The sequence below is a fragment of the Candidatus Bandiella woodruffii genome (assembly GCF_034359465.1).
Classification (GTDB): domain Bacteria; phylum Pseudomonadota; class Alphaproteobacteria; order Rickettsiales; family Midichloriaceae; genus NDG2.
This window is the reverse complement of sequence record NZ_CP110821.1, coordinates 1-56614: the sequence shown is the minus strand read 5'-3', so window position 1 is coordinate 56614 and position 56614 is coordinate 1. Positions and strand designations below refer to the sequence as shown.

The following is a 56614-nucleotide window of genomic DNA, read 5'->3' as shown; positions in this document are numbered from 1 at the left end:
TGTTATATCATGCCTATGTAGCCCTAAATCCATTTTTACTCCTGATTTATCTTTTCTTTCATATTATATCACAAATCTCATGACGACACTATCTAGAAAAGAGTTTGAAAAATTTCCAGGTTTAAAAAAGGAATTATGGAGAACAGAATTTTGGACTAAAGGATATTTTGTTAGTACCGTAGGAAAACACGGAGATGAAGAGAAGTTACGAAATTATGTCAAAAACCAAGGTATTTCTGGGTATAAACAAATACATTCGGGTCAGTTGAATCTGTTTTGATACCTCGGAGCTGGCTCCGAGGAGAATGTCATTGGAGAGAAAATTGTGTAATTTAACTCTCAGTTGCAGATGCAACAGAGCCCATTACACTTCCTTATCTTTTTAACTTGACGGTCCCGTTTTGTACTTTATTTTTTAAATTCAGCTTACTAATGCCGTTAACTAAATCGTGTATAATTTTTTCAGGAGTGATTCCTAATCTCTGAGAATTAGATATATCATAAGTGTTATTTATTATACCACTATTCTCACCATAAGTACCTCTAACCGATAGATTAAACTCTTTTGCAATAGATTTGATTTCTTCTATATCCAAATTATCCAGCTTTATATGAACACTTAGCCTTAGTGCCGTTCCTATATTTGTTGGACAACTATTTAAATAGCCTAGTTTTTTGTCCCATGCAAATTCTAATTCTTTTTCCAATATTGAGAGGGCATCAACAAATTTATTATAAGAGCCAATTATATCTTTTCCATCAGTAAGATAAATAATTCTCATATGATCTTCTTCATTCACCCATACCATAAAATTTTTATCATCGCTAATATAAGCGCCCCTAGCTTCAGGCCAATTATTGAGTATACCAGCCGATTCTAAATATTTATCATTGCTTCCAAATACAAGATGGTTATTTAGCAAAGAATTATACTTTTCTTTAGTTAATGAGCTTAGTCTATTGTAAACACCCCTATACTCTTTAGGCAGCTTTTGTATAGCTGATAAAATTTTCTTCTCTACCTCAAATCTTTGGAGTCTCTTCATAGCTGAGGGGAATGGGAACTCTTTTAAATTACGTGCGACTCTAAATCTTATAGAAATTACATTATCTAGTAGAGTGTTGTAATCTGAGATCTTAATTTTATGTAATTTATGATCAGTATCTTCGTTAGGTAAAATGCCATGATAGTCTTTTATCGTAGGATAAAAGACTTCTTTATAGGTGTAATAAGATGTAGCATCACCTGCATAACAGCCTATACTGGAATCCTTATTCTCTTCTCCTGACTTTAACGTATGATCTAATGTATCTCCAAAAAAAGTTAATTTCTTATTTATCTGGATTTTTAGATCTTCACTAAGCTTATTGTAATGGTAATTGCAGAGTGGTGCGGCAACTGAGTTAATGTAAATAGATAGCGTTATTAAGATTGATAGTGAACTTTTATTGATTAATCTAATAACTCGCATAATTACTTAATTATATTTTTCCAATTATATAATAATATAACTATTTTTTGCTCTTGTCATGAAAAATATGAAATTTGTTGCATAAATACAGCATCTATGTATGGTAGTGGACTGAAAAGTCCAGACAAAATTTTAGAAATTTGTTTCCTATTGTTAAGCAGCATTTTAAATGGCTCTGTCGGATCTGTAAAAAAGGAGTAAAAGTTTTCAAATAATTTATATATTATTCCATTAAGCAGCTAGTGAAAGAAATTTATCAAAGACAGAATTATAATTATTGTTATTAGCAAGTTGTCTTTTTTTAATCATATGCAAGAGCTCTATTCCTGCAATGGTTTTGGCGGCACTTCTGAAGGATTTTAAGCCAAGCATCGTGTTAGTTCGTTTCTTAATAAATCTATGATCTTCTTCTATCCTGTTGTTTAGATATTTGTTATGCCTAATTTCTATTTGGTCTTCTTTAGATAATGGCTTATTGATTGAATTTAAAGCAGCAGTATTAGAGCCGCTTTTATCTATATTAACCTTTGTAGGTTGGCCACTAGATTTGATTGCTTTCTTGAAAAACGCTTTAGCAGCTCTTTTATCTCTTTTTGCTCTTAGCATAAAATCTATAGTATCTCCGCATTTATCAAATGCTCTATACAAATAGACCCATCTACCTTTAACCTTGATATAAGTCTCGTCCATTCTCCAACTACCATTGACTGGCTTTTTTCTTTTTCTAAATCTTCCTTCAAGTGTTGGCATAAAGTTTATCACCCATCTTTGCAGAGTAGTGTGATCTATGTTCAGACCCCTTAATCCATCTATTTCTTCTATCTCTTTATAGCTTAATGACTATCTTCCCTTCATGTACAGAGATACCATTATTATTTCTGGACCATATTCGTGATTCTTGAAATATTTCATTATTTTTGATTCTACTTTAAACATTATTACCAGCAACTATTTCTTTCAGAATATCAAAGATTCTTATCCCTTTCAACAAATGCGACAGAACCAGTTTATTGATATTTTGGAAATAGACAATAAGAAAGTAGAGGATATTAAGTCATTATTAGTATGGTTAGAGGGCAAGGGGGTAGAGTTAAGAATATCAAGAATAGATGATAGGGAATTTGAGAAGATAAAAAATATCATAGCAAAAATGGAATTAACTTTAGGTAAAAAATTAAAGGATATTGATATAGAATCTATTGAGGTGGCAGAGAAGCTTTTATCTGCCTTTTCTATCGAAGATATTGTTACAGCTAAAGAGGCGGAGTTAAAGGGGATTAGTCATGTGATTCAGTCATCTGTTGATGATATAAAAGATACAAAGAATTATGGCTCTGTCGCATCTGTGAAAATTCAGTGCAAAAAGTGAAAATTTCAAAGTGTGAAAAACCTGGGGTTAGAAATTCTTAATTTTTACTTTTTATTTCAAAAATTAACAGATGCGACAGAACCAATAAGAAAACCAAGGTATTTCTGGGTATAAACAAATACATTCGGGTCAGTTGAAGCTGTTTTGATACCTCGGAGCTTGCTCCGAGGAGAATGTCATTTCAAAATAAAATGGCATTTATGGCATGGCAATGCGGACAAAGCTCTATCAAAATTATCAAATTTAATAGAAGAGATACCTCCAAAATACCGAGATCAATTAAAAAAACTAAAAACTTATTTGAATAATAATTCAGATAAAATCGTCAACTACCAGAAACGCCAGGAGCAAGGGCTTGTTTTTACCAGTAATCTTGCGGAATCTACAGTCGAAAGTTTAATCAATTAACGCTGCAAAGGCCAACAGCACATGCGATGGTCTAAAGAGGGGGTTGAGCCTTTGCTAAAGTTACGTGCTGCTATTTCTAGCAATGATTGGAGCTCTAATTGGAAATCCTCTATGCTCACCTCTAATAACCTTTGATAACACTTTTTCTGTTACACTTCCTTTATCTCTTTGGCTTAAAATCTCATGACGACACTATTTAGATTTATTTTTTAAGGTTGTGAATTTTTTCTAAAGATAAGCCAGTTGATTCAGATATTAATTTATCATCTAGTTTTTTAGAGATAAGGTTTTTTGCAATTTTTATTTTCTCTTCTTCTCTACCTTTTTCCATACCTTCTGCAAGAGCTTTTTCTCTAGCCTCATGCTCAACATATTGCTCTCTAGCTTTTAAATCCATAGCCACTTTCTCAGCAGCTTCGTAGGATACTAGCTCTTTCTTAGTCCAGTTATATGCTTTTAATTCTTCATAAGCTTTTTTCATAACTTCATTACTCTTAGTCAGTAGTTCTGTAACATCATCAGGGTCATCAGCATGTTTAAAGAAATAACACCATTTGTCTTCATATGTTTTTAGCTCATCTATTTTTTTATTGAACTTAGGTAACTCAAGAAAAGTAAAAGAAAAGTCTTTTAGATCTCTCTCATGAGTATCTTTATCTAATATCCAATGATCACATTTGTAATGTTTCTTTTTAGGAAACATTACATATTCTGTTATAGCTAAGAAGAAAACCTTCTTAAGGTTAACATAAGCTTCGCCTTTGTCATGTTGAGCAGTATATGCTCTTGCTGCATAATATTGAGCTCTTTTCTCAAAGCCAGCTACTTTTGCAACCTGCATTTCTACTATATACTTAATGCCATCTTCATCCTCGCATAATACATCCACAACAGAACGTTTTTCATATTTAATATCAGGATGCAAATTAGGATCAATAATAGAAACCTCCTTAATAGGTTTCATATCTTTAGAGACAATAATGTCATTTAAAAAATGTACTAGAATATCTTTATTTTTTTCAGTACCAAAGATTCTTTTAAAAGCAACATCATTTCGAGGATTTAAATATTTAACTATAGTCATGTGATACCTGTATATTTTGTTTTATAGAAACATTACTATGTATTTTACCAAACATATGATTTTTCTTAATTTCAGCAATAGTATTTTTACTAGTAGCAAGTAACTTTGTTGCATAAACAAGTCACTTGCAAGATTCAATCGCAGAACTAGGCGATATTCCAAAGTCATCGATATGAAGTGTGACAAATAGAGTGAGATGGGATCAGAAATAATCTATAGTTTTGTCATAAATGAAAACAAGAAATTTATGAGAAGTTATAGAGTAGTATTCGAAAGTTACGAGGGGAAGAATGATGTAAAACGAATCGTATTAACAGAAGGGAAAGTGGAGAAGGTAAGAGATGTGTTTAATTTAGGGTTCAGCCATAAAGAGTAAATAGATTTGATAGGAAAAATACAGGAAGAGCTAATTAATGAACAAAAAGAGCTGTTTGTAGAAGATATGGAATGCCCAAAATGTAGCAATAAATTAGTTAAAAACGGAGAAAGAGAATCGCAATATCATGACGTATTCAGCGATCATAAATTAAAAATAGCCAGATATAGATGTAAAAAGTGCAAATATGAAACTAGTTCTACGGTAAAAAGCCTGATAGGGGGTTCAATATCTGGAGATTTGAAGAGGTTGCAAGCAGAATTAGGAGCAGAGCATAGTTTTAGAGAAAGCGAGAAAATATTTGAGCAATTTTCAAGGAATAGACGACGGATTAATAATCATGATCGTGTTAAGTGCACTGTGGAGAGTGTGGGTGCAGCAGTAGAAAAATTGTGCCATGAGGAGAAGGAGATTGTTAAAGCTCATCCTGCAGAAGAACTGATATAGCCAAATCGGGATAAAAAAGTTATAAATCAAAGTATTGAAAAGCTCAAAAATATGGCAATTTTCTCTTCTTCTTATAGCTTTAGCATGAGCCCATTTTCTTTCTCATTTGCAATCTATACATTTCTTATTATTTCATCTGTTATATACCTACCTCTATTATAACTCTTTTATCGCGATTTAGCTATAATTAATGTAGATGGCGGACATATCCAAAATATTGAAAGTGATAAGCGAAGCTTTGAGGCGATGACAGCAGTTATATATCGTCCAGAAGCTATGGTTTCTAATAGCACGGACACACGTAATACATTAACCAGCAAGCATTGTGCAGCTTCTGCAACTGGGCAAGAGCAGATGATATCTCAAACCATTGTTGCGGCTTTAAAAGAAGGATTGTCATAAACTACAAAGGTTACAGCCCTCTGTGATGGAGCTGCGAATTGTTGGTAAATAATAGAAGCACTGAAGCCCTTGGCAGCATCGACTTTGTGTATATTGGATTGGTTTCATTTATCAATGAAAATACAGAATATTTCATTGCCAGAAAAATACAAAGATAAATTAATCAAAATAAAATGGCATTTATGGCATGGCAATGCGGACAAAGCTCTATCAAAATTATCAAATTTAATAGAAGAGATACCTCCAAAATACCGAGATCAATTAAAAAAACTAAAAACTTATTTGAATAATAATTCAGATAAAATCGTCAACTACCAGAAACGCCAGGAGCAAGGGCTTGTTTTTACCAGTAATCTTGCGGAATCTACAGTCGAAAGTTTAATCAATTAACGCTGCAAAGGCCAACAGCACATGCGATGGTCTAAAGAGGGGGTTGAGCCTTTGCTAAAGTTACGTGCTGCTATTTCTAGCAATGATTGGAACTCTAATTGGAAATCCTCTATGCTCACCTCTAATAACCTTTGATAACACTTTTTCTGTTACACTTCCCTAGCTGCTTAATGGATAATATATAAATTATTTGAAAACTTTTACTCCTTATTTACAGATGCGACAGAGCCAAAAATCCAACTTCTTTTTCTTGCCGCAATTCAGATTAGATGTTTATCTTTTTGGCTTAAAATCTCATGACGACACTACCTAGGATCATTCATTTAAGATATGGATATATTTATTATAACTATATAACCTTTTACTTTTCTTATCTGTAATCTCTTTTACTAATTCCAACTCTTCTAACTGCTTTATAGCTCTAATAACGGTATGGAGTGTTACATTTATTTTATGAGCTAAGTCTGGCATTGAAACTATCGGCTGTTTTTTCATTATATCAAAAATGCTGAGCGCTACTTTATGTGAGTTGCCTTTTTCTTTGAGATTTAGTGTATCGTTTTTAATTAATCTTTCTAACTTTATTGCTTTATTAAAAGCATCTGTCGCACTATGTTCTAATGCATCTAAAAAGAAGTTTGTCCATTCTATAACTCCATTTTGCGTTCCCCTGAAATTTTGAAGACACCTATAGTACTCATTTTGCTTAGATTTAAGATAATAACTTAGATATACTATGGGAGCTCTAATCATTTTATATTCATGTAACAGAAGAGTTATAAGCAAACGCCCTAATCTACCATTACCATCTAAAAAAGGATGAATAGTTTCAAACTGTGCGTGTAGTAGAGCAATTTTTATTAAAGGAGAGATATTCTGTTTATGTATAAATTTTTCCAGATCACTCATAAGTTTCTCAACATATTCAGATGGTGGAGGCACAAAAGTTGCATTACCTGGTCTCGTGCCTCCTATCCAGTTTTGAGATTTTCTGAATTCACCAGGAGATTTATTTTCTCCTCTAACACCTTGCATTAGAATTTTATGCAATGTTTTTAGTAGCCTATTGCATAAAGGCAATTCATTATTATTAAGTAATGACAATCCTTTATTTAGTGCTTTAATGTAATTTGTAACTTCTTCCACATCATAAATTGGAGTTGTAGACACTTTATAGTTCTCATATAAAAAAACATCGATTAATGAACTTTGCGTTCCTTCTATTTGAGAAGATAACAATGCTTCTTTTCTTACATAAAGATAAATGAATAAATTAGTTTCCGGCAATACATCGCATATTGCATCAAGCTTTCCTAAAGCATAACTTACTTTACCTACTCGATTTGAGTCAATATTAATATGTTGAAGAATTTCTTCTAAATTAGGGGGGTATAAGCCTTAACTTCTTCATTATTAAAAATTGTTACTTTATGGGACCCGTATTGCATTGTTTCTACTGAAAATACATTTTACATATTATAAACGAAGTATATTGCAAATAAATACATTTGGCAATTAGAAATGTATTTTTGGTTGGCAAATTGCATTTTAATATTGCATCCGATAAGATACCTTATGGATCCAAACAACTTTGTTGCATAAATACAGCATCTATGTATCACTCAGTATTTTTTAGGCAATACTGACAGTATGAGGCATTCCAATACCTTTCATAATGTTTAAAATTAATAGTGATAATTTTGCTTCGTTTTGTTGACCTAAGAAATGTTGTGCTTTAAATTTATGGGATTCCTAAATGACTATAGCAAGACTTTCGCAAAAAGATGAAAAAAGTGATATAAAATCAGAAATCAGAAACAATCGTTATAGGGAAAAATGAATTTCCAGAAAAATGACCATATACCAGCTGAAAATGAGCCTTTACAAGGCTTTCAGCAAAGCCTTTGGCGTAAACCTTATACTGCTTTTTCTGCCTGATGTGCGAAAGTCCTGAGTCTATTTTTTCTTCCTTTTTATTTATGCAACAAAGTTCTTGTTATTAGTTATAAATTCAGTATTGTTTTTACAACAGTATAACAAATTGTACTTTCTTCTATGTATTCTAAACAAGAAACTTCTTTAAGTAAAAAATTTTCTGAATTATTAAAAATCCCCACCGATTGTTTACCAGAAAACTGCCCTAGTGGGGCGTACTTTATTTCTGATTCTGACGGCACATCTCTTTATTCGCTCGGCTTTCAGATTGGTGGCCCTCAAAGTACTATGAGGCACGGAGAAACTAATGAATGGTCTAATAAAAGGTATGCAATATTAGTTGCAGGTGGTAACTACGAGATGTCAGATCAGTTTAAGCTCGGGTATTATACGCAAGTTGTTGGCGTAGCAGATGGGGCCTCAGACGTTCGGATTGCTCCTGGCATCAATGTGCTAAATAACTGCGAGAAAGTTGGAGATGCAAACTGCAAGGCGCCGGGCGGGCTTGATAACTTTTGGCGTAGCATTTCTGATATTACGCTTGATGTCTCTAGGCTTGGCGCGCCACTGCGTTTTGCAGTCTCACAGGCATCGCCTATAAGAGATGTTAAAATAATCGGTAATGATATTTTAATGTGCGATTGGGGCCTTGGTGGTGATTGTGGATTTACTAGTGGTGGCTTTATTAGTAAGATGTATGTATCTAATATAATACTAGGGTCACAACAACAGTTCTACGTTGCAAATTCAAATTTTGGACAGTTGCAAGCTGGGGTATGGAATATTGTATCTCATAATAATCATGGTACAACATTTGGTGATGGAGACATATCTACAAAAAATTTATGGGATGGGTATCCGTTTACACAAATTAATGATGATATTATTCTGCAAATTCCAAGAATTATATTTGACCAAGGCAATTGGAGTGTACAGATTGCATCTGGCAAAAAAGATGCAAATAGCTTTGTAGTTCTATCGCTAGATAATGATACATCTCCAACAATAGTTAGTAAAGATAAGGTGCAAGTAATAAATGCGGAAATTGCCGGTGGCGCACCTGGACTTATAATAATGCCTGGCATATACAACATACAAGGTGTACTCAATATACCAAACGACAAGGTGGTATTAGGATTAGGATTACCCTCTTTAGTGTGTCAAAGTGATTCTGGTAAATGTATGGATCTAGGAAGTGAAGGTGCTCATATAGCTGGCATGACTTTTGATGCTGGGGTGTATGGCTCTTCGTCTAACCCTGATAACATATTACTTAATGTAGGTCAGCAGTATCATGGTTCTTCAATAAACCCGACAACGTTGCAAGATATATATTGTCGGATCGCAAGAATAGATGATGCACAGGCTTCGCCATCTGCTTATGCGTGCGTTAAGATCAACTCAGATAGCGTTATTGGCGAAAATTTATGGTTGTGGAGAGCTGATCATGATAAACAATCACTTCAGATTCCATTTGACATAAATTATTGTAAGCACGGCCTTATAGTGATTGGCAATGATGTGCAAATGAATGGTTTATTTATTGAGCACTTTAATGATTATCAAACTATATGGCTAGGCAAGAACGGTAAGATCAAATTTTATCAATCAGAGTTACCATATTTTATGCCATCTGATGGCGCAACGGTAGATTGTACTGTGCCAGATTCTACCTATATTCAGAAAGAACAAGTTTGTCCATCTTTGTATATAACTTCAGATGCCTCTGGATTTAATGCTAAAGGCCTTGGAGTTTATTCGTTTTTTCCAAATGATCTTGGTCAAAAAACAATAAAAGCCAAGTCTGTCTTAAAAGCTGATACGGACGATTTATCGATTTCTCATGTGGTTATGCGCTGGTTGAACGGAGATCCAGAAAGTGGTGTTGAATATATTTTTGAGACAAACGGAGGCATTCCTTTCCCACAAGGTAGCTCTGTAGATGGTAATCATAATAAGGGGTATGCATTCTCTTCTTATCCTATACAATCTGAATTATTAGATGACTGCTCAATTTATAACTGCGTTTATACTGAATATGATGAACAATACTGATCGCTATGGCACACTTAAGTTAACTGAAAAAACAAAAATTTATAGCTCTTAAATGCCCAGACCGCAGATAAATTGAACAATATTTAAGTTGTTCTGGCAACTATGGTTAGAAAATAAATTAACTTGACGCTGCCTTTAAAATAGCGGCGCCGTCAAGTTAATGGGAATATGGTCATAATACAACCCTTACCCTTAAAAATTAGGCAGCAGCTATCGATTGAGCAGCATGATCCCAAATAGATTTAGCATTGAAAAACATTTCTTTTTGCTTGCTAGAACTGTTAATATACCTGCCCACATCTACTAAAAATATGTTTCTTATTTTTACCATCAAAGACAGAGTCTGCTGTACTCCAGAAAAAGATTTGAACTTTATCAAGCATTTCTCTTTTCTGGGAGCGTTGAAAGATAAAATAAGGATAAATGTGATGGTTTGATTTAAGGAAGTTTGGACCATGGTCTAAAAAAATTAACAAAAAATTGGTTTCCCCAAGAATTCAAAAGATTTCTTTGAGGTGGGATATGGTAATTTTTAGCTTTTTATTGATTCTGCGAAGCGTGATTTTATGAGCTTAGGCAGTAAGAACCGTTAAACGTTTTGGGAGTGTTGCCATAAGATAGATGAGATGCTAAAATGAATATAGCGAGCAACAAAGAAAATAGAAATATGAATACAGAGTGTAAAAAATGCAGTAGCAGTAAATACGTTAAGAATGGTAATATTAGGGGTATGCAAAGGTATAAATGCAAAGAGTGTGGATGTAATTTTACAAGCACTAAATTAAGAGGCTGTTCGCCAGAGATGAAGGCTCTGGCAGTGTTATTGTACAGCATGGAAAAAAGTAGCTTTAGATGGCTAGGGAAATTATTTAAAGTAGCTCATACTAGCGTATATAAGTGGATAATACTGTATGCTAAAAAGATACCAAGACCAACAGTGCCGGAAGAATTGAGAGAAGTTGAAATAGATGAGATGTGGCATTTTGTAGATTCAAAAAAAACAAATTATGGATATGGAAAGCCTATAGTAGGGAGCTCAAGAGAGTTGTTGCCTGGGTGGTTGGTAAGCGTAACGTTACAACCTTTAGAAAATTGTGGAAAATCATAAGTAGAGATAATTGCAGTTATTACACAGACGATTGGTCTGTTTATTCAGAGGTTATACCTCGCCATCAACATGTTGTTGGCAAACAACATACACTCTCAATTGAGTCCAATAACTCAAACACAAGGCACAGAATTGCAAGAATGACCAGAAAAACAAAGGTAGTTTCAAAATCTGAAGAAGTTGTCGATCTTACGATTAAGCTCTGGGTACGGCACCGTCAAGTTAATGGAGGTAAGGGCGTGACAGAGCATCTTTTTGAAAATTATGCAGCAGCTATGGATTGAGCGGCGTGATCCCAAATAGATTTAGCTTCGAAAAACATTTCTTTTTGCTTGCTAGAACTGTTAATATACCTGCCCACATCTACTGAAAATATGTTCCTTATTTTTCCCATCAAAGAAAGAGTTTGCTGTACCCCAGAAGGAGATTTGAATTTTATTAGGCATTTCTCTTTCCTGCGTGTTGGTTGGTGTGCATTTTCAACCCTATTATTTAATCCTTTATGGCGCCTATGCTCTGTTTTAGGGCACATTTCTTTTATAGGTTTGGTATAGCTTTTTAATTTATCTGTCACGATTACTCTGGGTACTGAATGTGCGCCGGGCATGAGGTAAGAGCAAAGGGTTCAAGTCCCTTATGGGCTGAGATAGAGCGGTCCATTAGCTGAGGCAAGGTTAACTTCGTGAGGAGTTGGCTGAAGGAAGCTGACGGCAAAGTAAGGCTGAAACGAACAGAAACTTGGTAGTAGGCCGTTATAACTGGGCAACCTAGCATTAACTGGAATAGCCCGCCTCTATGCGGAAGTGTATAGCGGTAAACCAAGTTCAGCCTTATGGAGGTCTTGCATCTTACCCCGGGAGGCCTTTTATCTAGCTTGAGTATAAGCTACTTTGCTAGCAATAGTAGAGGACAGGATAAAAGGAGTCAGCAGAAGGCATAGTACTTAAGAGAATCGGTACCTCTCTTGAGGAAGGCCTGAATTAGATTTGTTAGGTACTGGAATTTTAATTTTGGAGTTATATGGTAGCAAAAGATAGCAATACCATCCACGGAGGGAGTGTTTTAAAAGGGATAGGAAAGAAGAAAAGAATGTGATATAAGGAGAGGGAAGGAAAAAAAAGAAAGGGAAAAATGGAGAAAATAGAATGTAAATATTGCAAAGGGAAAGGGGTATCAAAAAATGGATATGCAAGGAAAAAGCAGAGATACAAATGTAAGAGTTGTAATAAAAACTTTACAGAAGGAGATGGTAGGAAGAATTGGAAATATGGTAATAAAGAGAGGAGCATGGTGATAAAGATGTATCTAAATAACTGCGGAATTAGGAGGATAGCTCACATATTAAATATCCCGTTAAGTACAGTATTTTATTGGATCAAACAAGCAGGGAAAGTAGTAGATGAGATGGTGACGAATCAAAAGATAGAGGGAGATAAGAGGCGTATAGAGATATTAGAGATGGATGAGCTATATACATACGTCAAAAAAAAGAGAATAAAACAAGAATATGGACTGCTGTCGATAGGGACAGATTCAAAACTGTTGCGTTTAAAGTAGGTTCAGGTGATAAAGAAAATTACGTAGATTTAGCTCGTGAGCTAGGAGAAAAATACCAAATTCGTTATATGTGTACAGATGGGTATGAGGTCTATTGTCATTATAAAATTGCTCAAATACATCTGCAGACAAAGTCTGAAACTTGTTTGGTTGAGAGCTTCAATTCCTCCTTAAGGGATATGCTTGCTAGATTAAATCGCAAGACTAAACGCTTTAGCAAGTGTTCTGAAATGCTAAGATTATCCCTTGTTTTATTTTTTAACAAAGCTTTAGCTCTTTCTATCTATTTATGAACACTCCCTCCACGGATCAAATAGTGAAGGCAGTACTGGAGCTGTTGATCATGAGGCGCATAGAGTAACTTCAGCAATTAGAATACCCCAGGACCTTGCAAAAGATGTAATTGGGGATGTAGTTAAAACTGCAAATCTCAAAAGTGCCTTTAAAGCAGTAAAACGCAATAAAGGTGCACCTGGTATCGATAAAAGAACTATCAATGAAGTACAAGAGTCCTTAGATGAGATTATCCAAGAGCTCCAATCTTCAGTTATCAACGGTAAATATACTCCTTCCTGTGTTAGAGGAGTACAAATACCCAAGCCTAATGGTAAAACCCGTTTGCTTGGCATACCTACAGTAATTGATAGAATGGTGCAGCAAGCTATAGTTCAAGTTTTATCACCTTTGTTTGATCCACACTTTTCGGACAATAGCTATGGATTTAGACCTAAGCGTTCTGCGCAAGGCGCTATGTCCAAAGCTAAAGAATTTGTAAAGTCTGGTAAATCATGGGTGGTGGATATGGACATAGAAGCTTTCTTTGATAACGTCAATCATGACATTTTAATGTCTCTAATTGCACGCTCTATCTCTGATAAGAAGCTCTTAAAGCTGATTAGATCGTTCTTAAACGCAGGCATGATGCAAAATGGCTTAATGAGCAAGAGAGACCTAGGGACCCCACAGGGTGGACCGCTCTCCCCTCTTCTAAGCAATATCTTGCTTCATGAACTTGATAGAGAGCTTCATTTACGTAAGCACTCTTTCGTCAGATACGCTGATGATTGTAACATTTATGTTACTTCTAAGAATGCTGCACAGAGAGTACTTACATCTATAACGAAGTTTCTTAACAGTAAGCTCAAACTTAAAGTTAATCTTACTAAATTTAACTCTCTGATTATTGTATCAAATTTAACACCTCTACTTCTTTTGGTGATAAGGCGAACCTTATCTTTGAAGAGAGATATAGATTCTCTAGCAATAATAGCAGAGCCATCTGTTAACAATGTAAATCCAAGGAATTTACGGTCTTGAACAGAGCTAGTAGCACTTTTAGTAAGATTAACTTTAAGTTTGAGCTTACTGTTAAGAAACTTCGTTATAGATGTAAGTACTCTCTGTGCAGCATTCTTAGAAGTAACATAAATGTTACAATCATCAGCGTATCTGACGAAAGAGTGCTTACGTAAATGAAGCTCTCTATCAAGTTCATGAAGCAAGATATTGCTTAGAAGAGGGGAGAGCGGTCCACCCTGTGGGGTCCCTAGGTCTCTCTTGCTCATTAAGCCATTTTGCATCATGCCTGCGTTTAAGAACGATCTAATCAGCTTTAAGAGCTTCTTATCAGAGATAGAGCGTGCAATTAGAGACATTAAAATGTCATGATTGACGTTATCAAAGAAAGCTTCTATGTCCATATCCACCACCCATGATTTACCAGACTTTACAAATTCTTTAGCTTTGGACATAGCGCCTTGCGCAGAACGCTTAGGTCTAAATCCATAGCTATTGTCCGAAAAGTGTGGATCAAACAAAGGTGATAAAACTTGAACTATAGCTTGCTGCACCATTCTATCAATTACTGTAGGTATGCCAAGCAAACGGGTTTTACCATTAGGCTTGGGTATTTGTACTCCTCTAACACAGGAAGGAGTATATTTACCGTTGATAACTGAAGATTGGAGCTCTTGGATAATCTCATCTAAGGACTCTTGTACTTCATTGATAGTTCTTTTATCGATACCAGGTGCACCTTTATTGCGTTTTACTGCTTTAAAGGCACTTTTGAGATTTGCAGTTTTAACTACATCCCCAATTACATCTTTTGCAAGGTCCTGGGGTATTCTAATTGCTGAAGTTACTCTATGCGCCTCATGATCAACAGCTCCAGTACTGCCTTCACTATTTGATCCGTGGATGGTATTGCTATCTTTTGCTACCATATAACTCCAAAATTAAAATTCCAGTACCTAACAAATCTAATTCAGGCCTTCCTCAAGAGAGGTACCGATTCTCTTAAGTACTATGCCTTCTGCTGACTCCTTTTATCCTGTCCTCTACTATTGCTAGCAAAGTAGCTTATACTCAAGCTAGATAAAAGGCCTCCCGGGGTAAGATGCAAGACCTCCATAAGGCTGAACTTGGTTTACCGCTATACACTTCCGCATAGAGGCGGGCTATTCCAGTTAATGCTAGGTTGCCCAGTTATAACGGCCTACTACCAAGTTTCTGTTCGTTTCAGCCTTACTTTGCCGTCAGCTTCCTTCAGCCAACTCCTCACGAAGTTAACCTTGCCTCAGCTAATGGACCGCTCTATCTCAGCCCATAAGGGACTTGAACCCTTTGCTCTTACCTCATGCCCGGCGCACATATACCTGCCCACATCTACTGAAAATATGTTCCTTATTTTTCCCATCAAAGAAAGAGTTTGCTGTACCCCAGAAGGAGATTTGAATTTTATTAGGCATTTCTCTTTCCTGCGTGTTGGTTGGTGTGCATTTTCAACCCTATTATTTAATCCTTTATGGCGCCTATGCTCTGTTTTAGGGCACATTTCTTTTATAGGTTTGGTATAGCTTTTTAATTTATCTGTCACGATTACTCTGGGTACTGGATTTGATTGTAATAATCTTGATAAAAACCTTATCGCAGACTTTTTATTACGTCTGGTCTGTAGGAAGACATCTATCTCATATCCATCTTCATCTACAGCTCTCCACAAAATAAAATATTTACCGTTAATTTTAATGCTCATCTCATCCAAATGCCATTTATCCTTTACTTTCCTCTGCTTCTTCTTGATTATATCTAAAAACCTTTTTCCAAATTTAATACACCATGCTCTTATCGTTTCATGGCTTACTTCTATACCCCTTTATAACAACTCTTCTGCTACGTCTCTATAACTCAAATTAAATCTGTGGTACAACCAAACTGCATGTCCTATTATCACCATTGGATATCTGTATCTGCTCGCTCTTTCTTCCATTGTTTTTCTATTATTTTTTATTTTGCTCCAATTTACTATTTTTTCCCTCTTCTCTCAATACCTTTTGCACCTCAACTTTTTTAACTTGACGGTGCCTTTACTAGCCGACAGAGGGTACGATGTTAATTACATAATTGACCATGCCCAAGAATTGGGCATGAGAGTTGTTATTCCTCCTAAAAAGAACAGAATCACCCAGAGAAAATACAATAAAGATTTATATAAAATAAGGCATATTGTAGAAAACACCTTTCTTCATCTTAAAAGATGGAGGGGAATTGCAACCAGATATGCTAAAAATTCAGCTTCTTTCCTTGCCGCAATTTAGATTAGATGTTTATCTCTTTGGCTTAAAATCTCATGATGACATTATCTAACTTGACATCGCCCTTCAAGCTAACTCCTCACGAAGTTAGCCTTGCCTGAATTTATGGACCGCTTTACATCAGCGATAAGGGACTTAACCTTTGCTTCTAAAGCATGCCGATGCACATTGACTTAGATTCAATATTACAAATCGTTCGTTTATGCTCTTTATAAATCCCCTGTTTCTGTAAAAGTTATTTCTTGGGATAAATTGAAAGAGGAAAATCCAAAGCTATCCTGGATATTTGTATTATTATCAAAACTCAATACATCATGATCTCTACAATTACTGCAAATAGACAAAATTGAGTCCACAACGTTAAGATCTCGCAGTAAAATGTACTCGCCTTTGTCTCCTTTATTTAATAAATGTTCGATATCTATTAATTTTAGAGTTTCATTAGTTAATTTCAGATCAAGATCTGCATAGTTAACATCAAGTTGAAGGAGTTTAAAGTCCTCGTTTTTTAAAAATTGTACGCAAAAAGAAATATCCTGCTCAGTAGAGAGTTTTTTTATAGATGTTGGCTCCCATTCCATAAAAATGATAATATCCGGAAATTGGGGAATGCTCTTTACAGCGCCTTGAAGCATTCTGCACTCTGAACCTTCAATATCTGCCCTAAGAAAATTTAAAGTTTTATTTGCATGATTAGACATTATATCGTCTACTGACATGGTATAAGACTGATAAGAAATGACGCCAAAGTAAGCAAAAATACTTTTGATGGCGGTGAACAAGTTAATTGCGCCATAAGTATAATACTCAATATCGTCATTGGTTAAAACTTTGCCAACATAAGTACTTGCGCCACCATCAAACAATATCTCTTTTCCTGACACATCTGATATCGCGAAGTTATAAAAATAAAGAGAGTGAGACTCTAATCCATTTAACCAAGCACTAAGCTTTGCATACTCGTGTATCAAAGGGTTTGCCTCGTATGCATGCACTTCACCAAACTCTCCAGCAGAAAAGGCCATAGAAATGGCTAGATGACCATAATTTGTGCCTAGGTCAAGGCAAAAAAAGCCTTTTTGCACAATATTACTTATGATAGATTCTATAATTGGCTCAATTGTTCCATTCTCTATAATTTCCACACCTGCGCCTTCTTTAGGCACTAAAGCTAATTTTAGACCATGAGTATATTGGCTTTTATAAACTTGTATTGGGTGATCAAAACTGATTTGTGTTGTCATATATTAGTTTTATAATTTTATATAGTTACTAAGCGTATCATAAAATCAATTAAAGTCAAATTTTGTCACTGTTAAGTTAAAACGGAGTGTTTTAAAAGGGATAGGAAAGAAGAAAAGAATGTGATATAAGGAGAGGGAAGGAAAAAAGAAAGGGAAAAATGGAGAAAATAGAATGTAAATATTGCAAAGGGAAAGAGGTATCAAAAAATGGATATGCAAGGAAAAAGCAGAGATACAAATGTAAGAGTTGTAATAAAAACTTTACAGAAGGAGATGGTAGGAAGAATTGGAAATATGGTAATAAAGAGAGGAGCATGGTGATAAAGATGTATCTAAATAACTGCGGAATTAGGAGGATAGCTCACATATTAAATATCCCGTTAAGTACAGTATTTTATTGGATCAAACAAGCAGGGAAAGTAGTAGATGAGATGGTGACGAATCAAAAGATAGAGGGAGATAAGAGGCGTATAGAGATATTAGAGATGGATGAGCTATATACATACGTCAAAAAAAAGAGAATAAAACAAGAATATGGACTGCTGTCGATAGGGACAGATTCAAAACTGTTGCGTTTAAAGTAGGTTCAGGTGATAAAGAAAATTACGTAGATTTAGCTCGTGAGCTAGGAGAAAAATACCAAATTCGTTATATGTGTACAGATGGGTATGAGGTCTATTGTCATTATAAAATTGCTCAAATACATCTGCAGACAAAGTCTGAAACTTGTTTGGTTGAGAGCTTCAATTCCTCCTTAAGGGATATGCTTGCTAGATTAAATCGCAAGACTAAACGCTTTAGCAAGTGTTCTGAGATGCTAAGATTATCCCTTGTTTTATTTTTTGGGAGTGTTGCCATAAGATAGATAAGATGCTAAAATGAATATAGCGAGCAACAAAGAAAATAGAGATATGAATACAGAGTGTAAAAAATGCAGTAGCAGTAAATACGTTAAGAATGGTAATATTAGGGGTATGCAAAGGTATAAATGCAAAGAGTGTGGATGTAATTTTACAAACACTAAATTAAGAGGCTGTTCGCCAGAGATGAAGGCTCTGGCAGTGTTATTGTAGGCACCGTCAAGTTAAAAAAGTTGAGGTGCCATTGTATTTTAACATTACATCCGATAAGATACCTTATCGGAATTAAACCTATATTTTTTACTTTTACTACATTAGAACTCACCATTTAAACTTTTAAAAAAACTACCCTACTATTCTTCCGATATGTTTTGTCTCTTTATATTATTGACTTTATATATGTTATTAGTGTAATATATTATTAACTATCAACAATGCATTAATTATACAGTATGCAAGAATATAGAGCTATTTTTGGTGAAAATGGACGTCTTATAATTCCAGCACCTCTTCGCAATAAAATGAAACTTAATCCTGGTGAGGAAATATTGCTTAGATATGATAATAATTCTATCAACATCCTTACTATGAAACAAGCTGTCAAAGAAGCTCAAAATATTGTTATGCAATATAATAAGGAGCATATATCTCTAACTGACTCTTTAAGTAAATCACGACATGAAGATGAAAAAGATGAATAAAGTTATACTTGATGCTTCTGCTTTTTTAGCTTTAGTCAATAATGAAGCTGGCAAAGATGTTGTTGAACCTCTGTTGCCATATTCAATTATGTCATCTGTAAATATTTCTGAAGTGGTCAGCGAATTAAATTCAAAACTTTCTCTTCCCATAGAGCATATTCAAAAAATACTTTGCCTCATTCCTGAAGTTTATCAATTTGATAAAAATCTTGCTATTCAAGCAGGACTTTTAAAAAAGTCAGTTACTCATTTAGGCTTATCTTTAGGAGATAGAGCGTGTTTAGCACTTGCTGATCATCTTACTTTGCCTGTATATACTGCAGACAAGGCTTGGAGCAAACTTCATACTGATATCATAATTACTCAAATTAGATAATTTTATGCTTACCAAAGCTTCCATAAATAAATTTGATCTGACATCAATTGAAGAAACTAATAATACCTTGTTCTATTACGCTAATCTTTATTTTAAAATACTTGTTTCTGGGTCTTCTCAAGCAACTGAAATAGCCAGGAGAAATGATTTATCGAAATTTCTTTCTTTTTTTATTGAGTATACTGGTAAAGACAATATTGATAACTGGACTCCCTCAGTTACAAAGCACTTTTTAATATTTCTTCAAGATAAAAACTACAAACCTGCAACTATTAATAGAGCTTTAGATTCTCTGCGTCACTTTTCTAAATGGTTGATGAAACATAGACCTTTGCTTGCTGGCTCTCCCTTTGAAGGTGTAAAAAACATTACTCAAGACTGTCCACATTGGAATGGTTTATCAAGAAAGCAAGTAATGCGTTTAAAAATGGCCTGTGAACAACGACTGAATGCATGTAATAGAAAAAATCAAAACCCTCTACTTGAAATAACTATTTTTTCTGTTCTTTTAGCGACAGGACTTAGGGAAGCAGAACTAGTATCATTAAATCTTTCTCATTATTATGCTAAAGGGTTTCATCATGTTAAGCGTAAAGGAAATATTTTCACTAAAAAAGTGCCAATTCCAGACGAACCTAGAAAATACTTAGAGCAATACATTTTATCTCAAAAATTAACTAAACCAAATCAGGCTATATTCTCTAGAAATGGAGTAAGATTATCCACTAGAGCAATACGCTATATTTGTGCAAGAATATCAGCTCATGCCTCTTTAACTTTATCAGATGAGGAGAAGTTTCATTTATCTCCACATATGCTAAGGCATACTTTTTTAAAAAGAGTGGCTGATAAACATGGAGTACATATTGCCCAAAAGATGTCTGGCAATGCTTCTATCTCTCAAATATTTCGTTATACTAAACCTTCTCAAGATGAGATCGATAATATTGCTCATGGGTTGAATATTTAAGTATTGTTTTGCAAAATAAATGACCGACTATACCATACCTTTAAAATTTGGGTAGCATAAGATATGGGCTTGTTGAAAAAGCTTAGATTTTACAGAGTGTTAGCCAAAGATAGATATAAAATTGCCCTGCTCACTTAGGAAATTATTGTTATCCTCAAAATGTACCCAGAGCTTAATCGTAAGATCGACAACTTCTTCAGATTTTGAAACTACCTTTGTTTTTCTGGTCATTCTTGCAATTCTGTGCCTTGTGTTTGAGTTATTGGACTCAATTGAGAGTGTATGTTGTTTGCCAACAACATGTTGATGGCGAGGTATAACCTCTGAATAAACAGACCAATCGTCTGTGTAATAACTGCAATTATCTCTACTTATGATTTTCCACAATTTTCTAAAGGTTGTAACGTTACGCTTACCAACCACCCAGGCAACAACTCTCTTGAGCTCCCTACTATAGGCTTTCCATATCCATAATTTGTTTTTTTGAATCTACAAAATGCCACATCTCATCTATTTCAACTTCTCTCAATTCTTCCGGCACTGTTGGTCTTGGTATCTTTTTAGCATACAGTATTATCCACTTATATACGCTAGTATGAGCTACTTTAAATAATTTCCCTAGCCATCTAAAGCTACTTTTTTCCATGCTGTACAATAACACTGCCAGAGCCTTCATCTCTGGCGAACAGCCTCTTAATTTAGTGCTTGTAAAATTACATCCACACTCTTTGCATTTATACCTTTGCATACCCCTAATATTACCATTCTTAACGTATTTACTGCTACTGCATTTTTTACACTCTGTATTCATATTTCTATTTTCTTTGTTGCTCGCTATATTCATTTTAGCATCTTATCTATCTTATGGCAACACTCCCCATTTTAGCATCTTATCTATCTTATGGCAACACTCCCAATTAAGAATTAAAAATTTCCAACCCCCGGTTTCCCACACTTTGAAATTTTCACTTTTCACTTTTTGCACTGAATTTTCGCAGATGCGACAGAACCCTTTTTTTCTCATCTTCTCTATATTCATTTAGCAATTCCAATAAATTCATGGTATAATTCTACTTAAGTAATTATTATTTTAATATGTTATATATGACCCCAAATGTACGTACATGGATGAATGACAAACGCGATCTAGCCTATATGGATTTTACTTTTGCAACCGGCGGATATTTTTTACTAAGAGTAAATGGGCAATCTGCCGTTCTTAATATGATAGAGTCGTTTGGTGGGTTCTGTCGCATCTGTTAATTTTTGAAATAAAAAGTAAAAATTAAGAATTTTTAACTCCCGATTTTCCGCACTTTGAAATTTTCACTTTTCACTTTTTGCACTGAATTTTCACAGATGCGACAGAACCAATAGATGCGACAAAGACGTTTTATGCAAGCAGTCTATTTATAATTTTAGGCCTATCTCTAAAGAACAACCATTTTTTTTATTGTCATTATGCCAATAAATAAATTTGATAACTATATCATTATCTCTCATTCTTACTGGGATAACATCTATGCCGATTATTTTTTGTAATTTACTGTTTTCTATACTAGTTATTTGGATATTATTATTTTTTTTATTATGTCCTTTTATATTCATATATCGAAGACCTATATAAGGCTTCATTTGCTCTAATATCTTGCTAGATATATTTATTTTTTTACCTACTACAAATTCGGGTTCTGTCGCATCTGTTAATTTTTGAAATAAAAAGTAAAAATTAAGAATTTTTAACTCCCGATTTTCCGCACTTTGAAATTTTCACTTTTCACTTTTTGCACTGAATTTTCACAGATGCGACAGAACCGCCGACAGAGGGTACGATGCTAATTACATAATTGACCATGCCCAAGAATTGGGCATGAGAGTTGTTATTCCTCCTAAAAAGAACAGAATCACCCAGAGAAAATACGATAAAGATTTATACAAAATAAGGCATATTGTAGAAAACACCTTTCTTCATCTTAAAAGATGGAGGGGAATTGCAACCAGATATGCTAAAAATTCAGCTTCTTTCCTTGCCGCAATTCAGATTAGATGCTTATCTCTTTGGCTTAAAATCTCATGACGACATTATCTAAATAAGAATGTAAAATATTATCAACATAGTTATACTTATAAATACTTAATATATTATAACTTTAATAATACTGAATATTTGAATTTTAAAAATATATGGTTTATATTTGCTTTAATATTATTAAGAATATATTAACCAATGAATCCTAAAATGTTGGCTACTGAAGCCGCTGATTTCCTTAATATTTCGCTTCCAGCTATACACAAACAATTAAAATCTAAAAATTTATTTTTTTCAAAAAATAAAAATAAAGTTTTTTTTAATCATGAAAGCGCAAAAAAAATATTTAATTTAACTTTTAAGCCTACCTGCTGGAGTTGGCTGAACCTAAAAGGTGGAGTTGGAAAAACTAATCTATCTTTCGCAACTGCTATTAGGTTATCTCTTTTTGGAGCTAAAATATTAGTGATAGACTTAGACCAACAAGCTAATTTTACACAAGCCTGTGGCATTAACTCAGAAAATAAACCTATTTTAATAGATATATTAAGAAATAAATATGAAATAAATCAATGTATCTCTCATGTTATTCCTGGACTAGACATTGTACCAAGCAGGATAGACAATGCTGTACTAGACAATATGTTCTCTATAAATAACTTACCTGTAGATAGAGTAATAAAAAGAGTTGTAGACAATTTGAAACATTCTTATGATTTTGTATTTATAGATTGTCCTCCCTCTTTAAATGCAACTTCATCTTCTGCCGCCTTGGCTTCTGATTGCATAATTATCCCATTAGACCCTGAAAAATTTTCTTTATCAGGCTTAGAGATTACTTTAAATGAGTTACATACAAACGTTTTCAAGGTATATGAAAAATTTATTGATACAAAAATACTTTTAAATAAATTTGATGCTAGAACTTCTTTGTCCCACGAAACTTTAAGCCACCTTTTATCAAAGGTAGAATATAAAAACAAAATCTTTAATACTTTTATTAGAACAAGCCAAGATTTCCCAAATGCAATAGCTAATAACTTAAGTATATTTGATAATACAAAGCCGTCTACTGCAAAAGAAGATGTAAATTTATTAGCTATAGAAATTATAAACTCTAGTAAAATCACTCAAGGAGTTATAGATGCCTAATATCCAATCTTACGCCCCAAGAAAAAATTTTAAAAAAACCACTCTGAGGGCATGGGATAAAAATTTATTAGATAAACTAAAATATGACACTAAAGAGTCAGGTACAGAATCAGGTACAAACACTAAAGAGTCAGGTACAGAATCAGGTACAAACACTAAAGAGTCAGGTACAGAATCAGGTACAAACACTAAAGAGTCAGGTACAGAATCAGGTACAAACACTAAAGAGTCAGGTACAGAATCAGGTACAAACACTAAAGAGTCAGGTACAGAATCAGGTACAAACACTAAAGAGTCAGGTACAGAATCAGGTACAAACACTAAAGAGTCAGGTACAGAATCAGGTACAAACACTAAAGAGTCAGGTACAGAATCAGGTACAAACACTAAAGAGTCAGGTACAGAATCAGGTACAAACACTTATAGTATTGATAAAATTAGGGGGGTTTCTTTATCTGTAATAATTTATTTAATTTCTAACTTAAAATCTAAAAACCCCCCTATCACTATTAATCTTAACATGAGAGATGTGGCTGATAATACCTGTCATAGCTTAAATTCTATTCAACAATCTATAAAAAGATTAAAGAAAAGAGGTTTGATTAAAACCTCTTCTTTTCTTAGTGGTTATAATGGTTATACTAGTTTTGAACTTTGTAAAAGTTTATATAAATTTTATAAATATAGACGTTATAATAATAGTAATAATAATATAAATAATATTACTATAGAAGAGAGTGAAAATTCTCTTTTAAAATCTAGGAGTAAAAATGTACATCATTCGACAAATTTTTCAAATCAAGCTTTAATACATAACAAAGATGTTTATGATAATTCTAAAAAAAATAATTATTCTCACTTAAATAACGCAAGCACACAGCAATCAAAAAGTATAACTCCATCTAATGAAGACCGAGAATCTAAAAACGCAAAACTAACGTATGAGCAATTACCAGAAGAATGGCAAAACATAAACTATCACTTAATAGAAGACCTACACTTTAAACCACATCATCTAATCGCATTATACAAACTAAACGCACTAGACCCAGAAACAATAGATGAATCAATAAGGCATTTCGCATATGGAATAAAACATAACCCAGATAATTACAAAAAATACACAGACCCCTTAAAAGTATTTTATGGAAGCTTAAGGAAAGGAATGCCATGGACAGAATCAACCTATAAAAGCACCAAAGAAATAGCAATAGAAGAACTGATTCAACAAAAGAAACAAGCAAAACGAAAGCTAGCAGATCAAGAATGTGAGCTAATAGATAGTCTAGAGAGAGAATCATTCTATAAATGGCATCAGAACCTCAGCAATGAGCAAAAAAAAGAAATAAGAGAAGAGCACTCAAGAAAACACAATAACATTTATAGTTACTATGATGAAAAAATATTTAAACTGCACTATTCGAAAGAGGTAATGACAGAATACCAAGACCCAAAAGAAAAAGCATTAGAGCAATATTTAGAGAAGAAGAAAGAACAGAAGCAAAATGAAGTAAAAAGGATAACAGAGATGTTGCAAAAAACAGGATCAATAAAAGATTATTTCGCATGGCTAGATAAGCAAACAAATGAGGAACTTGCGAAAATAACAGAAAGAAAAAACTTTACCCATGAAACAATGACACAAGAAGAAGCGAATATACTAAAGGTATATTTTGCAAAAAATATATTAACATTAAACCTCACCTAAAATAGCTCCTATAATAAGAAAAATGTTGCAGTGTAGAAACAAAAATGAGTAGCTAAAATTAAGCAAGAGCGATGCTAGAAAATTATCAAAACTAATCTTCAATTGTAGATGCGACAGAACCATTTTAACTTGGGAGTGTTTTAAAAGGGATAGGAAAGAAGAAAAGAATGTGATATAAGGAGAGGGAAGGAAAAAAGAAAGGGAAAAATGGAGAAAATAGAATGTAAACAGGGAGCGTTGAAAGATAAAATAAGGATAAATGTGATGGTTTGATTTAAGGAAGTTTGGACCATGGTCTAAAAAAATTAACAAAAAACTGGTTTCCCCAAGAATTCAAAAGATTTCTTTGAGGTGGGATATGGTAATTTTTAGCTTTTTATTGATTCTGCGAAGCGTGATTTTATGAGCTTAGGCAGTAAGAACCGTTAAACGTTTTAAATTAAAGCAGATAGCATTCATAAATTCAGCAAACTGATTTTTGGCAATTCCTATGTATCGCAATCGTTTATTATCTTGAGAAAACACCCTCTCAAACGGAGCCCTTATGGAAGTATAGTATCGATCAAGGTCAAAATTCTTTTGCTTCATATTGTTTTTCTTGATGGCGCAAAAATGAATACCTCTGCTTTTAGCTGCATTCTTTGCTGGTGCAACACAATACCCTTTGTCAGCATAAACTGCTCCACTATTTGGTAAAACATGCGCAACTCCCTTTGCATCGGTAACATTAGCAGGCGTTATAGCAACCTTGTTGATCATTCCGGATTGAATATCTACGCTTACATGTTTTTCTTATAGCCATACCAAAATTTACTACCACCCTTGCACCCTATTTTGGCTTGTTTATCATGTGCGACTTTAGGCAAGACTTCGTTGTTAAGTTTTTCATATTTTTGTTTTCTGGCTTCATCCCGCTCTTCCCATAAATTAGCTTTGGAGATCAAGTGACTTGCATCAACAAAAGTAAATACCTCGCTCATATATCCTTGAGATTTTAGTTGATCTCTAAAAATGGCAAAGATTTTTGATAACAAATTTGTTCCTATCTTTGAGCGGATTCTACTAAAAACGCTATAATCAGGTGTGGCTTCGGTTAAATCAAAATCACAAAACCACTTGGCTGCAACACTGTCACTCAAATATCTTTCTAGTTCACGATCTGACAAATCTTCCATAAACTGTAACAACAAGCATTTAAATAAACGTAAAACACCATATCCCTTATAATTAGCAGGAGATTCAATTCCCTTCAGCTCTTGCTCTGCTGCCCCAAAATTAAACAGCTCCTTAAATTTGCGATATTGATGCTCACTACCAACCAATTGATCCAAACATACCATTATTATTTGATGCGCTGATGACATTTTTCTCTTCTTTATTCTGTAATCCACTCCACTATACCTTTCTTTATTCCATCTTGCAACACTCCCACAAAGTAAAAAGCACACCTATAATATTGAGGCCCAAAAATAGATCTCTCAGAGACTTTATCAAGAGATACAATCGAAAAACCAAGGCTTATTCCAAAGCTGCTGATATGGCTGAATTATCTGTGTATATCCATTCCTTCTTTGACACTATATTTGTTTAGCAATGCCAAAATTTTACTAACGGGATACGCTTTGGCTCTCGTTGACAAATATACCCAAAACTCAACCACTAGCTAACTCTACACCTTTAAACTAAATATACTCAGCCAATCCTTAAACGACCCCACTCCCATACCAACTCTATACCCTACCAACTATACCTCTCCCCTATGCTTATTATCGCCTCCTCTTTTTTCTTTTTTTTCTCCACTCAGATGGCATTTCAAAATCACCTCTCCAAATCCCAGCTTTATTATACATCGCTATCAATTCCTCTACTTTAAACTCGCCATATCCAACTGCCCAGCCTTTATAAACCATATCCCTATTTATATTTGTTATACCTACATAACAGTAAGATAGCGTTCTCCCATATAAATCTTTACCTTCATTTGTGCATTCTATCCTCTCTCCCCCCTCAATAAGCTTGCTTAGATATTTCGCTGATTCAACTCCGCATTTATATGATATCTTTTCTTTATGATCTCCAATATACCAGCACCACTGCTTTGATTCAGGTGCATCAATTCCTTTTAGCCTAATCTTTTCATTATTCAATACTATTGTGTCGCCATCAACAACTCTAACTCCCACACCTTTTATTTCTTTACAACCTATATCCTTGCCATAATATTCATAAAAAAAGACCAGCATAACACCTAAAAACGCAATTAAAGCTCGCTTCTTCATCAATTCCTTTTTTTTATTCTTTGTTGCTTTTTTCATAGAAACTTTGCCAACATCGTTTCACTTCTCTTTTCTCTTTCTCTATTCTTGCCATATCTCTTTAAATCTATAGAATGCGTACCTATTATAGCCCATTTCTTCCATGCCAAAAATACATTCCCTACCTGTTTTGCCAATTCCAGCAATCCTAGTTTTGCCTTATTTATTTTCTCTCTCTATGTTATTTGTTTTTTACTCTTATTCATTATGTTATCATGTTTTATATGTGTCTGTTAGGTGATATCTTCTCTATTACAAATAGATGGGTTCTGTCGCATCTGTTAATTTTTGAAATAAAAAGTAAAAATTAAGAATTTTTAACTCCCGATTTTCCGCACTTTGAAATTTTCACTTTTCACTTTTTGCACTGAATTTTCACAGATGCGACAGAACCGACAAATCTTCCATAAACTGTAACAACAAGCATTTAAATAAACGTAAAACACCATATCCCTTATAATTAGCAGGAGATTCAATTCCCTTCAGCTCTTGCTCTGCTGCCCCAAAATTAAACAGCTCCTTAAATTTGCGATATTGATGCTCACTACCAACCAATTGATCCAAACATACCATTATTATTTGATGCGCTGATGACATTTTTCTCTTCTTTATTCTGTAATCCACTCCACTATACCTTTCTTTATTCCATCTTGCAACACTCCCATACTAGAAAGCGCCAGGAAAAAGACAAAACCAAGAGTGGTAATTTTGTATGATGTATTTTGTGGTATGTGCGCCGGGCATGAGGTAAGAGCAAAGGGTTCAAGTCCCTTATGGGCTGAGATAGAGCGGTCCATTAGCTGAGGCAAGGTTAACTTCGTGAGGAGTTGGCTGAAGGAAGCTGACGGCAAAGTAAGGCTGAAACGAACAGAAACTTGGTAGTAGGCCGTTATAACTGGGCAACCTAGCATTAACTGGAATAGCCCGCCTCTATGCGGAAGTGTATAGCGGTAAACCAAGTTCAGCCTTATGGAGGTCTTGCATCTTACCCCGGGAGGCCTTTTATCTAGCTTGAGTATAAGCTACTTTGCTAGCAATAGTAGAGGACAGGATAAAAGGAGTCAGCAGAAGGCATAGTACTTAAGAGAATCGGTACCTCTCTTGAGGAAGGCCTGAATTAGATTTGTTAGGTACTGGAATTTTAATTTTGGAGTTATATGGTAGCAAAAGATAGCAATACCATCCACGGATCAAATAGTGAAGGCAGTACTGGAGCTGTTGATCATGAGGCGCATAGAGTAACTTCAGCAATTAGAATACCCCAGGACCTTGCAAAAGATGTAATTGGGGATGTAGTTAAAACTGCAAATCTCAAAAGTGCCTTTAAAGCAGTAAAACGCAATAAAGGTGCACCTGGTATCGATAAAAGAACTATCAATGAAGTACAAGAGTCCTTAGATGAGATTATCCAAGAGCTCCAATCTTCAGTTATCAACGGTAAATATACTCCTTCCTGTGTTAGAGGAGTACAAATACCCAAGCCTAATGGTAAAACCCGTTTGCTTGGCATACCTACAGTAATTGATAGAATGGTGCAGCAAGCTATAGTTCAAGTTTTATCACCTTTGTTTGATCCACACTTTTCGGACAATAGCTATGGATTTAGACCTAAGCGTTCTGCGCAAGGCGCTATGTCCAAAGCTAAAGAATTTGTAAAGTCTGGTAAATCATGGGTGGTGGATATGGACATAGAAGCTTTCTTTGATAACGTCAATCATGACATTTTAATGTCTCTAATTGCACGCTCTATCTCTGATAAGAAGCTCTTAAAGCTGATTAGATCGTTCTTAAACGCAGGCATGATGCAAAATGGCTTAATGAGCAAGAGAGACCTAGGGACCCCACAGGGTGGACCGCTCTCCCCTCTTCTAAGCAATATCTTGCTTCATGAACTTGATAGAGAGCTTCATTTACGTAAGCACTCTTTCGTCAGATACGCTGATGATTGTAACATTTATGTTACTTCTAAGAATGCTGCACAGAGAGTACTTACATCTATAACGAAGTTTCTTAACAGTAAGCTCAAACTTAAAGTTAATCTTACTAAAAGTGCTACTAGCTCTGTTCAAGACCGTAAATTCCTTGGATTTACATTGTTAACAGATGGCTCTGCTATTATTGCTAGAGAATCTATATCTCTCTTCAAAGATAAGGTTCGCCTTATCACCAAAAGAAGTAGAGGTGTTAAATTTGATACAATAATCAGAGAGTTAAATCAAGCTACGAGAGGCTGGTTTCACTATTTTAAGTGTTCCGACTTTCCAAAGCCTCTGTGGCATCTGGACGGTTGGATTAGAAGGCGTCTTCGTTCTTACAGGATAAAACAGCGTAAAAGAAAATTCTCGATCAAAACTTTTCTAACTGCTCATGGTGTATCTCAGCGATCTAGCTGGTCACTTGCTTGCTCTAGAAAAGGTTGGTGGAGAAAATCTCTATCTCATGCTGCTCACCAGGCTCTCAATTTAAAGTATTTTGAGAGGAACAACCTATTTTCCATGTATACATCTTTTGTTAAACACAAATCTGAAACCGCCGTATGCGACATCGCTTGTACGGTGGTGTGAGAGGGAGATTCAGCAATGGATCTCTCTACTCGATTAAGTACAGCAAACTACTTAATATCAAAGCTACTCAATTTATTAAGAGCAGCGTCTCGTATAATAATTTTGATTATATGTCAGATGTATATACGCTAGATAATTTTAATAATTCACCAATTGACATACTAGACCTTGGTAATAATTATTTATCAAATAACTTGATTTTAGATTTTAATTATACAGGACTATATAGTCCTGATATAGATTATACAATTGGGTGTGGGCATAGATGGACAAAATATAAACACAAATTAGATTCGTATAGAAATTATAGATACAATGTAAGCAATGCATATGGTATCATTAGATTTGAGAATCTAGGAATCTATCTATACTTGGAAAAAGAACTTACCTTTAATAAAAAATACAAAGACACTATAGCTGCAATCCTATAGGTTCTGTCGCATCTGTTAATTTTTGGGGAGTGTTGCCATAAGATAGATAAGATGCTAAAATGAATATAGCGAGCAACAAAGAAAATAGAGATATGAATACAGAGTGTAAAAAATGCAGTAGCAGTAAATACGTTAAGAATGGTAATATTAGGGGTATGCAAAGGTATAAATGCAAAGAGTGTGGATGTAATTTTACAAGCACTAAATTAAGAGGCTGTTCGCCAGAGATGAAGGCTCTGGCAGTGTTATTGTACAGCATGGAAAAAAGTAGCTTTAGATGGCTAGGGAAATTATTTAAAGTAGCTCATACTAGCGTATATAAGTGGATAATACTGTATGCTAAAAAGATACCAAGACCAACAGTGCCGGAAGAATTGAGAGAAGTTGAAATAGATGAGATGTGGCATTTTGTAGATTCAAAAAAAACAAATTATGGATATGGAAAGCCTATAGTAGGGAGCTCAAGAGAGTTGTTGCCTGGGTGGTTGGTAAGCGTAACGTTACAACCTTTAGAAAATTGTGGAAAATCATAAGTAGAGATAATTGCAGTTATTACACAGACGATTGGTCTGTTTATTCAGAGGTTATACCTCGCCATCAACATGTTGTTGGCAAACAACATACACTCTCAATTGAGTCCAATAACTCAAACACAAGGCACAGAATTGCAAGAATGACCAGAAAAACAAAGGTAGTTTCAAAATCTGAAGAAGTTGTCGATCTTACGATTAAGCTCTGGGTACATTTTGAGGATAACAATAATTTCCTAAGTGAGCAGGGCAATTTTATATCTATCTTTGGCTAACACTCTGAATTTTTGAAATAAAAAGTAAAAATTAAGAATTTTTAACTCCCGATTTTCCGCACTTTGAAATTTTCACTTTTCACTTTTTGCACTGAATTTTCACAGATGCGACAGAACCCTATTTGTTGCCAGCATTTTAATCTGCAAAATCCCATTAAAATCATTAATGCTATTTAATCAGGTTTTAATAATGTTTTTAGAGCTACTTCTTGTTTTCTGGTAGGGATATATAGTTTAGATGCTTATTGTTGCTGTACGAGCTTTAAAGGTGGGTTTAAATAGGTTTTAATTTTAACTTCTTTGCTCTATTGAGATTATTGGTAAAAAACTTCATAAAAAATCCTCTTTAAGGTTTTTGTTGACTATATAAGTACTTATGTAGTATCCTAGATAAAAATTCAAAATAACCAAAATATAAACTTATGGACGCTATTACCTACACTCAAGCAAGAAAAAACTTTGCTAAAACTATGAGCTCTGTTTGCAATGACCACACTCCTCTAATCATCACCAGACAGAATGAAAAGCCCGTTGTTATGATCTCTCTTGAAGATTACAGTGCCATTGAAGAAACTCTTTACCTTTTGCGTAGTCCTAAAAATGCTGCTCGTCTTGCTAGGTCTTTAAAACAAATTGAAAAGCAGAAATTCCTCAAAAAGGAATTGATTGAAGAATAAAATGACCATTGTTTTTTCTGAAGATGCTTGGAAAGATTATTTGTTTTGGCAAAAAACCGATAAAAAGACCTTACAAAGGATTAATGACTTAATCAAAGATTGCTTACGACATCCATTTCAAGGAATTGGCAAGCCAGAATCACTAAAGTTTGATATGAGCGGTTATTGGTCTAGAAGGATTAATGCTGAACATAGGCTAGTTTACAAATCTGAGAATGATCAACTAGTCATCATTCAATGCCGTTATCACTACTAGAATTCTCTATGATACGCTGATATTGGTTCTGTCGCATCTGTTAATTTTTGAAATAAAAAGTAAAAATTAAGAATTTTTAACTCCCGATTTTCCGCACTTTGAAATTTTCACTTTTCACTTTTTGCACTGAATTTTCACAGATGCGACAGAACCTAATTGTCATTGTCAGCAAGTTGTCCTTTTTTAATCATGTGCAAGAGCTCTATTCCTGCAATAGTCCTGGCGGCACTTCTAAAGGATTTGAAACCAAGCATCGGTCTAGTTCGTTTCTTTACAAATCTGTGATCGCCTTCTATCCTATTGTTTAGATATTTGTTATGCCTAATTTCTATTTGGTCTTCTTTAGATAATGGCTTATTGATCGAATTCAAAGCAGAAGTATTAGAGGTTCTGTCGCATCTGTTAATTTTTGAAATAAAAAGTAAAAATTAAGAATTTTTAACTCCCGATTTTCCGCACTTTGAAATTTTCACTTTTCACTTTTTGCACTGAATTTTCACAGATGCGACAGAACCGAAAATATAGCATAGCGTAAGTTTTGTTATATTGCTATAATTATCATTATTTACAATCTATATGAGACACTATATATACGCCTTATTTATGATATTGATAAATTATCAAGCTGCCAAAGCTTCAATGCGTGATATAGATTTGACATATGAGTTTAATTTCAATAATAAAACTAGTTTGCAAGAAATTAATAAAATAAGGGCTAAAAATAAGTATGAGTTAACAGCGGGCAAAAATGTAACGGAGGCTGCATTAAAAATCCCAATAAACAATAAATATTGGCTTTCCATATCAGCAGGTAGGAATTTTTCGAGCAGGCATTATAGTACAACTTCAGATATAGATATTGCAGAATACTTTCCATCTCATTATATCTCTAAAAAATATAAAGTACTAGCTTATTACACTATGTGCATAGTATCAAATATAACTAAAAAAGAAAACCCATGGATTTTAAATGATCATTATATACTAACAAAACCAATTTGTGATATGGCAGTAGATAGGTATATTTTCGCAGATAGATTAAAAAGATATAATAAAGGGTCTAAACTACTCACAACCACTCAGTCTTTCGTTTCTTATATTGCTGATTATAGACTGGGATTGGATTTGGAAATACCTATAGCCAAAATACTAGTTACTAATAAATTGTACCAAGTGCAATTTAATCCATATGTTCTGATAGGCAGCTCTATATCCTATAGTATAGAGAGTGTTTATAAGGTAGATCAAAAAAGAGAATTAGTAAATAAAGAAAAAAGATATGGACTCGGAATCAAATACGGATTAGGCGTAGAATTTCCTGTAAATGAAAATACAAGTATAGATCTTAAATTATGTAGATTTAATACAAAAGGAGGAGCCATAGCTAACTTAATGGCTGGCATTTCTTTCTCTTATTAGACTTAGCCCAGATATTAATGACTATAAGTCTTCTGTAAAGTAAGGTTCACATATTAGCCATTGCTCGTATCCTATTTCTTCTTTTATATCAGATTTATCAAGCTGAGATTGATTATAATACTCGCATGAAAGGTATAAATCTAATTCTACCTCTAGGCCGTCTATTGCAGTATTGCCATTATATAGTCTAGCTATATATTCAAATCTTGGGCAATTAGAATAAGTAACCTCCTCATTTCTTGAGACGCCATTTAGCAACGAATCTAGTGAGTAATGAAAATTTTGTTCACAACCTTTGAGGTTAGCCGAGTACTGAGAAAAGTGATCAAAATATTGCCTTATTAAGGCTAAGTTTTTTTGTTCAAATGCAAGATCTATTAAATCATACCCAATCGAGTTATAGCATTCCCGTCCATTAATAGATGTGGAAAAGGCAACGTTTATACTTTCAAAATATTTATCAGACACAGTTGAAATCTCACGCGCCTCTAAAGGAAAGGACTTTTTAAAATTAATAACGATTTTTAGTAACTCTTTTAAAAACTTGCACGAATATTCTTTATATTGCATGATACTGTATGGCGAGTATTCAATAGAGTTATCAAAATTGAGACTGGTAATATTTGTTAGTTTTAAAAATAACTCTTCGTTTCTTTTGTAAAAATAATCAATCGATAAGAAAGATCTGTCTTCAGTAAATTTAACAACTTCTGAGCAATAAAACCACCCACATTCTATGACCGTTTTAACCTGATCCTTCTTGAGAGCGTTATTATAGGAGTTTATTACATAAATATCTTCTTTGGAGAATTGCTCCTTTTCTATATCATCGATTTTTGATTGGTAGTCTTTTAGTTTATCTGGATGATATAAAGTTAAATACTTTCTAGTAAACGCAGAAACATCTTTAAGATTCGCAGTGTCTTTTGGTAAGAGCTTATTTAACTCAGCATTATTAACTATATATTTTTTTTGCAAAACCTTTTCATAACTTTCTTTTATATCTTTCTTCGGGCCTATATAACTACTTTGACCTAACGATCTGTCAGATTCAAAATTCAATTTATCTTTGATGTTTGAATTAATATCATTTATTATAACTTTTGCATAAAGCAATCTAGATGATAGGTATACATCAAAAATCTCATCTAAGGCTGATGATAATGTAACCCTCTCAATTCCTAAATCTATGCCATAAAGTATATTATGATATAAATAGTAATGTTTTATACAACTATCTTTCTCAAAAAAAGACAGCATCTTATCAAAAGAAAAAAATGAATCATCGATCACTATATTTTGATGGATAAGATGGTAATTGACACACAAAGCGACTGGCGTTTCATCTCCCAGATCTTTTAGAATAGAAGTAAAGATCTTTTCATCGAAGCAAATGCTGTTATAGGTGTAAAGCAAGTACCTTGCCTTTGTTAATTCTGAATAGCTTGAGCCATATTGAAGATATTTGCAGCCCTTCAGTACATCCTCTTCTGTCTTTGCTTTAGCTATGTGTATAACACCCAATTGAGAAGCAGAATAAGAATTTCCATTTATAGAGTAGGAGCGTTGATACCAATTATCAGCATCGTCTAATAAAGTAGAGAAAAAATAGAAATCGCCGCATAGAGTATATAATTTTGCGAACTGTGCATCATTTTTTTTAAAAACATCATACTTTAGGTTGCAATATTTATCTCCTTCAGCATTTATCAGTGCACTGAATCCAAGCAATAAATCCTTAGTTTTATCAGATTTTGTTAAATTAACGCAAAAAGAATAGTAATCACGTTCTGATACCACTTCACTTAGTCTACATAAATTATACGAAATGTTAAAAAATGAAGGGGCGTCTACATTTTTTATTTCATCAAAATCCAATAATTTTACTAATACACTAGATAGGCTTAAGCAATCTTCATTTAATACTACATTACTGTCAGTACTTTTAATTACGAACATTGAATCAACAATGTTTTGTAACAACTTATCCGTTGCCTTAACGCTTTTTAAAGAATAATCTTTAGGGACAAATGCCTTAGAATCTTTATATTTTTTACAATTAATGATGCTCGATACCATTTTATAGATCTTCTATTGTTAGTTCGGTATAATTACCACATATTTCTGGATGCACATTAATCCACTGCATGATAGCATAGCAGTTTTTGTAATTCATCGGCGCATTTGCGTTAACAACAACGTTATTATGTTGGATACAGACCATCGCTTGTGTATAAGGCTCGCTGTCTCGAATGGTTTCACACATAGATCCCTCATCTCTTATATCTCGATTTAGCAACAATTTTATACCATTCATATAATCATCTAAGGCTTTAAAAGTGTCTTTTATGGGGGTCTTAATAGCAGAACTATCTTCTTTATAAAAATCTAGCTGCTTTGCTTGGCCATTAACGTACGCAGAAATTTGAAAATATTTTGAGATATTGGCCATAGAATAAGCCGAATACGACTTTTTCCCAATAGAGAAAAAAAGTCCAGGGTTTTGTTCAAATTTAAAATTTTCATTTTTTATCGCCAAGTATTGAAAAAATATGTGCATAATGTTATAGTACTTATCCGAATGAGAGCATGAAAGTGGCTTTTGGTCAGGATTATCTGCGTTATGGCCATATATTATGTTCTCATTAAACTTAACATCAAAATCTTGCTTGCCACTTTGAAAAAGTAGCGTAGATCTCTCGTGAAAATGCTTAAGGTCTGTGTAAAATTTATTAATTAAATAATCGTAGCCGTTACTAACAGCATTATATTCGTTATTCAGTTCTTGGCTTGTGCACAATTCCATGAATTGATCATGCTTAGGCAAAGCCTGTAACTCAGATGTAGATATAATTTTACCGTAAGATTCAATATATTTTTCAATTTCAAGAGAATGTGCTTTTTGAGGCGTTAATTGCGTTAATTCAGAACTTTTCATAGCTTAAATCGTGTTTATACAATTTTATATGATAGTATAAAAAGCGGCGATTAATGTCAACAGAACTTTTGGCACCGTCAAGTTAAGTTTCATTGAGTATAAGAGTATTATATTCAAGTCTATTTTAGACAGAACAAGCCTGTATAGCGGCATCATCACAGATAGATTTAGCTTTTTGAAAACTCTCCATTTTGGATATCAGATGGCACCGTCAAGTTAAAAAAGTTGAGGTGCAAAAGGTATTGAGAGAAGAGGGAAAAAATAGTAAATTGGAGCAAAATAAAAAATAATAGAAAAACAATGGAAGAAAGAGCGAGCAGATACAGATATCCAATGGTGATAATAGGACATGCAGTTTGGTTGTACCACAGATTTAATTTGAGTTATAGAGACGTAGCAGAAGAGTTGTTATAAAGGGGTATAGAAGTAAGCCATGAAACGATAAGAGCATGGTGTATTAAATTTGGAAAAAGGTTTTTAGATATAATCAAGAAGAAGTAGAGGAAAGCAAAGGATAAATGGCATTTGGATGAGATGAGCATTAAAATTAACGGTAAATATTTTATTTTGTGGAGAGCTGTAGATGAAGATGGATATGAGATAGATGTCTTCCTACAGACCAGACGTAATAAAAAGTCTGCGATAAGGTTTTTATCAAGATTATTACAATCAAATCCAGTACCCAGAGTAATCGTGACAGATAAATTAAAAAGCTATACCAAACCTATAAAAGAAATGTGCCCTAAAACAGAGCATAGGCGCCATAAAGGATTAAATAATAGGGTTGAAAATGCACACCAACCAACACGCAGGAAAGAGAAATGCCTAATAAAATTCAAATCTCCTTCTGGGGTACAGCAAACTCTTTCTTTGATGGGAAAAATAAGGAACATATTTTCAGTAGATGTGGGCAGGTATATTAACAGTTCTAGCAAGCAAAAAGAAATGTTTTTCGAAGCTAAATCTATTTGGGATCACGCCGCTCAATCCATAGCTGCTGCATAATTTTAAAAAGATGCTCTGTCACGCCCTTACCTCCATTAACTTGACGGTGCCATAGCAAGTAAACCGGTTTAGTTTTAGTTACTATAACAAGCTGCAGTTAAAGAGTAAATAAAATTTTTATTTTTTTTGTAACTTAATTCCATACAAAAAATAATTGTTTTTTGTATACGATTTTACCTATTTTTTAGAGTCCTTTTCTTCATGATTATTTTTGCCATTTTCACTAGGGTTTTTTGTATGCTTCATTTTAATTAATAAGCCTATCTGTATAATGCTTTATGCTTATATATCTATAGAATTCCCAATTATGCTTTAATTCTTCTTCATTACGAAAGCAATGATAATAAATTTTGCAGTTTTTATTTAATTTTATTGGCAACTCTATTTTTAGAGGATACTTATATTCTTCTAACATGACATAATACTTATTTTCATCACGATTAATTAAACATATATCACCTGGGCTCATACTGTCTATTTCGTTTACTAAATCAAAATTATTCGAATTGAATACTGCAATGTTACTAGCTTTAATGCATTTTAATGGAATAATTATTGACGGCATGTAATCTTCTATAATGCCCTTTTTTTTACATAAAACTACTAATTCATTTAACATTACAATACCCTTTTTTACAAAGCAAAGAGGGTCCTTATTTCTCTTTAAGAAATAGTCTAAATCTATATCAACTGATTTAGATTTTTTTATTTCTGGTTGTATTTTATTAAACCAGTCTTCTATGTTATTAAATTTAATCATTTGGTAATTTCCATCCATTTTTTTGTAACCATAATCTTTGTTTTTTTGTTAGTTTTATAAATCCTTCTCTCCATGTCCCATCTTTATTTAAAGCAGCACCGTTATTAAAATGAACATGTGTTTTTTGTCCTTTTATAAAAGGATTAGCTTTATCGACCCTTTTTATTTCTTTAGGAGCTTGTCCTTTTTTTATTTCTTGATTAAGTTGATTAGTAGATTTTTCATTATTTAGGTTTTCTTCTTCATCAGGATCGAAGTCATCATCAGGATCAGGTGCTCCTGATGAGGCTACTGCTGTTCCTGGCTCTTGCTGAGTTTGCTGCTTATCTTTAGAAATATCATCATTGCTATCTTTGTAAGATTCTTCATTAAGCTTATCTGTTGTAATTTTAATTCCAAGCCAAGCTGCAGCTCCTATTGAAATTTCCAGAACAGCTTTTACGCATGCAGAACTTGTCGCACAGCTTCTTATTGCCTGACCAATTCCCATCGCCGCTAATGGCAATGCTGCTGGTCTAATCACTGGATTTTCTGACATATACTTCGATACTGCTGCATATGCTGTATCAATTGCGCCATTTCTATCTAATACCAAATTATTACTTTCTAAGTGATGTGCTAATCTAATAATTGATAATTTTTTATATATATCACCATTGAGTTCTGGATATTTTTCTAAAATTTTTTGATCTATTTCTGATAATTCATCTAGAGTATTTTTTCTTGCATATTTATTATTTGTAAATACTTGATCCTTGGGATTAAATTTAGTTTTCTCATCTTGTGTGATGCTTTCTTTATTTGGCAATATATTACCTAATGCTTCCCCAACCTCACCAACTGCATCCATAAAGCTAGTTGCAATATTCTCAAAGAACTTTCCAGATTTTAGATTTTCTATTGCCTTCTTCTTTGTTTCTTCATTTAAAGAGCTAAACTTAGCTCTTATTGTTTCTATTTTATAATTATAATCAAAGCTACTTGTCTTACTTACATCTCTATTTGCTTTTTCTATTTCACATACTTTATTAACTTCACTTTCTGTACATTTGACTTCTCCTTTTCCTATTGTCGCAAATGTATATCCATCCCCATCTCTTCCGCCAATCACAACTCCGTATTTACTTATCTTTCCATCGCTTCCTTTGTTTTCAGTTATATAATTAATACTTGCTCCAAGAGTATGCCCCTCATCACTATCGTATACATGCTTCACAAATAACTCTCCTACAGTAAGTATCAAATTACCCACATCTTTGTAATTCCCTTCTTCATCTACTTCAGCATTTGCTATCATTGCTCCATTTAACTCTAGCGCATGTGCTACTATTATATTTGTATCTTCTTGTCCAACTAACCTTGTTAACTTACTTACTACATTTCTCTTACCACTACTTACTTCAAATGATCCACCATAGTTCTTAGATACACTATTACCCCATCCTTTTGATAATCCAAAGCTCCTACCACTGCTTTCTTCTAGCTCTTTTACTGATTCCAATATTAAACTCTCAAAGCTTGCTTCAAGTGATTTTGCTTCTATAAATGTACCTTTGATATCCGCATGTCCCTTTACTTTTAACTCTAATCTATTTGTTACATATATTTCTGCATGAATAGGAACTATCTCGTCACTATTTAGCTTTCCTGTATTGCCACCTACATTTGAACCTACAGTTCCACTCATTCCAACTTGGATATTTATTCCACCGCCTTGTGATCTTCTATGTTCTTCGTTATTTGCTGTATTTGTAGTTAGCTTATTTGTATTAAAATATGCATCATATGCTTTGATCTGTGTTGATTTTAATCTCAACTCCTCACTTGTGCTTTCATATGTGCCTTCTTTTAATTTTCCATCTTCTTCTTTTCCTACTTCTATTGTTGTAAACTTAACTGTTCTTTTATCTAACTCATTACTGCTTTCTGAATAACTTGCAGATAACCATACTCCACCTTGGAATAATCCTCCACCTGCTGCTATACCCATTAATGTATTATATGCATCCCATGCTGCAAATGCTGTATTAATCGCTCCTTCTTTCCCACCTTGCCTAATACTTTTATCTACACTCTTACCACTTTCTATAAGTCCTGCTATACTATTTTGTATCCCTAACTTCAATCCTAAAAACCCTTCTACTTTCCTTTGGCTATGTGTCTTAGTATCATATACCACATCATGTATTTCTAGTTTAGATCTTGTTGTTAACTTTTCCTCTGCTTTTATATACGCTCCTTCTGTATAAATAGTTTCATCTGTATCTAGTGTTATAAAATGCCCTACTAAACTTGAGACCCTATGTATTGCTTCCGCACTCGTCTCTCTACTTTTACTCACCTTAATCCCAAGCCCTACACTTTGCTCTCTTGAATTTGATGTAAATGCAAAGCCTATTCCTTTTTTATCTACAGCCGCATAACTAAAATCTAATTCTGGTGCTGCCACTAACTTTATCCCTTTTGGTGCTTTTATTTCTATCGTCTCAGCCTCTACCTTACTTGCCAACTGTAACCATCCGCCACTTCCATAGCCTATAAATGTGGCACATTTTCCATCCATAGTTTTAACCACATTTTTCTCATCTTCTAACCCCTTACAGTCGTTATTAATTTGAATTATTGTAGGAACTATCTCCTCAGATACTGATTTGCCAACATATTTTTTGCTTCTTATTACATAATCACTTTCTCCCCACTCTTCTTTTAGCAGTATATTCTTACCAGGTAATAAGCTTATTAATCCAACAATATCATCTTTTCCAGTCTTAATCTCCATTGAGCTTGTTGTTATGATCGCTGCCCTTATTGCTGTATCTTCTAATGACCCAAATACTACTTTCTTAGCTGCACTTATAAAAGGTCTTATAATATTCGTAATGCTACTATATGAATATGTTTCACTACTAAACACGAACCAACTATCATCTTCATATCTCTCACTTATATACTTATTCGCAACTGCTTCTATTACATTCTTCCCAAGCTTTGCTTCTAACTCAAATTCTCCTTCTGTTTTAATTATTGGTGAGTATAAGTAATTTCCATTTTGACTTACTATCTTTATATCTCCACTTGCCATTATCCTAGCAAGTTCATATTCTAAACTCTCACTTCTACTATACCCATCACCCCATGAATAATATAATTTATTATATATTGCAGCTGGTATAACTATTACCTTATCTCCTGATTCTATTGCAATGGTATTAGCTTTTATCTCTCCACCTTTTACACCAATATTTCCTTTAGAATTTACTTTAAAGCTTCCACTCAAATCTACTGCTGGACTATTCATTGGCACATAGCTTACTTTATGCGAGTTACTACTATATTGTTCAATCACCTTCACAAGCATTTCCATTATAAAGCTACCTCTAGCCTCGACATTTAAACTACCACTTCCCTTAATTTGATTTAGCTGATAAATATTCCTTGCTTCTATAAATGTATCTCCTATTGAATCTATCAATCCACCATTAAATACATCTTCATCTATAATTAATGTTGTATCCTTAAGTGCTATCGTTGCACTACTATAACCATCCTTAAGTATCTCTTCTGTTACATACAATCTTAAAGACCATGCTTCAATTTCATTTATATTTTCTTTTACTGGCCACAGTATTGCATCCACAAGCTCACTTTGTTGCCATCTTGTTAATTCTATGCCTGGTATTAACCCTAAATCCCTTTTAGCTGTGACTGCATTCTTAAGCAATTGATCAAACTCTTCATCATCATTCTTCTTATGATTCCATATATATGCTTTACCTAACTTATCAAAGATTGCTCTTTTTAATACCTCATGTTCATAATCAGGGTCTGCTAGTATTTGTATAATATCACCTGTACTATATCCCAATTCCTTCAGTAAATAAGCAGTTCCTTTTTGTTTCATTCCTGGAAGCTCAAATATACTTTCAAATATGTAATTGGTTACTAATCCACCACTTGCAACTAACCCAGTCCCATCACCAGCAAGTGCACAACTATCTCCGCAAGACCCATCTCCTATTGCTAATTGATTTGGTGTATTTACTTTGTAAATCCCAGGATTATATTGCTCAAAGAAATATCTTAAAAATCTTGCTTCTTGACTGCTTTGACCACCAAAGTTAAATACATTATCCAATCTTATTTCATAACCTTCCTTCCTTAGACTATTCATCATATCAATTGCTGATAGCTTAAACTCTTCTATCTCCTGTGATTTTAAATCATATGGTACCAGTGCATTGCTATTATCCTTAAACTCATCAAGTAGTTTTGACAATTCACTTTTTGCTACTGCATAATTTGAAAGCCCTGCTACCCTAGCTCCTTCTACATCTGTAAATGCTACTGTTGAAGGATAGGTTTTATATATTGTGGTTCCTTTTCTTGTGTTATAAAAATTGTTATTTGTTTGCACATCTTCATTTATATATCTGATCGCTTCTTGACCTCTCAGAATTATTTCTAAAATTGGGTTTTTAAAGAATGCCTCAAATTGACTATTACTTCCTGTGGTTTGTATTATATTGTCATTAAAATATGCTTCCGTACTAGCTTTTATACATTTAAATTTTAAAATAAAATCTGATTGTCTACCCCTTTTTGTTAGATCATCCCCTATATTTCTTAGGTATTTCTCATTAGAGACTGGAACCATGTACTCGTCTCCAGGGTAATATTCCCAATAATAAAACATACTAATATTATGCTCTTCTATTACAAGACTTTTAGCTATGTTTTCTATACTAATTTTTGAGTTATTAACTAACTTTCCTTGAATACTGAATAAACTGCTTTTATTTATAATCTTACCATTTATTGTAACAGAGTTACCTTCTAATCTAATATTCGAATATTTTATATATGATATAGTTTGTATGTCTCTAGTATGAAAGTAAGTTGCTCCTTTATTCTCTGCATCTACTATCATACAATCATATTTTTCTTTTTTATAACCTTCTTCTCTTGCTAAATTATCAATTTTATCAACATTTAATGTTAGTTCTTCTCCTGTGATTGCAATACTTGCCGCATAATTTCTAAGTAAACTTATATTCTTATCGTCATTGCCACCAATATATACTTTACCTCCTAACTTAATCCGTGCATTTTCATTATTATGAATCTCACCCTTTCCTCCCATTTTAATATCAGTTAATTCTTCTCCAATTATTAATGCATGATTAATAAGTGCATCTCTAATATTAAGTTTACCTTCTTTATAATATATCGCTCCACTATTTATTAATTTTGTAATATCTAATTCAATACCATTTACACTACTTATCTTTCCACCTGCTTGATTGATAATAGAATTTGCTATTATTTTAATATTTCCCTTCCCATTAATTACTCCATCCTTTTCATTTTCTACTTTTCCATTTGCCTCAAGCCTTACGGTAAAATCAACTCCACCTTGAATACTGCCACTATTTATTAACTTAGCTCCACTCTCTTTTACCAAAATATTTCCTATTCCATCAGCTCCTATTATTCCTTTATTTGCTAAATATCCTTTTTCTAATTCTAATTTTAAATCCTTCCCTGACCATATATATCCATTATGACTCAAATTACAATTTAGTAAGCTTATTTCTATATTTCCATCTTTACTTATTATTGAGCTTTCTTTATCTAAGGTAATACATTTGCCATTATAAATAAAAGAATCTTGAACCGTAATCTTCCCCATTAGATTAAAATCACGATTTATACTTTTTATAAATACTTCATTACTTACTAGTTCAGATTTTTCATCTAAATCTAACTGAGTTTCTTCTATATTTAATTTGCCTACTACATTATTTCCTTTTAGCTTAACCACCCCTTTATTAATCAGAACACTATCTAACCTTATATCTTTTATCAATCCTGTATTATCTTCTGAATCAGTAGATGTAATGACTAGTTCTTCTATGTTTTCACTAGTTGTATTAATTAATTTGTAATCTCCAAGGTTTAATTTTAATTTTCCTTTATTCTCTAATCTTATAGTTCCTTTTATTTCAACATTCTCTTCTATAAAATCGAGTAGAGAGATCCATTGCTGAATCTCCCTCTCACACCACCGTACAAGCGATGTCGCATACGGCGGTTTCAGATTTGTGTTTAACAAAAGATGTATACATGGAAAATAGGTTGTTCCTCTCAAAATACTTTAAATTGAGAGCCTGGTGAGCAGCATGAGATAGAGATTTTCTCCACCAACCTTTTCTAGAGCAAGCAAGTGACCAGCTAGATCGCTGAGATACACCATGAGCAGTTAGAAAAGTTTTGATCGAGAATTTTCTTTTACGCTGTTTTATCCTGTAAGAACGAAGACGCCTTCTAATCCAACCGTCCAGATGCCACAGAGGCTTTGGAAAGTCGGAACACTTAAAATAGTGAAACCAGCCTCTCGTAGCTTGATTTAACTCTCTGATTATTGTATCAAATTTAACACCTCTACTTCTTTTGGTGATAAGGCGAACCTTATCTTTGAAGAGAGATATAGATTCTCTAGCAATAATAGCAGAGCCATCTGTTAACAATGTAAATCCAAGGAATTTACGGTCTTGAACAGAGCTAGTAGCACTTTTAGTAAGATTAACTTTAAGTTTGAGCTTACTGTTAAGAAACTTCGTTATAGATGTAAGTACTCTCTGTGCAGCATTCTTAGAAGTAACATAAATGTTACAATCATCAGCGTATCTGACGAAAGAGTGCTTACGTAAATGAAGCTCTCTATCAAGTTCATGAAGCAAGATATTGCTTAGAAGAGGGGAGAGCGGTCCACCCTGTGGGGTCCCTAGGTCTCTCTTGCTCATTAAGCCATTTTGCATCATGCCTGCGTTTAAGAACGATCTAATCAGCTTTAAGAGCTTCTTATCAGAGATAGAGCGTGCAATTAGAGACATTAAAATGTCATGATTGACGTTATCAAAGAAAGCTTCTATGTCCATATCCACCACCCATGATTTACCAGACTTTACAAATTCTTTAGCTTTGGACATAGCGCCTTGCGCAGAACGCTTAGGTCTAAATCCATAGCTATTGTCCGAAAAGTGTGGATCAAACAAAGGTGATAAAACTTGAACTATAGCTTGCTGCACCATTCTATCAATTACTGTAGGTATGCCAAGCAAACGGGTTTTACCATTAGGCTTGGGTATTTGTACTCCTCTAACACAGGAAGGAGTATATTTACCGTTGATAACTGAAGATTGGAGCTCTTGGATAATCTCATCTAAGGACTCTTGTACTTCATTGATAGTTCTTTTATCGATACCAGGTGCACCTTTATTGCGTTTTACTGCTTTAAAGGCACTTTTGAGATTTGCAGTTTTAACTACATCCCCAATTACATCTTTTGCAAGGTCCTGGGGTATTCTAATTGCTGAAGTTACTCTATGCGCCTCATGATCAACAGCTCCAGTACTGCCTTCACTATTTGATCCGTGGATGGTATTGCTATCTTTTGCTACCATATAACTCCAAAATTAAAATTCCAGTACCTAACAAATCTAATTCAGGCCTTCCTCAAGAGAGGTACCGATTCTCTTAAGTACTATGCCTTCTGCTGACTCCTTTTATCCTGTCCTCTACTATTGCTAGCAAAGTAGCTTATACTCAAGCTAGATAAAAGGCCTCCCGGGGTAAGATGCAAGACCTCCATAAGGCTGAACTTGGTTTACCGCTATACACTTCCGCATAGAGGCGGGCTATTCCAGTTAATGCTAGGTTGCCCAGTTATAACGGCCTACTACCAAGTTTCTGTTCGTTTCAGCCTTACTTTGCCGTCAGCTTCCTTCAGCCAACTCCTCACGAAGTTAACCTTGCCTCAGCTAATGGACCGCTCTATCTCAGCCCATAAGGGACTTGAACCCTTTGCTCTTACCTCATGCCCGGCGCACATTCAGATTAGATGCTTATCTCTTTGGCTTAAAATCTCATGACGACATTATCTAAGCTAAGGCCTTTTTTAAACAACGCGATTGCTACAATTTTTTGTTTTACGCTATACTTCTCTATTCTGTCATTTATTGTAAAATGACAGCCGCAACTTTTACATTTATACCTTTGTTTCCCGTTCACTTTCCCAGATCTGTAATAATTACTTTCTCTGCATTTGCAACATATTATTTCTGACATATACTAACCTTATTTGTATTAGTATTATTGTACATATCATAGCAGCTTTCTCAATTGTATGCTATGTTTGCTTAGCAATACAGAATATAATGAGGCAATAGAGGAAAGGTTAGATGCAATATTTGATTCCTTCGATCTAAATAACAATGTTAGAGAAGAAGAGGATTTAGTTAATATACTTAAGTTTTGCAAGGATTTTAATCTTAATATCAAATCACAAACTGATGAGGAGTTATTAGACGCCATAGAGATAATAAATGAGCTAATAAAAGTTCATAGTTGTAAAGCCATAGTAGAAATAACGCTAAAAGAATTAATTAAAATTAAACTGGTATACCAGACATTTGGTAAAGGATTAGCAGATTTAAATTTGAATAATATAGAAAGCATAAGTAAATTGTCATTTGAGGTAATTTCATCGCTCCAAGAGGTAACTCAAGAAGAGCTTAAGGAGTTTTGTGATTTTATCAGAGAATTAGGTGTTAACTTTCAGAGTGTTAGCCAAAGATAGATATAAAATTGCCCTGCTCACTTAGGAAATTATTGTTATCCTCAAAATGTACCCAGAGCTTAATCGTAAGATCGACAACTTCTTCAGATTTTGAAACTACCTTTGTTTTTCTGGTCATTCTTGCAATTCTGTGCCTTGTGTTTGAGTTATTGGACTCAATTGAGAGTGTATGTTGTTTGCCAACAACATGTTGATGGCGAGGTATAACCTCTGAATAAACAGACCAATCGTCTGTGTAATAAGTGCAATTATCTCTACTTATGATTTTCCACAATTTTCTAAAGGTTGTAACGTTACGCTTACCAACCACCCAGGCAACAACTCTCTTGAGCTCCCTACTATAGGCTTTCCATATCCATAATTTGTTTTTTTTGAATCTACAAAATGCCACATCTCATCTATTTCAACTTCTCTCAATTCTTCCGGCACTGTTGGTCTTGGTATCTTTTTAGCATACAGTATTATCCACTTATATACGCTAGTATGAGCTACTTTAAATAATTTCCCTAGCCATCTAAAGCTACTTTTTCTCATGCTGTACAATAACACTGCCAGAGCCTTCATCTCTGGCGAACAGCCTCTTAATTTAGTGCTTGTAAAATTACATCCACACTCTTTGCATTTATACCTTTGCATACCCCTAATATTACCATTCTTAACGTATTTACTGCTACTGCATTTTTTACACTCTGTATTCATATCTCTATTTTCTTTGTTGCTCGCTATATTCATTTTAGCATCTTATCTATCTTATGGCAACACTCCCAAAAATTTAAAGCACAACATTTCTTAGGTCAACAAAACGAAGCAAAAATATCACTACTAATTTTAAATATTATGAAAAGCATTGGGATGCCTAAGACAATCCGTATTGCTTAAAAAATACCGAGAAAACCTACCTACGGTATTTATGCAACAAAGTTCTTATCCCTTTCAACAAATGCGACAGAGCCTAAAATCCTTTAGAAGTGCCGCCAAAACCATTGCAGTAATAGAGCTCTTGCATATGATTAAAAAAGGACAACTTGCTGCCAATGATCATTATAATTCTGTCTTTGATAAATTTCTTTCACTAGCTGCTTAATGGAATAATATATAAATTATTTCAAAACTTTTACTCCTTATTTACAGATGCCACAGAGCCTAGTTGATTTAGTCTGCAATTTTTTGCAAATGGTGTTGATATTATAGTTAGGTAGTGAGATAATACTCTTATCCTTATAGGGTAATGACTAAGTAGGTTAAGCTTCTAAGGTCTTTTAGATGAAAAAGATTATCTTATTAGGAATTGCTTTATACTATCGCTTAGGCTCTTAAATTGGGCTTTGTTTCTGATCTTTGAGTTTGCTGCGATAATGGATCTTATGGAAAATAAAAACAACTGTTCTTTTTGGTTACTGTTATGGGAGAGGTACTGTCGCTAAGGTTAGAGAGTGGGGCTAGTGATCTTAGCTCTTCGACTCTTCTTCTAGTATTGAAAAACACTGGCAATAAAAACTATGTACTGCAGGATGATGTGATAATGAAACCAGGTTTCTTGTGGGATAGGTTTGATGTAAAGAGCTCCAACGGAGCTGTTGTAAAATACATAGGTATGATGGCTAAATATTCTCCACAAAAATTTGTTTTGCAAAGCGGAGAAGAAATCTCTACACAGCTTGATCTTATGAATGCGTATAATATCACAAGAGGGTCTTATGACGTGTGCTACAGTGTTGATGTGCTGTATTTTGAAGATGGTGGAGCTGTAAATATTTTTCAAAATGACACTATGTACTACCATGAGAGCTTATCTGCCTGTTTACAAAACATAACTTTTTTCGATGAATAATATGAGTATAACTGCCGAAATAAGTAATCCTCGCGACTCTTCTTCCTTTACCTTTATAGTTGGAGATCCTGTTTCGCTTTCAGTAAAGATTCAGAACAACTCGGATAAGGAATGCACAATTCTCAATCCTGTTTTGGGTAAGGAAGGCGATATGCTTGCCAGAGATGCGTTCTTTGTTACAGCTCTATATTCTAATGGAGCTCATAAATTTCACGCGAATTACCACGGTATAACTGCGCATATTGTGAATAACATGGTTTCGATTCATCCTGGCGGAACCTTAAACTTTAATGTTTCACTTGCAAAGGAATATCTTCTTCCCTCGCTGGGTCACTATAATGTGACTTATATCGTATCACCTTGCTATTTCCCTGAAGGAAGCTTTGCTATGCTTGAAGTTAAGAGTCCTATCATAGTTCTGGAAAGCGGTATGGACTCTAAACAACAAGCGCACTTCACTTGGCTTCTTCTAGAACTTACTGATGCTTCTAGATCTTCACCTCTCTTTAAGATGACCCCAGCAGAGAAGGTTAATTTCTCATTTTTAGACAAGTATCAGAAAAACGCGAATGACGCTCAAATGAATCAGATGCAAAAAGCGACAGTAAAGGCGCATGAAAATGCGATAGCTTCATTGATCTCTATACGAGAAACTAAGGATGTTTGGAGTTTTACAAAGTGGTGGTTTGGTAGCTGGGACTACACTCATCTATCTAGCCAGGATAAGCATGCATCTAATCTGTTTTGTATGGGCAATGCGGGTGATGTAAGAAATAGCTTAATAAAGGACTATGATAGTATAGAAAAATTTTTATCATCTAATAAACATGTTCATTATGTGTTCGGGCATGATTTTTGCTATGAAAAAGACGGTACTCCAAAATTACATCTTTATGGTTTCGTTCTACACTCTGCGGACGATGAAAAAATATATTTGTGTAATCAATATATAAATGCTCCCACTTATCCTAAGACTAATGCTAGCAATGAGGATTTTAATATTATTAGTGGTCAGACACACGATACGAAGTCTGGAGTCATAGTGCATGAAGCTAGTCACAAAGCAGTACACTCTTCTGATCATTTTTATGGCTATGACGTTTGTAAATATTACGCATCAACTCTTAGTTGTGTGTATGGGAGTGGAGATAGAGTTGAGAATGGTGCAAATATGAAGAACGCTGATTGTCTACAGATATATGAAGAACTCAATTGGTTAACTCATGAAGTGGGTCACGTTGCTCAGGGAGGAGAAACTGGTGAGGTGTAAAGGCACTTAGAGACTTTTACACAGGAGTTTAAAATAAATGTCATTGTTAAAGCCCCTGAGGTATGTGATTATTCTCAAGATTCTCAAAGATATTTATATAAATATGATATGTGTTTTGAGATGAATAGTTATGAATATGGAAAGTTTATCAAAGAAACTTTGTTGCATAAATAAAAAGCAAGAAGAAATAGAGTAAGAATAAAAAATAACAGAGTGTTAGCCAAAGATAGATATAAAATTGCCCTGCTCACTTAGGAAATTATTGTTATCCTCAAAATGTACCCAGAGCTTAATCGTAAGATCGACAACTTCTTCAGATTTTGAAACTACCTTTGTTTTTCTGGTCATTCTTGCAATTCTGTGCCTTGTGTTTGAGTTATTGGACTCAATTGAGAGTGTATGTTGTTTGCCAACAACATGTTGATGGCGAGGTATAACCTCTGAATAAACAGACCAATCGTCTGTGTAATAACTGCAATTATCTCTACTTATGATTTTCCACAATTTTCTAAAGGTTGTAACGTTACGCTTACCAACCACCCAGGCAACAACTCTCTTGAGCTCCCTACTATAGGCTTTCCATATCCATAATTTGTTTTTTTTGAATCTACAAAATGCCACATCTCATCTATTTCAACTTCTCTCAATTCTTCCGGCACTGTTGGTCTTGGTATCTTTTTAGCATACAGTATTATCCACTTATATACGCTAGTATGAGCTACTTTAAATAATTTCCCTAGCCATCTAAAGCTACTTTTTTCCATGCTGTACAATAACACTGCCAGAGCCTTCATCTCTGGCGAACAGCCTCTTAATTTAGTGCTTGTAAAATTACATCCACACTCTTTGCATTTATACCTTTGCATACCCCTAATATTACCATTCTTAACGTATTTACTGCTACTGCATTTTTTACACTCTGTATTCATATCTCTATTTTCTTTGTTGCTCGCTATATTCATTTTAGCATCTTATCTATCTTATGGCAACACTCCCAAAAATAAAATAGCCTGAAGAAAAATAGAAGAAAATTCTAGATAATGTCGTCATGAGATTTTAAGCCAAAGAGATAAGCATCTAATCTGAATTGCGGCAAGAAAAGAAGCTGAATTTTTAGCATATCTGGTTGCAATTCCCCTCCATCTTTTAAGATGAAGAAAGGTGTTTTCTACAATATGCCTTATTTTGTATAAATCTTTATCGTATTTTCTCTGGGTGATTCTGTTCTTTTTAGGAGGAATAACAACTCTCATGCCCAATTCTTGGGCATGGTCAATTATGTAATTAGCATCGTACCCTCTGTCGGCTAGTAAGTACTCAGCTTTCATCTCTTCAATAAGATTAACAGCCTGCTTGCAATCAGCTTCTGAGCCTTTTGTGATAATAACTTTGAGTGGCATACCATGTGAATCCACGGCAAGGTGAATCTTTGTATTGAGCCCCCTTTTGTACGACTCATATCTTGATTGCCGCCTTTTGCACCTGAAGCATGTGGATGCACTTTACTATGACTTGCGTCTATCATTAACCATTCCATATCAGGTTCTTTCACAAATATCTCCAATAAAGCCTCCCATATCCTTTTGTCTCTCCATCTGCAAAATCTTTTATGTGTATTTTTCCATCCTCCATATTCTGAAGGCAAATCTCTCCAGGGAGAACCTGTTCTTAATATCCAAAATACTGCGTTAATGAATCTTCTGTTATTATGTGCCAAACCTCCCCACGTACCTTCCCTTCCTGGCAAATGATCCTTTATCAAATCCCACATATTATCTGTTATATCATGCCTATGTAGCCCTAAATCCATTTTTACTCCTGATTTATCTTTTCTTTCATATTATACCACAAATCTCATGACGACACTATCTAGAATGAGGAAAAAAAAGCTGAGAAAAGGTAAGTACAAAGTAGTGAATTGGAGAGCATACAATAAATCACTTGAGAAAAGGGGTGATATCACGATATGGTTTACATAAGAAGGGATAGAAAAATGGTATGAAGAAGAAGAGCGGGATAAAAGCAAAGGGAAGCCGCGTAAATACTCAGATTATGCGATACAAACAGCATACATATTAAGACAGGTGTTCAATTTGAGATTAAGGCAAACAGAGGGGTTTGTAAAAGCAATATTAAAATTGATGAAAGTAGAATTGGAGGTTCCAGATTATACAACAGTATCAAGGAGAATAAGAGAATTAGCAGTAGAATTTATTTTTCAGAAGCCAAAAGGTGCTATTAATATGATCATTGATAGTACAGGTATTAAGGTAGTAGGAGAGCAGGAATGGATAAAGCATAAGCATGAAGGAAGATTTAGGAAAATATGGCGTAAATTACACATTAGTGTAACTGATGATGGGAATATAATAGCTGGAGAAGTTACAACGTTGAGAGAAAGCGATATAGGGGTAGCTCCTAAATGATTTAATCAAACTACTAATAAAGTAGAGTCTGTTGTAGGAGATGGTGGTTACTTTAAGAATAGAATAAAAGCTTCTATGCAAAATCATAAAAACACTGAGGGCGCGAGATTTATAGGGCCTCCTGGTAATGGCCAAATTAACCATGGGAACAGGCTAAAAGTAGAAGAAACATTCTCTAGATATAAACGAATAATAGGTAATAAATTTAAAGCACAACATTTCTTAGGTCAACAAAACGAAGCAAAAATATCACTGCTAATTTTAAATATTATGAAAAGCATTGGGATGCCTAAGACAATCCGTATTGCTTAAAAAATACCGAAAAACCTACCTACGGTATTTATGCAACAAAGTTCCGTTAAAATAGTATAATATGCCCTCCATAAAGAAAAACACAACCTACCGAACAAAGTCTTTCCCGTTCACTTTCCCAGATCTGTAATAATTACTTTCTCTGCATTTGCAACATATTATTTCTGACATATATTAACCTTATTTGTATTATTGTACATATCATAGCAGCTTTCTCAATCGTATGCTATATCTGTTTAGCAATGCTAATTCTTCAGGTTGTTGATCTCGTCAATACTAAGTCCTGTAGACTGAGATATGATCTCAGCAGAAATATTATGAGATAACATGTTTTTTGCTATCTCATAATTTCTTTCTATTTTACCCTTTTTAATACCTTCCTCTCTACCTTCCTCTCTACCTTTTTCGATACCCTTTTCGATACCCCTAAGCTCAGCTTGTTCTGCAAGGCCCTCAAGATAAGCTTCTCTAGCTTTATTATCTCTAGCAATCTTCTCTGAAGCTTCATAGGCACGTAGCTCATCTTTTGTCCAGTGATGTGCTTCTAGCTCATGGTATGCTTTTGTAATTACCTCGTCACTGTTTTTGATTAATTCACCCATATCATCAGGATCATTTGCATACTTGAAAAAGTAACACCATTTATCTTCAAAGCTCTTTAATTCCTCTATCCTTTTATTAAACTTTTTGAGCTCTATGAATGTAAATGAGAAGTCTTTTAGATCTCTTTCATATGTCTTTTTATCCAATGTGTAATGGACTGATTTATACCCCTTCTTCTTTGGAAACATTTCATATTCTGTTATCGCTAAGAATATTACTTCCTTAAGATGATCATAATTATACCCCTCTTCAGCTTGAGATGAATATGCTTTTGCTGCGTAGTATTGAGCTCTTTTCTCAAATCCACCAACTTTTGCTACCTGCATCTCTACTATGTACTGTGTTCCATCCTCTTCTTCGCATAAAACATCAACTACACTCTGTTTCTTTCCTATAAGTTCAGGATGTTGCATTGGATTGAGTAGTCTTACTTTTGTAATTTCTTTCTTCCCTTCTCTTTCTATTACATCGTTTAAGAAATGCATCAAAATATCCTTGTTCTTTTCAGTTCCAAAGATCTTCTTAAATGCTATGTCATTTCTTGGGTTTAAGTATTTTACTATCGTCATAAGAGCCTACTTATATCATCACAATATTACTAGATTCTTCCTTTTTTTGCTACACAAATTAACCAACTATTAGAGTAATCCAGATATTGATCTAACTAGTCCTTTTACCAACTCAGGTTGCGCCTCAGTAAATTTTCCATTTACTTTTTTAGCAACACTTATAATTCTTGTTTGGTATTTTTTCCAATTGGTTTTTTCTTGCCAATCTGATTTTTTATAACCACTTATCCCTTGTTTTAATGATGCATTACTAGTTTCTGATACAATATTATCTGTTGCTTTTTCGCTAATTTGTAAATCTGTTACCATTGAGTATTGTACTACTTCAACAGCCGCATCAAGAATAGCATTTGCAGTTCCTGCTAATAACCCATAACCTAACATATCCCTTCCAGAACCACCAGTTGCTCCAACTATCATTGCTCCTGCTGCCATACCTTCAAATGTAGCGCCATATCCACCAGATAATATTGCAAATGGGTCTTCTAAAGTAGATTTGCCTACCTGTAAAATATTAGCCTGAATCATAATATTGGCATCCTTACTTTTATTTACTACTTTATATCCTTTAGCTTCAATAGCGGATTTAATTTGAGCCTCAATATCAAGACCTTCTTTGTCTGTAGTATTTCTAATTTGAAGAATTACAGTTTTCTTATCATCGTCTATTGGGTCTAAGAAAACAGTGTCCGACATCTTAGTTTGCACCTCTAACTTACCGTGCTTAATCAGTTTTTGCGTCGTACCACAGCCAGTCAGATTAAATACTGCTAAGGATAAAAGAAAAATTATTACATACGATGAGATTTTTTTATTCATTGTTAACTCCATTATTTCATTCCAATTGTTGCTTTGTAAGTTTCTAGCTCTTCTTCCTGTCTTAGCCTCTCATCATTATCCATTTTTCTTAATTTTAAAACTTGTTTTAATATTTTGATATCATATCCTTTTATCTTTGCTTCTGCTAGAGTATCTGTTATTACTTGCGACACAGCTTCTTTTTCTTCTTCAAGCTTTTCTAACTTTGTTATTATTTGCAATAATTCTTCTTTATTGGTCATGAAATTTACCTTAAGCGATTAATCGTTTCTTTTTGCACCAAGTAACTGTAGCAAGAAAACAAATAGATTAATAAAATCCATATAAAGTGTAAGTGAACCATATATAGCAAGTTTAGATGCTACTTGTTCATTCCCTTGATTTTGATAATAAAGCGATTTAATTCTTTGAGTATCGTAAGCAGTAAACAGGGTGAAAACTACTACTCCTATAACAGAGCTAATAAAATAAATAGCTGAACTTTTTAAAAATATATTTACAACACCAGATATAAGTAAACCAACAGCCCCCATCATTAAAAATGATCCCATAGAAGATAAATCACGCTTTGTATTATGACCATATATACCCATAGCACCAAAAGTAGATGCAGTGATAAAAAATACTCTAGCTATAGATTCACCAGTAAAGACTATAAATATTGATGATAAAGATAATCCCATAAGTGCAGCAAATACCATTAAACAGGTCTGCGCTGCAGTTTGGCTCATAGACATTAGTCTACTTCCCATATAAAAAACCATCCCAAGTGGAGCAAATGCTACAACCCATTTTAGACCTGAGCCATGTACTAAATACATAAAATCTTGCGAACTAGCTGCACCCATTGCAATAATTGCAGTTAATGCAAGTGCAAAAGACATATATTGATATACTGAGATTAAATATTTTCTAAGGCCAAAATCGTAGCTATTTCTTCTGGCTTCTGTTTGAGTGTTTATGTAATTTATGGTCATGAGGTGAGGTGTTAATTAATTAAATTTTTATCTGCAAAATCCCAATTTAAGTATCCAACAATTTTTGTTAAATAAGATTTTCTATCGTTCCTGTAATCTATATAATATGCATGCTCCCATAAGTCTATTGTTAAAATTGGGATTAAATCTGATGTTAGTGGATTTTCTGCATTTGAAGTGGTAATTAATCTTAGCTTTTTAGTATTTTTATCCTGTACAAGCCAAAGCCATCCACTACCAAATAATAGCATTCCCTCTTCTACAACTTTGTCATTGAAATTCTCTAGGCTTTTGAAGTCTTGCTTGATTAAAGAAGATATAGTATCTGACATACCACTTTTTATAGCCAAAGAGTTCCAATAGAAATCATGATTCCATATCTGTGCTGCATTATTATATATAGCTTCATCTCCTAGTTTGTGAGACTCTTTGATAATACTCTCTAATACCTTGTTTTTATATTGAGTTGAGGAAATTAAGTTGTTTAGTTTTGTTACATACCCTAGATGATGTTTATCATAATGAAAATCCAATGTTTCCTTTGATAAAGTGGGGGCAAATAAATCTTTCTCATAAGGTAGTGTTTGAGCTTCAATCATTAATTCTTCATTAGCTTTTTGCTCTAATCTTTCAGCTATACTCATAATGTCCTCTTTATGTTTTAATGTTACAGCCCTTTAGGTTCCAAGAAGATAACATTTATCTTTTTAGTATCTGCTCTATAAGTTGAATAATAGGATATTGTTTCTATAAATTCAAT

At 34.0% G+C, this 56614-nt stretch carries 64 protein-coding genes and 6 pseudogenes (2 of these 70 running past the window's edge); 35 read left to right on the top strand and 35 right to left on the bottom strand.

The window, feature by feature from the left end; all coding sequences use genetic code 11:
- Window positions 1-33, bottom strand: a protein-coding gene (locus Bandiella_RS07190) for an IS5 family transposase (RefSeq protein ID WP_323732627.1) (it extends 731 nt beyond the left edge of the window). Within the gene, window positions 1-33 belong to an annotated coding region that runs on past the window's edge; the region does not span the whole gene.
- On the opposite strand from Bandiella_RS07190, the gene Bandiella_RS07185 reads away from it, so the two are divergent.
- Window positions 1-280, top strand: the 3' portion of a protein-coding gene (locus Bandiella_RS07185) for a transposase (protein WP_323733480.1). The gene continues 20 nt to the left of window position 1, outside the view; the window shows 280 of its 300 coding nt (coding positions 21-300); its start codon lies off the left edge, out of view; it ends in the stop codon at window positions 278-280. The genes Bandiella_RS07190 and Bandiella_RS07185 overlap by 53 nt on opposite strands.
- Before the next feature lie 94 nt (window positions 281-374).
- On the opposite strand, the gene Bandiella_RS07180 is transcribed toward Bandiella_RS07185, so the two are convergent.
- Together Bandiella_RS07180 and Bandiella_RS07175 are read right to left on the bottom strand one after the other, a co-directional pair.
- Window positions 375-1472: an ATP--guanido phosphotransferase gene (locus Bandiella_RS07180; protein ID WP_323733443.1), complete on the bottom strand. Its 1098-nt coding sequence runs from the start codon at window positions 1470-1472 to the stop codon at window positions 375-377.
- 231 nt (window positions 1473-1703) lie between these two features.
- A pseudogene (locus Bandiella_RS07175) lies at window positions 1704-2408 on the bottom strand (IS6 family transposase).
- A 55-nt stretch (window positions 2409-2463) separates the two neighbouring features.
- Here Bandiella_RS07175 and Bandiella_RS07170 point away from each other — a divergent pair.
- Entirely contained in the window at window positions 2464-2841 is a 378-nt protein-coding gene (locus Bandiella_RS07170; protein ID WP_323733442.1) for a hypothetical protein, read from the top strand.
- Window positions 2842-3451: 610 nt separating this feature from the next.
- Here Bandiella_RS07170 and Bandiella_RS07165 read toward each other — a convergent pair.
- Entirely contained in the window at window positions 3452-4333 is an 882-nt protein-coding gene (locus tag Bandiella_RS07165; RefSeq protein ID WP_323733441.1) for an Rpn family recombination-promoting nuclease/putative transposase, read from the bottom strand.
- Window positions 4334-4715: 382 nt separating this feature from the next.
- Between Bandiella_RS07165 and Bandiella_RS07160 the strand changes: the two genes are divergently transcribed.
- The 3 genes from Bandiella_RS07160 to Bandiella_RS07150 all read left to right on the top strand — a co-directional run bounded on the left by Bandiella_RS07160 (window position 4716) and on the right by Bandiella_RS07150 (window position 5948).
- On the top strand, window positions 4716-5156 hold the full coding sequence (locus Bandiella_RS07160) for a hypothetical protein (protein WP_323733440.1): 441 nt from the start codon (window positions 4716-4718) through the stop codon (window positions 5154-5156).
- Between the two features lie 246 nt (window positions 5157-5402).
- A complete protein-coding gene (locus tag Bandiella_RS07155; protein WP_323733439.1) occupies window positions 5403-5558 on the top strand; it encodes a hypothetical protein in 156 nt (51 codons plus the stop codon).
- A gap of 69 nt (window positions 5559-5627) precedes the next feature.
- Window positions 5628-5948 (top strand): hypothetical protein, encoded by a 321-nt coding sequence (locus Bandiella_RS07150; RefSeq protein WP_323733438.1) that lies wholly within the window; start codon window positions 5628-5630, stop codon window positions 5946-5948.
- Window positions 5949-6263: 315 nt separating this feature from the next.
- On the opposite strand, the gene Bandiella_RS07145 is transcribed toward Bandiella_RS07150, so the two are convergent.
- On the bottom strand, window positions 6264-7301 hold the full coding sequence (locus Bandiella_RS07145; protein WP_323733479.1) for a Fic family protein: 1038 nt from the start codon (window positions 7299-7301) through the stop codon (window positions 6264-6266).
- 702 nt (window positions 7302-8003) lie between these two features.
- Here Bandiella_RS07145 and Bandiella_RS07140 point away from each other — a divergent pair.
- Window positions 8004-9938, top strand: a complete 1935-nt coding sequence (locus Bandiella_RS07140) for a hypothetical protein (RefSeq protein ID WP_323733437.1) — start codon at window positions 8004-8006, stop codon at window positions 9936-9938.
- Between the two features lie 199 nt (window positions 9939-10137).
- Here the strand turns inward: Bandiella_RS07140 and Bandiella_RS07135 are convergent, their stop codons facing one another.
- Complete coding sequence (locus tag Bandiella_RS07135; protein ID WP_323733436.1) at window positions 10138-10269, bottom strand: hypothetical protein; 132 nt, start codon at window positions 10267-10269, stop codon at window positions 10138-10140.
- Window positions 10270-10572: 303 nt separating this feature from the next.
- Here Bandiella_RS07135 and Bandiella_RS07130 point away from each other — a divergent pair, with 303 nt between their 5' ends.
- Entirely contained in the window at window positions 10573-11046 is a 474-nt protein-coding gene (locus tag Bandiella_RS07130; protein WP_323733142.1) for an IS1/IS1595 family N-terminal zinc-binding domain-containing protein, read from the top strand.
- The gene (locus Bandiella_RS07125) at window positions 10950-11330 is read left to right on the top strand and encodes an IS1 family transposase (RefSeq protein WP_323733416.1); all 381 of its coding nucleotides are present in this window, start codon (window positions 10950-10952) and stop codon (window positions 11328-11330) included. Before Bandiella_RS07130 ends, Bandiella_RS07125 begins: the two co-directional genes overlap by 97 nt.
- On the opposite strand, the pseudogene Bandiella_RS07660 reads toward Bandiella_RS07125, so the two are convergent.
- Window positions 11309-11647 (bottom strand): annotated as a pseudogene (locus tag Bandiella_RS07660) (DDE-type integrase/transposase/recombinase); the annotation flags it as partial. The gene Bandiella_RS07125 and the pseudogene Bandiella_RS07660 sit on opposite strands and share 22 nt — an antisense overlap.
- Window positions 11648-12177: 530 nt before the next feature.
- Here Bandiella_RS07660 and Bandiella_RS07115 point away from each other — a divergent pair.
- The 3 genes and pseudogenes from Bandiella_RS07115 to ltrA (Bandiella_RS07650) form a co-directional block, all read left to right on the top strand.
- Window positions 12178-12603 carry an IS1/IS1595 family N-terminal zinc-binding domain-containing protein gene (locus Bandiella_RS07115; protein ID WP_323732659.1) on the top strand — a complete coding sequence of 142 codons (426 nt, stop codon included), beginning with the start codon at window positions 12178-12180 and terminating at the stop codon, window positions 12601-12603.
- Window positions 12516-12896, top strand: a complete 381-nt coding sequence (locus Bandiella_RS07655; RefSeq protein ID WP_407651267.1) for an IS1 family transposase — start codon at window positions 12516-12518, stop codon at window positions 12894-12896. The genes Bandiella_RS07115 and Bandiella_RS07655 overlap by 88 nt, the downstream gene beginning before the upstream one ends.
- Window positions 12889-13716, top strand: a pseudogene (ltrA, locus tag Bandiella_RS07650) (group II intron reverse transcriptase/maturase); the annotation flags it as partial. The gene Bandiella_RS07655 and the pseudogene ltrA (Bandiella_RS07650), both read left to right, overlap by 8 nt.
- Here the strand turns inward: ltrA (Bandiella_RS07650) and ltrA (Bandiella_RS07110) are convergent.
- Both ltrA (Bandiella_RS07110) and Bandiella_RS07105 read right to left on the bottom strand, forming a co-directional pair.
- The gene (ltrA, locus tag Bandiella_RS07110) at window positions 13677-14828 is read right to left on the bottom strand and encodes a group II intron reverse transcriptase/maturase (protein ID WP_323733435.1); all 1152 of its coding nucleotides are present in this window, start codon (window positions 14826-14828) and stop codon (window positions 13677-13679) included. The pseudogene ltrA (Bandiella_RS07650) and the gene ltrA (Bandiella_RS07110) sit on opposite strands and share 40 nt — an antisense overlap.
- A 353-nt stretch (window positions 14829-15181) precedes the next feature.
- The gene (locus Bandiella_RS07105; RefSeq protein ID WP_323733478.1) at window positions 15182-15754 is read right to left on the bottom strand and encodes an IS6 family transposase; all 573 of its coding nucleotides are present in this window, start codon (window positions 15752-15754) and stop codon (window positions 15182-15184) included.
- 157 nt (window positions 15755-15911) lie between these two features.
- Between Bandiella_RS07105 and Bandiella_RS07100 the strand changes: the two genes are divergently transcribed.
- The gene (locus Bandiella_RS07100; protein ID WP_323733477.1) at window positions 15912-16202 is read left to right on the top strand and encodes a transposase; all 291 of its coding nucleotides are present in this window, start codon (window positions 15912-15914) and stop codon (window positions 16200-16202) included.
- A 206-nt stretch (window positions 16203-16408) separates the two neighbouring features.
- On the opposite strand, the gene Bandiella_RS07095 is transcribed toward Bandiella_RS07100, so the two are convergent.
- A complete protein-coding gene (locus tag Bandiella_RS07095; RefSeq protein ID WP_236870583.1) occupies window positions 16409-17443 on the bottom strand; it encodes an FkbM family methyltransferase in 1035 nt (344 codons plus the stop codon).
- A 158-nt stretch (window positions 17444-17601) separates the two neighbouring features.
- Here Bandiella_RS07095 and Bandiella_RS07090 point away from each other — a divergent pair, with 158 nt between their 5' ends.
- The 6 genes from Bandiella_RS07090 (at window position 17602) to Bandiella_RS07065 (ending at window position 20350) form a co-directional block, all read left to right on the top strand.
- The gene (locus tag Bandiella_RS07090; protein ID WP_323732511.1) at window positions 17602-18027 is read left to right on the top strand and encodes an IS1/IS1595 family N-terminal zinc-binding domain-containing protein; all 426 of its coding nucleotides are present in this window, start codon (window positions 17602-17604) and stop codon (window positions 18025-18027) included.
- Entirely contained in the window at window positions 17940-18308 is a 369-nt protein-coding gene (locus tag Bandiella_RS07645; RefSeq protein ID WP_407651284.1) for an IS1 family transposase, read from the top strand. The genes Bandiella_RS07090 and Bandiella_RS07645 overlap by 88 nt, the downstream gene beginning before the upstream one ends.
- A gap of 13 nt (window positions 18309-18321) precedes the next feature.
- Complete coding sequence (locus tag Bandiella_RS07080) at window positions 18322-18516, top strand: transposase-like zinc-binding domain-containing protein (RefSeq protein WP_323733433.1); 195 nt, start codon at window positions 18322-18324, stop codon at window positions 18514-18516.
- Window positions 18517-18755: 239 nt separating this feature from the next.
- Window positions 18756-19004 (top strand): AbrB/MazE/SpoVT family DNA-binding domain-containing protein, encoded by a 249-nt coding sequence (locus Bandiella_RS07075; protein WP_323733432.1) that lies wholly within the window; start codon window positions 18756-18758, stop codon window positions 19002-19004.
- Window positions 18997-19380 (top strand): type II toxin-antitoxin system VapC family toxin, encoded by a 384-nt coding sequence (locus Bandiella_RS07070; protein ID WP_323733431.1) that lies wholly within the window; start codon window positions 18997-18999, stop codon window positions 19378-19380. The genes Bandiella_RS07075 and Bandiella_RS07070 overlap by 8 nt, the downstream gene beginning before the upstream one ends.
- 4 nt (window positions 19381-19384) lie before the next feature.
- Window positions 19385-20350 carry a tyrosine-type recombinase/integrase gene (locus Bandiella_RS07065; protein WP_323733475.1) on the top strand — a complete coding sequence of 322 codons (966 nt, stop codon included), beginning with the start codon at window positions 19385-19387 and terminating at the stop codon, window positions 20348-20350.
- 99 nt (window positions 20351-20449) lie between these two features.
- On the opposite strand, the gene Bandiella_RS07060 is transcribed toward Bandiella_RS07065, so the two are convergent.
- From Bandiella_RS07060 to Bandiella_RS07045, 4 genes are all read right to left on the bottom strand, one after another.
- On the bottom strand, window positions 20450-20818 hold the full coding sequence (locus Bandiella_RS07060; protein WP_323733367.1) for an IS1 family transposase: 369 nt from the start codon (window positions 20816-20818) through the stop codon (window positions 20450-20452).
- Complete coding sequence (locus Bandiella_RS07055) at window positions 20802-21194, bottom strand: transposase-like zinc-binding domain-containing protein (RefSeq protein WP_323732684.1); 393 nt, start codon at window positions 21192-21194, stop codon at window positions 20802-20804. The genes Bandiella_RS07060 and Bandiella_RS07055 overlap by 17 nt, the downstream gene beginning before the upstream one ends.
- An 18-nt stretch (window positions 21195-21212) precedes the next feature.
- The gene (locus tag Bandiella_RS07050; protein ID WP_323733474.1) at window positions 21213-21389 is read right to left on the bottom strand and encodes a hypothetical protein; all 177 of its coding nucleotides are present in this window, start codon (window positions 21387-21389) and stop codon (window positions 21213-21215) included.
- Between the two features lie 371 nt (window positions 21390-21760).
- Window positions 21761-21958 carry a hypothetical protein gene (locus Bandiella_RS07045; protein WP_323733473.1) on the bottom strand — a complete coding sequence of 66 codons (198 nt, stop codon included), beginning with the start codon at window positions 21956-21958 and terminating at the stop codon, window positions 21761-21763.
- A gap of 208 nt (window positions 21959-22166) precedes the next feature.
- On the opposite strand from Bandiella_RS07045, the pseudogene Bandiella_RS07040 reads away from it, so the two are divergent.
- From Bandiella_RS07040 to Bandiella_RS07030, 3 genes and pseudogenes are all read left to right on the top strand, one after another.
- Window positions 22167-22427 (top strand): annotated as a pseudogene (locus tag Bandiella_RS07040) (transposase); the annotation flags it as partial.
- 162 nt (window positions 22428-22589) lie between these two features.
- Window positions 22590-23531, top strand: coding sequence for a ParA family protein (locus Bandiella_RS07035; protein ID WP_323733472.1), 942 nt, complete (start codon window positions 22590-22592; stop codon window positions 23529-23531).
- The gene (locus tag Bandiella_RS07030) at window positions 23524-25239 is read left to right on the top strand and encodes a hypothetical protein (RefSeq protein WP_323733471.1); all 1716 of its coding nucleotides are present in this window, start codon (window positions 23524-23526) and stop codon (window positions 25237-25239) included. The genes Bandiella_RS07035 and Bandiella_RS07030 overlap by 8 nt, the downstream gene beginning before the upstream one ends.
- A 408-nt stretch (window positions 25240-25647) precedes the next feature.
- On the opposite strand, the gene Bandiella_RS07025 is transcribed toward Bandiella_RS07030, so the two are convergent.
- The 4 genes from Bandiella_RS07025 to Bandiella_RS07010 form a co-directional block, all read right to left on the bottom strand.
- Window positions 25648-25998 carry a transposase gene (locus Bandiella_RS07025; protein WP_323732514.1) on the bottom strand — a complete coding sequence of 117 codons (351 nt, stop codon included), beginning with the start codon at window positions 25996-25998 and terminating at the stop codon, window positions 25648-25650.
- A 20-nt stretch (window positions 25999-26018) separates the two neighbouring features.
- Window positions 26019-26630, bottom strand: coding sequence for a transposase (locus Bandiella_RS07020; RefSeq protein ID WP_323732577.1), 612 nt, complete (start codon window positions 26628-26630; stop codon window positions 26019-26021).
- 375 nt (window positions 26631-27005) lie between these two features.
- A complete protein-coding gene (locus Bandiella_RS07015) occupies window positions 27006-27554 on the bottom strand; it encodes a thermonuclease family protein (protein ID WP_323733470.1) in 549 nt (182 codons plus the stop codon).
- Window positions 27555-27929: 375 nt separating this feature from the next.
- Complete coding sequence (locus Bandiella_RS07010) at window positions 27930-28178, bottom strand: hypothetical protein (protein ID WP_323733450.1); 249 nt, start codon at window positions 28176-28178, stop codon at window positions 27930-27932.
- Between the two features lie 533 nt (window positions 28179-28711).
- Here Bandiella_RS07010 and ltrA (Bandiella_RS07005) point away from each other — a divergent pair.
- The 6 genes from ltrA (Bandiella_RS07005) to Bandiella_RS06980 all read left to right on the top strand — a co-directional run bounded on the left by ltrA (Bandiella_RS07005) (window position 28712) and on the right by Bandiella_RS06980 (window position 32287).
- Window positions 28712-30118: a group II intron reverse transcriptase/maturase gene (gene ltrA / locus Bandiella_RS07005; protein WP_323732406.1), complete on the top strand. Its 1407-nt coding sequence runs from the start codon at window positions 28712-28714 to the stop codon at window positions 30116-30118.
- Window positions 30091-30549, top strand: a complete 459-nt coding sequence (locus tag Bandiella_RS07000; protein ID WP_323733469.1) for a hypothetical protein — start codon at window positions 30091-30093, stop codon at window positions 30547-30549. The genes ltrA (Bandiella_RS07005) and Bandiella_RS07000 overlap by 28 nt, the downstream gene beginning before the upstream one ends.
- Window positions 30550-30608: 59 nt before the next feature.
- Window positions 30609-31082 carry an IS1/IS1595 family N-terminal zinc-binding domain-containing protein gene (locus Bandiella_RS06995; RefSeq protein WP_323733088.1) on the top strand — a complete coding sequence of 158 codons (474 nt, stop codon included), beginning with the start codon at window positions 30609-30611 and terminating at the stop codon, window positions 31080-31082.
- Window positions 30986-31354, top strand: a complete 369-nt coding sequence (locus tag Bandiella_RS06990) for an IS1 family transposase (protein WP_323733367.1) — start codon at window positions 30986-30988, stop codon at window positions 31352-31354. Before Bandiella_RS06995 ends, Bandiella_RS06990 begins: the two co-directional genes overlap by 97 nt.
- 422 nt (window positions 31355-31776) lie before the next feature.
- The gene (locus Bandiella_RS06985) at window positions 31777-32031 is read left to right on the top strand and encodes a type II toxin-antitoxin system Phd/YefM family antitoxin (protein WP_323733468.1); all 255 of its coding nucleotides are present in this window, start codon (window positions 31777-31779) and stop codon (window positions 32029-32031) included.
- Between the two features lies 1 nt (window position 32032).
- Entirely contained in the window at window positions 32033-32287 is a 255-nt protein-coding gene (locus Bandiella_RS06980) for a Txe/YoeB family addiction module toxin (protein ID WP_323733467.1), read from the top strand.
- 152 nt (window positions 32288-32439) lie between these two features.
- Here Bandiella_RS06980 and Bandiella_RS06975 read toward each other — a convergent pair.
- Window positions 32440-32673: pseudogene (locus Bandiella_RS06975) on the bottom strand (DDE-type integrase/transposase/recombinase); the annotation flags it as partial.
- A gap of 190 nt (window positions 32674-32863) precedes the next feature.
- Here Bandiella_RS06975 and Bandiella_RS06970 point away from each other — a divergent pair.
- Window positions 32864-33706, top strand: coding sequence for a hypothetical protein (locus Bandiella_RS06970; RefSeq protein WP_323733466.1), 843 nt, complete (start codon window positions 32864-32866; stop codon window positions 33704-33706).
- Between the two features lie 21 nt (window positions 33707-33727).
- Here the strand turns inward: Bandiella_RS06970 and Bandiella_RS06965 are convergent, their stop codons facing one another.
- On the bottom strand, window positions 33728-35785 hold the full coding sequence (locus tag Bandiella_RS06965; RefSeq protein ID WP_323733465.1) for a hypothetical protein: 2058 nt from the start codon (window positions 35783-35785) through the stop codon (window positions 33728-33730).
- Between the two features lies 1 nt (window position 35786).
- Window positions 35787-36644: a hypothetical protein gene (locus Bandiella_RS06960; protein WP_323733464.1), complete on the bottom strand. Its 858-nt coding sequence runs from the start codon at window positions 36642-36644 to the stop codon at window positions 35787-35789.
- Window positions 36645-37163: 519 nt separating this feature from the next.
- Between Bandiella_RS06960 and Bandiella_RS06955 the strand changes: the two are divergent.
- Window positions 37164-37649 (top strand): annotated as a pseudogene (locus Bandiella_RS06955) (IS6 family transposase); the annotation flags it as partial.
- 247 nt (window positions 37650-37896) lie between these two features.
- On the opposite strand, the gene Bandiella_RS06950 reads toward Bandiella_RS06955, so the two are convergent.
- The 4 genes from Bandiella_RS06950 to Bandiella_RS06935 all read right to left on the bottom strand — a co-directional run bounded on the left by Bandiella_RS06950 (window position 37897) and on the right by Bandiella_RS06935 (window position 46536).
- A complete protein-coding gene (locus Bandiella_RS06950) occupies window positions 37897-38427 on the bottom strand; it encodes a hypothetical protein (protein WP_323733463.1) in 531 nt (176 codons plus the stop codon).
- On the bottom strand, window positions 38402-44521 hold the full coding sequence (locus Bandiella_RS06945) for a hemagglutinin repeat-containing protein (protein ID WP_323733462.1): 6120 nt from the start codon (window positions 44519-44521) through the stop codon (window positions 38402-38404). The genes Bandiella_RS06950 and Bandiella_RS06945 overlap by 26 nt, the downstream gene beginning before the upstream one ends.
- Window positions 44466-45872, bottom strand: coding sequence for a group II intron reverse transcriptase/maturase (ltrA, locus tag Bandiella_RS06940; protein ID WP_323732406.1), 1407 nt, complete (start codon window positions 45870-45872; stop codon window positions 44466-44468). The genes Bandiella_RS06945 and ltrA (Bandiella_RS06940) overlap by 56 nt, the downstream gene beginning before the upstream one ends.
- A 454-nt stretch (window positions 45873-46326) precedes the next feature.
- Window positions 46327-46536 (bottom strand): IS1/IS1595 family N-terminal zinc-binding domain-containing protein, encoded by a 210-nt coding sequence (locus Bandiella_RS06935; RefSeq protein ID WP_323733461.1) that lies wholly within the window; start codon window positions 46534-46536, stop codon window positions 46327-46329.
- A 58-nt stretch (window positions 46537-46594) separates the two neighbouring features.
- Between Bandiella_RS06935 and Bandiella_RS06930 the strand changes: the two genes are divergently transcribed.
- Window positions 46595-47047 carry a hypothetical protein gene (locus tag Bandiella_RS06930; RefSeq protein WP_323733460.1) on the top strand — a complete coding sequence of 151 codons (453 nt, stop codon included), beginning with the start codon at window positions 46595-46597 and terminating at the stop codon, window positions 47045-47047.
- Here Bandiella_RS06930 and Bandiella_RS06925 read toward each other — a convergent pair.
- Both Bandiella_RS06925 and Bandiella_RS06920 read right to left on the bottom strand, forming a co-directional pair.
- Window positions 47034-47402, bottom strand: a complete 369-nt coding sequence (locus Bandiella_RS06925) for an IS1 family transposase (protein ID WP_323733371.1) — start codon at window positions 47400-47402, stop codon at window positions 47034-47036. The two genes, Bandiella_RS06930 and Bandiella_RS06925, sit on opposite strands and share 14 nt — an antisense overlap.
- Window positions 47306-47779 carry an IS1/IS1595 family N-terminal zinc-binding domain-containing protein gene (locus Bandiella_RS06920; protein WP_323732479.1) on the bottom strand — a complete coding sequence of 158 codons (474 nt, stop codon included), beginning with the start codon at window positions 47777-47779 and terminating at the stop codon, window positions 47306-47308. Before Bandiella_RS06920 ends, Bandiella_RS06925 begins: the two co-directional genes overlap by 97 nt.
- Before the next feature lie 208 nt (window positions 47780-47987).
- On the opposite strand from Bandiella_RS06920, the gene Bandiella_RS06915 reads away from it, so the two are divergent.
- The 3 genes from Bandiella_RS06915 (at window position 47988) to Bandiella_RS06905 (ending at window position 50148) form a co-directional block, all read left to right on the top strand.
- On the top strand, window positions 47988-48131 hold the full coding sequence (locus Bandiella_RS06915) for a hypothetical protein (RefSeq protein ID WP_323733459.1): 144 nt from the start codon (window positions 47988-47990) through the stop codon (window positions 48129-48131).
- A 306-nt stretch (window positions 48132-48437) separates the two neighbouring features.
- On the top strand, window positions 48438-48878 hold the full coding sequence (locus Bandiella_RS06910; protein ID WP_323733458.1) for a hypothetical protein: 441 nt from the start codon (window positions 48438-48440) through the stop codon (window positions 48876-48878).
- Window positions 48871-50148, top strand: a complete 1278-nt coding sequence (locus Bandiella_RS06905; RefSeq protein WP_323733457.1) for a M35 family metallo-endopeptidase — start codon at window positions 48871-48873, stop codon at window positions 50146-50148. Before Bandiella_RS06910 ends, Bandiella_RS06905 begins: the two co-directional genes overlap by 8 nt.
- A 216-nt stretch (window positions 50149-50364) precedes the next feature.
- Here the strand turns inward: Bandiella_RS06905 and Bandiella_RS06900 are convergent, their stop codons facing one another.
- The 3 genes from Bandiella_RS06900 to Bandiella_RS06890 form a co-directional block, all read right to left on the bottom strand.
- Window positions 50365-50733: an IS1 family transposase gene (locus tag Bandiella_RS06900; protein WP_323733367.1), complete on the bottom strand. Its 369-nt coding sequence runs from the start codon at window positions 50731-50733 to the stop codon at window positions 50365-50367.
- Entirely contained in the window at window positions 50637-51110 is a 474-nt protein-coding gene (locus tag Bandiella_RS06895; RefSeq protein ID WP_323733088.1) for an IS1/IS1595 family N-terminal zinc-binding domain-containing protein, read from the bottom strand. Before Bandiella_RS06895 ends, Bandiella_RS06900 begins: the two co-directional genes overlap by 97 nt.
- A gap of 84 nt (window positions 51111-51194) precedes the next feature.
- Window positions 51195-51958, bottom strand: a protein-coding gene (locus Bandiella_RS06890) for an IS5 family transposase (protein WP_323733338.1) whose coding sequence is annotated in 2 segments (ribosomal slippage) — window positions 51195-51586 and window positions 51586-51958 — 765 coding nt in all. Because the reading frame shifts where the segments join, the coding sequence is not laid out codon by codon here.
- Between the two features lie 175 nt (window positions 51959-52133).
- On the opposite strand from Bandiella_RS06890, the gene Bandiella_RS06885 reads away from it, so the two are divergent.
- Together Bandiella_RS06885 and Bandiella_RS06880 are read left to right on the top strand one after the other, a co-directional pair.
- Window positions 52134-52574: a transposase gene (locus tag Bandiella_RS06885; RefSeq protein WP_323733476.1), complete on the top strand. Its 441-nt coding sequence runs from the start codon at window positions 52134-52136 to the stop codon at window positions 52572-52574.
- 75 nt (window positions 52575-52649) lie between these two features.
- Complete coding sequence (locus tag Bandiella_RS06880) at window positions 52650-52886, top strand: hypothetical protein (protein ID WP_323733456.1); 237 nt, start codon at window positions 52650-52652, stop codon at window positions 52884-52886.
- Between the two features lie 245 nt (window positions 52887-53131).
- Here the strand turns inward: Bandiella_RS06880 and Bandiella_RS06875 are convergent, their stop codons facing one another.
- The 5 genes from Bandiella_RS06875 to Bandiella_RS06855 form a co-directional block, all read right to left on the bottom strand.
- Complete coding sequence (locus tag Bandiella_RS06875; protein ID WP_323733336.1) at window positions 53132-54058, bottom strand: Rpn family recombination-promoting nuclease/putative transposase; 927 nt, start codon at window positions 54056-54058, stop codon at window positions 53132-53134.
- 69 nt (window positions 54059-54127) lie between these two features.
- The gene (locus Bandiella_RS06870) at window positions 54128-54877 is read right to left on the bottom strand and encodes a complement resistance protein TraT (RefSeq protein ID WP_323732733.1); all 750 of its coding nucleotides are present in this window, start codon (window positions 54875-54877) and stop codon (window positions 54128-54130) included.
- An 11-nt stretch (window positions 54878-54888) separates the two neighbouring features.
- Entirely contained in the window at window positions 54889-55119 is a 231-nt protein-coding gene (locus Bandiella_RS06865; protein ID WP_236870122.1) for a GapR family DNA-binding domain-containing protein, read from the bottom strand.
- Between the two features lie 18 nt (window positions 55120-55137).
- A complete protein-coding gene (locus Bandiella_RS06860) occupies window positions 55138-55854 on the bottom strand; it encodes a Bax inhibitor-1/YccA family protein (RefSeq protein WP_323732732.1) in 717 nt (238 codons plus the stop codon).
- Window positions 55855-55865: 11 nt separating this feature from the next.
- The gene (locus Bandiella_RS06855; protein ID WP_323732731.1) at window positions 55866-56498 is read right to left on the bottom strand and encodes a superoxide dismutase; all 633 of its coding nucleotides are present in this window, start codon (window positions 56496-56498) and stop codon (window positions 55866-55868) included.
- Window positions 56499-56614: the final 116 nt, after the last annotated feature.

What these genes read in the sequence shown, in the direction of transcription:
- Bandiella_RS06995 (WP_323733088.1), top strand. Translation starts at nt 30,609, where the DNA reads ATGAATATAGCGAGCAACAAAGAAAATAGAGATATGAATACAGAGTGT.
- Bandiella_RS06895 (WP_323733088.1), bottom strand. Translation starts at nt 51,110, where the DNA reads ATGAATATAGCGAGCAACAAAGAAAATAGAGATATGAATACAGAGTGT.
- Bandiella_RS06860 (WP_323732732.1), bottom strand. Translation starts at nt 55,854, where the DNA reads ATGACCATAAATTACATAAACACTCAAACAGAAGCCAGAAGAAATAGC.
- ltrA (WP_323733435.1), bottom strand. Translation starts at nt 14,828, where the DNA reads ATGGTAGCAAAAGATAGCAATACCATCCACGGATCAAATAGTGAAGGC.
- Bandiella_RS07065 (WP_323733475.1), top strand. Translation starts at nt 19,385, where the DNA reads ATGCTTACCAAAGCTTCCATAAATAAATTTGATCTGACATCAATTGAA.
- Bandiella_RS06880 (WP_323733456.1), top strand. Translation starts at nt 52,650, where the DNA reads ATGCAAAATCATAAAAACACTGAGGGCGCGAGATTTATAGGGCCTCCT.
- Bandiella_RS07070 (WP_323733431.1), top strand. Translation starts at nt 18,997, where the DNA reads ATGAATAAAGTTATACTTGATGCTTCTGCTTTTTTAGCTTTAGTCAAT.
- Bandiella_RS07115 (WP_323732659.1), top strand. Translation starts at nt 12,178, where the DNA reads ATGGAGAAAATAGAATGTAAATATTGCAAAGGGAAAGGGGTATCAAAA.
- Bandiella_RS06855 (WP_323732731.1), bottom strand. Translation starts at nt 56,498, where the DNA reads ATGAGTATAGCTGAAAGATTAGAGCAAAAAGCTAATGAAGAATTAATG.
- Bandiella_RS07050 (WP_323733474.1), bottom strand. Translation starts at nt 21,389, where the DNA reads ATGAATATAGAGAAGATGAGAAAAAAAGGGTTCTGTCGCATCTGCGAA.
- Bandiella_RS06875 (WP_323733336.1), bottom strand. Translation starts at nt 54,058, where the DNA reads ATGACGATAGTAAAATACTTAAACCCAAGAAATGACATAGCATTTAAG.
- Bandiella_RS07000 (WP_323733469.1), top strand. Translation starts at nt 30,091, where the DNA reads ATGCGACATCGCTTGTACGGTGGTGTGAGAGGGAGATTCAGCAATGGA.
- Bandiella_RS06865 (WP_236870122.1), bottom strand. Translation starts at nt 55,119, where the DNA reads ATGACCAATAAAGAAGAATTATTGCAAATAATAACAAAGTTAGAAAAG.
- Bandiella_RS06985 (WP_323733468.1), top strand. Translation starts at nt 31,777, where the DNA reads ATGGACGCTATTACCTACACTCAAGCAAGAAAAAACTTTGCTAAAACT.
- Bandiella_RS06930 (WP_323733460.1), top strand. Translation starts at nt 46,595, where the DNA reads ATGCTATGTTTGCTTAGCAATACAGAATATAATGAGGCAATAGAGGAA.
- Bandiella_RS07130 (WP_323733142.1), top strand. Translation starts at nt 10,573, where the DNA reads ATGAATATAGCGAGCAACAAAGAAAATAGAAATATGAATACAGAGTGT.
- Bandiella_RS06980 (WP_323733467.1), top strand. Translation starts at nt 32,033, where the DNA reads ATGACCATTGTTTTTTCTGAAGATGCTTGGAAAGATTATTTGTTTTGG.
- Bandiella_RS07055 (WP_323732684.1), bottom strand. Translation starts at nt 21,194, where the DNA reads ATGAATATAGCGAGCAACAAAGAAAATAGAAATATGAATACAGAGTGT.
- Bandiella_RS06905 (WP_323733457.1), top strand. Translation starts at nt 48,871, where the DNA reads ATGAATAATATGAGTATAACTGCCGAAATAAGTAATCCTCGCGACTCT.
- Bandiella_RS06870 (WP_323732733.1), bottom strand. Translation starts at nt 54,877, where the DNA reads ATGAATAAAAAAATCTCATCGTATGTAATAATTTTTCTTTTATCCTTA.
- Bandiella_RS07140 (WP_323733437.1), top strand. Translation starts at nt 8,004, where the DNA reads ATGTATTCTAAACAAGAAACTTCTTTAAGTAAAAAATTTTCTGAATTA.
- Bandiella_RS07035 (WP_323733472.1), top strand. Translation starts at nt 22,590, where the DNA reads ATGTTGGCTACTGAAGCCGCTGATTTCCTTAATATTTCGCTTCCAGCT.
- Bandiella_RS07030 (WP_323733471.1), top strand. Translation starts at nt 23,524, where the DNA reads ATGCCTAATATCCAATCTTACGCCCCAAGAAAAAATTTTAAAAAAACC.
- Bandiella_RS06935 (WP_323733461.1), bottom strand. Translation starts at nt 46,536, where the DNA reads ATGTCAGAAATAATATGTTGCAAATGCAGAGAAAGTAATTATTACAGA.
- Bandiella_RS07090 (WP_323732511.1), top strand. Translation starts at nt 17,602, where the DNA reads ATGGAGAAAATAGAATGTAAATATTGCAAAGGGAAAGAGGTATCAAAA.
- Bandiella_RS07015 (WP_323733470.1), bottom strand. Translation starts at nt 27,554, where the DNA reads ATGAAAAAAGCAACAAAGAATAAAAAAAAGGAATTGATGAAGAAGCGA.
- Bandiella_RS07170 (WP_323733442.1), top strand. Translation starts at nt 2,464, where the DNA reads ATGCGACAGAACCAGTTTATTGATATTTTGGAAATAGACAATAAGAAA.
- Bandiella_RS07025 (WP_323732514.1), bottom strand. Translation starts at nt 25,998, where the DNA reads ATGATCAACAAGGTTGCTATAACGCCTGCTAATGTTACCGATGCAAAG.
- Bandiella_RS06915 (WP_323733459.1), top strand. Translation starts at nt 47,988, where the DNA reads ATGCGACAGAGCCTAAAATCCTTTAGAAGTGCCGCCAAAACCATTGCA.
- Bandiella_RS07075 (WP_323733432.1), top strand. Translation starts at nt 18,756, where the DNA reads ATGCAAGAATATAGAGCTATTTTTGGTGAAAATGGACGTCTTATAATT.
- Bandiella_RS06950 (WP_323733463.1), bottom strand. Translation starts at nt 38,427, where the DNA reads ATGGATGGAAATTACCAAATGATTAAATTTAATAACATAGAAGACTGG.
- Bandiella_RS07135 (WP_323733436.1), bottom strand. Translation starts at nt 10,269, where the DNA reads ATGGTAAAAATAAGAAACATATTTTTAGTAGATGTGGGCAGGTATATT.
- Bandiella_RS06965 (WP_323733465.1), bottom strand. Translation starts at nt 35,785, where the DNA reads ATGGTATCGAGCATCATTAATTGTAAAAAATATAAAGATTCTAAGGCA.
- ltrA (WP_323732406.1), top strand. Translation starts at nt 28,712, where the DNA reads ATGGTAGCAAAAGATAGCAATACCATCCACGGATCAAATAGTGAAGGC.
- Bandiella_RS07045 (WP_323733473.1), bottom strand. Translation starts at nt 21,958, where the DNA reads ATGAATATAAAAGGACATAATAAAAAAAATAATAATATCCAAATAACT.
- Bandiella_RS07155 (WP_323733439.1), top strand. Translation starts at nt 5,403, where the DNA reads ATGACAGCAGTTATATATCGTCCAGAAGCTATGGTTTCTAATAGCACG.
- Bandiella_RS06920 (WP_323732479.1), bottom strand. Translation starts at nt 47,779, where the DNA reads ATGAATATAGCGAGCAACAAAGAAAATAGAGATATGAATACAGAGTGT.
- Bandiella_RS06960 (WP_323733464.1), bottom strand. Translation starts at nt 36,644, where the DNA reads ATGAAAAGTTCTGAATTAACGCAATTAACGCCTCAAAAAGCACATTCT.
- Bandiella_RS06970 (WP_323733466.1), top strand. Translation starts at nt 32,864, where the DNA reads ATGAGACACTATATATACGCCTTATTTATGATATTGATAAATTATCAA.
- Bandiella_RS07095 (WP_236870583.1), bottom strand. Translation starts at nt 17,443, where the DNA reads ATGACAACACAAATCAGTTTTGATCACCCAATACAAGTTTATAAAAGC.
- Bandiella_RS07180 (WP_323733443.1), bottom strand. Translation starts at nt 1,472, where the DNA reads ATGCGAGTTATTAGATTAATCAATAAAAGTTCACTATCAATCTTAATA.
- Bandiella_RS07165 (WP_323733441.1), bottom strand. Translation starts at nt 4,333, where the DNA reads ATGACTATAGTTAAATATTTAAATCCTCGAAATGATGTTGCTTTTAAA.
- ltrA (WP_323732406.1), bottom strand. Translation starts at nt 45,872, where the DNA reads ATGGTAGCAAAAGATAGCAATACCATCCACGGATCAAATAGTGAAGGC.
- Bandiella_RS07080 (WP_323733433.1), top strand. Translation starts at nt 18,322, where the DNA reads ATGAATATAGCGAGCAACAAAGAAAATAGAGATATGAATACAGAGTGT.